This is a genomic window from Candidatus Accumulibacter similis (assembly GCA_013347225.1).
Lineage (GTDB): Bacteria > Pseudomonadota > Gammaproteobacteria > Burkholderiales > Rhodocyclaceae > Accumulibacter > Accumulibacter similis.
In genome coordinates this window covers 57,672-114,600 of the sequence record CP054595.1, presented here as the reverse complement: position 1 = coordinate 114,600, position 56,929 = coordinate 57,672, and the positions used below count along the sequence as shown (strand labels likewise).

Annotated in this window: 55 protein-coding genes and 2 tRNA genes (2 of these 57 only partly in view); 45 read left to right on the top strand and 12 right to left on the bottom strand. The window is 62.7% G+C overall.

All coding sequences use genetic code 11. The features are described 5' to 3' along the window. On the top strand, positions 1-67 hold the final stretch of the coding sequence (gene xerC, locus HT579_00545; GenBank protein ID QKS27583.1) for a tyrosine recombinase XerC. It extends 848 nt beyond the left edge of the window; 67 of the gene's 915 nt are visible here — the last part of the coding sequence; the start codon falls outside the window, past its left edge; it ends in the stop codon at positions 65-67. A gap of 536 nt (positions 68-603) precedes the next feature. Here xerC and HT579_00540 read toward each other — a convergent pair. Further along, positions 604-1,056, bottom strand: a complete 453-nt coding sequence (locus HT579_00540; GenBank protein QKS27582.1) for a hypothetical protein — start codon at positions 1,054-1,056, stop codon at positions 604-606. A gap of 356 nt (positions 1,057-1,412) precedes the next feature. Between HT579_00540 and HT579_00535 the strand changes: the two genes are divergently transcribed. From HT579_00535 to HT579_00435, 21 genes are all read left to right on the top strand, one after another. Continuing rightward, on the top strand, positions 1,413-1,664 hold the full coding sequence (locus tag HT579_00535; protein QKS27581.1) for an acyl carrier protein: 252 nt from the start codon (positions 1,413-1,415) through the stop codon (positions 1,662-1,664). A gap of 12 nt (positions 1,665-1,676) precedes the next feature. Continuing rightward, entirely contained in the window at positions 1,677-2,498 is an 822-nt protein-coding gene (locus HT579_00530) for a hydrolase 2, exosortase A system-associated (GenBank protein QKS27580.1), read from the top strand. Further along, positions 2,495-3,466: a hydrolase 1, exosortase A system-associated gene (locus tag HT579_00525; protein QKS27579.1), complete on the top strand. Its 972-nt coding sequence runs from the start codon at positions 2,495-2,497 to the stop codon at positions 3,464-3,466. The genes HT579_00530 and HT579_00525 overlap by 4 nt, the downstream gene beginning before the upstream one ends. A 96-nt stretch (positions 3,467-3,562) precedes the next feature. Continuing rightward, positions 3,563-4,756 carry a hypothetical protein gene (locus HT579_00520; GenBank protein ID QKS27578.1) on the top strand — a complete coding sequence of 398 codons (1,194 nt, stop codon included), beginning with the start codon at positions 3,563-3,565 and terminating at the stop codon, positions 4,754-4,756. Between the two features lie 387 nt (positions 4,757-5,143). Then, entirely contained in the window at positions 5,144-5,515 is a 372-nt protein-coding gene (gene secG / locus HT579_00515; GenBank protein ID QKS27577.1) for a preprotein translocase subunit SecG, read from the top strand. A gap of 63 nt (positions 5,516-5,578) precedes the next feature. Then, positions 5,579-5,663: transfer RNA gene (locus HT579_00510), tRNA-Leu, on the top strand. A 59-nt stretch (positions 5,664-5,722) separates the two neighbouring features. After that, positions 5,723-6,097 (top strand): NADH-quinone oxidoreductase subunit A, encoded by a 375-nt coding sequence (locus HT579_00505; GenBank protein QKS27576.1) that lies wholly within the window; start codon positions 5,723-5,725, stop codon positions 6,095-6,097. Between the two features lie 3 nt (positions 6,098-6,100). Continuing rightward, complete coding sequence (locus tag HT579_00500; GenBank protein QKS27575.1) at positions 6,101-6,577, top strand: NADH-quinone oxidoreductase subunit B; 477 nt, start codon at positions 6,101-6,103, stop codon at positions 6,575-6,577. A gap of 24 nt (positions 6,578-6,601) precedes the next feature. Further along, positions 6,602-7,207, top strand: coding sequence for an NADH-quinone oxidoreductase subunit C (locus tag HT579_00495; GenBank protein ID QKS27574.1), 606 nt, complete (start codon positions 6,602-6,604; stop codon positions 7,205-7,207). Continuing rightward, positions 7,200-8,453, top strand: coding sequence for an NADH-quinone oxidoreductase subunit D (locus HT579_00490; GenBank protein ID QKS27573.1), 1,254 nt, complete (start codon positions 7,200-7,202; stop codon positions 8,451-8,453). The genes HT579_00495 and HT579_00490 overlap by 8 nt, the downstream gene beginning before the upstream one ends. Next, the gene (gene nuoE, locus HT579_00485; protein ID QKS27572.1) at positions 8,453-8,926 is read left to right on the top strand and encodes an NADH-quinone oxidoreductase subunit NuoE; all 474 of its coding nucleotides are present in this window, start codon (positions 8,453-8,455) and stop codon (positions 8,924-8,926) included. Before HT579_00490 ends, nuoE begins: the two co-directional genes overlap by 1 nt. 26 nt (positions 8,927-8,952) lie before the next feature. Continuing rightward, positions 8,953-10,254 carry an NADH-quinone oxidoreductase subunit NuoF gene (gene nuoF, locus HT579_00480; protein ID QKS31416.1) on the top strand — a complete coding sequence of 434 codons (1,302 nt, stop codon included), beginning with the start codon at positions 8,953-8,955 and terminating at the stop codon, positions 10,252-10,254. An 11-nt stretch (positions 10,255-10,265) separates the two neighbouring features. Beyond that, positions 10,266-12,593, top strand: a complete 2,328-nt coding sequence (locus HT579_00475; GenBank protein QKS27571.1) for an NADH-quinone oxidoreductase subunit G — start codon at positions 10,266-10,268, stop codon at positions 12,591-12,593. Continuing rightward, a complete protein-coding gene (gene nuoH, locus HT579_00470) occupies positions 12,590-13,642 on the top strand; it encodes an NADH-quinone oxidoreductase subunit NuoH (GenBank protein QKS27570.1) in 1,053 nt (350 codons plus the stop codon). Before HT579_00475 ends, nuoH begins: the two co-directional genes overlap by 4 nt. Positions 13,643-13,652: 10 nt before the next feature. Beyond that, positions 13,653-14,141, top strand: coding sequence for an NADH-quinone oxidoreductase subunit NuoI (nuoI, locus tag HT579_00465; protein QKS27569.1), 489 nt, complete (start codon positions 13,653-13,655; stop codon positions 14,139-14,141). Positions 14,142-14,153: 12 nt separating this feature from the next. After that, on the top strand, positions 14,154-14,756 hold the full coding sequence (locus HT579_00460; GenBank protein QKS27568.1) for an NADH-quinone oxidoreductase subunit J: 603 nt from the start codon (positions 14,154-14,156) through the stop codon (positions 14,754-14,756). Positions 14,757-14,867: 111 nt separating this feature from the next. Next, positions 14,868-15,173, top strand: coding sequence for an NADH-quinone oxidoreductase subunit NuoK (gene nuoK, locus HT579_00455; protein QKS27567.1), 306 nt, complete (start codon positions 14,868-14,870; stop codon positions 15,171-15,173). A 2-nt stretch (positions 15,174-15,175) separates the two neighbouring features. Next, on the top strand, positions 15,176-17,272 hold the full coding sequence (nuoL, locus tag HT579_00450) for an NADH-quinone oxidoreductase subunit L (protein ID QKS27566.1): 2,097 nt from the start codon (positions 15,176-15,178) through the stop codon (positions 17,270-17,272). Between the two features lie 23 nt (positions 17,273-17,295). Next, positions 17,296-18,780, top strand: a complete 1,485-nt coding sequence (locus HT579_00445; protein ID QKS27565.1) for an NADH-quinone oxidoreductase subunit M — start codon at positions 17,296-17,298, stop codon at positions 18,778-18,780. A gap of 27 nt (positions 18,781-18,807) precedes the next feature. Then, a complete protein-coding gene (gene nuoN, locus HT579_00440; protein QKS27564.1) occupies positions 18,808-20,280 on the top strand; it encodes an NADH-quinone oxidoreductase subunit NuoN in 1,473 nt (490 codons plus the stop codon). A gap of 64 nt (positions 20,281-20,344) precedes the next feature. Then, entirely contained in the window at positions 20,345-20,905 is a 561-nt protein-coding gene (locus HT579_00435; GenBank protein QKS27563.1) for an NUDIX hydrolase, read from the top strand. Between the two features lie 229 nt (positions 20,906-21,134). Here HT579_00435 and HT579_00430 read toward each other — a convergent pair whose 3' ends face one another. The 5 genes from HT579_00430 to HT579_00410 all read right to left on the bottom strand — a co-directional run bounded on the left by HT579_00430 (position 21,135) and on the right by HT579_00410 (position 27,374). Beyond that, on the bottom strand, positions 21,135-21,803 hold the full coding sequence (locus HT579_00430; GenBank protein ID QKS27562.1) for a YceH family protein: 669 nt from the start codon (positions 21,801-21,803) through the stop codon (positions 21,135-21,137). A 164-nt stretch (positions 21,804-21,967) separates the two neighbouring features. Continuing rightward, a complete protein-coding gene (locus HT579_00425; protein QKS27561.1) occupies positions 21,968-23,602 on the bottom strand; it encodes a peptide chain release factor 3 in 1,635 nt (544 codons plus the stop codon). A gap of 215 nt (positions 23,603-23,817) precedes the next feature. Further along, a complete protein-coding gene (locus HT579_00420; GenBank protein ID QKS27560.1) occupies positions 23,818-24,663 on the bottom strand; it encodes a hypothetical protein in 846 nt (281 codons plus the stop codon). A 321-nt stretch (positions 24,664-24,984) separates the two neighbouring features. Further along, positions 24,985-26,469 carry a hypothetical protein gene (locus HT579_00415; GenBank protein ID QKS27559.1) on the bottom strand — a complete coding sequence of 495 codons (1,485 nt, stop codon included), beginning with the start codon at positions 26,467-26,469 and terminating at the stop codon, positions 24,985-24,987. Continuing rightward, positions 26,469-27,374 (bottom strand): glycosyltransferase family 2 protein, encoded by a 906-nt coding sequence (locus HT579_00410; protein QKS27558.1) that lies wholly within the window; start codon positions 27,372-27,374, stop codon positions 26,469-26,471. Before HT579_00410 ends, HT579_00415 begins: the two co-directional genes overlap by 1 nt. 38 nt (positions 27,375-27,412) lie before the next feature. Here HT579_00410 and HT579_00405 point away from each other — a divergent pair, with 38 nt between their 5' ends. The 19 genes from HT579_00405 (at position 27,413) to HT579_00315 (ending at position 46,515) form a co-directional block, all read left to right on the top strand. Further along, positions 27,413-27,586 carry a hypothetical protein gene (locus HT579_00405; GenBank protein QKS27557.1) on the top strand — a complete coding sequence of 58 codons (174 nt, stop codon included), beginning with the start codon at positions 27,413-27,415 and terminating at the stop codon, positions 27,584-27,586. Between the two features lie 323 nt (positions 27,587-27,909). After that, entirely contained in the window at positions 27,910-28,806 is an 897-nt protein-coding gene (locus HT579_00400) for a GNAT family N-acetyltransferase (GenBank protein QKS27556.1), read from the top strand. A 39-nt stretch (positions 28,807-28,845) separates the two neighbouring features. After that, positions 28,846-30,246 carry a PIG-L family deacetylase gene (locus HT579_00395; GenBank protein ID QKS27555.1) on the top strand — a complete coding sequence of 467 codons (1,401 nt, stop codon included), beginning with the start codon at positions 28,846-28,848 and terminating at the stop codon, positions 30,244-30,246. Between the two features lie 123 nt (positions 30,247-30,369). Beyond that, positions 30,370-31,116 (top strand): zf-TFIIB domain-containing protein, encoded by a 747-nt coding sequence (locus HT579_00390; protein QKS27554.1) that lies wholly within the window; start codon positions 30,370-30,372, stop codon positions 31,114-31,116. Between the two features lie 187 nt (positions 31,117-31,303). Continuing rightward, positions 31,304-32,479: an aspartate aminotransferase family protein gene (locus HT579_00385; GenBank protein QKS27553.1), complete on the top strand. Its 1,176-nt coding sequence runs from the start codon at positions 31,304-31,306 to the stop codon at positions 32,477-32,479. A gap of 9 nt (positions 32,480-32,488) precedes the next feature. Next, positions 32,489-33,442 (top strand): ornithine carbamoyltransferase, encoded by a 954-nt coding sequence (gene argF, locus HT579_00380; GenBank protein ID QKS27552.1) that lies wholly within the window; start codon positions 32,489-32,491, stop codon positions 33,440-33,442. Next, positions 33,439-34,668, top strand: a complete 1,230-nt coding sequence (locus HT579_00375; protein QKS27551.1) for an argininosuccinate synthase — start codon at positions 33,439-33,441, stop codon at positions 34,666-34,668. The genes argF and HT579_00375 overlap by 4 nt, the downstream gene beginning before the upstream one ends. Before the next feature lie 47 nt (positions 34,669-34,715). Continuing rightward, entirely contained in the window at positions 34,716-34,925 is a 210-nt protein-coding gene (locus HT579_00370; GenBank protein QKS27550.1) for a DUF2788 domain-containing protein, read from the top strand. 73 nt (positions 34,926-34,998) lie between these two features. Continuing rightward, a complete protein-coding gene (locus HT579_00365; GenBank protein QKS27549.1) occupies positions 34,999-35,493 on the top strand; it encodes a YajQ family cyclic di-GMP-binding protein in 495 nt (164 codons plus the stop codon). A 227-nt stretch (positions 35,494-35,720) separates the two neighbouring features. Then, positions 35,721-38,729, top strand: a complete 3,009-nt coding sequence (locus tag HT579_00360; GenBank protein QKS27548.1) for a DEAD/DEAH box helicase — start codon at positions 35,721-35,723, stop codon at positions 38,727-38,729. A gap of 358 nt (positions 38,730-39,087) precedes the next feature. Then, complete coding sequence (gene thrS / locus HT579_00355; protein ID QKS27547.1) at positions 39,088-41,004, top strand: threonine--tRNA ligase; 1,917 nt, start codon at positions 39,088-39,090, stop codon at positions 41,002-41,004. 26 nt (positions 41,005-41,030) lie between these two features. Then, on the top strand, positions 41,031-41,552 hold the full coding sequence (gene infC / locus HT579_00350; protein ID QKS31415.1) for a translation initiation factor IF-3: 522 nt from the start codon (positions 41,031-41,033) through the stop codon (positions 41,550-41,552). Positions 41,553-41,667: 115 nt separating this feature from the next. After that, complete coding sequence (gene rpmI, locus HT579_00345) at positions 41,668-41,865, top strand: 50S ribosomal protein L35 (protein QKS27546.1); 198 nt, start codon at positions 41,668-41,670, stop codon at positions 41,863-41,865. Positions 41,866-41,876: 11 nt separating this feature from the next. Beyond that, positions 41,877-42,236, top strand: coding sequence for a 50S ribosomal protein L20 (gene rplT, locus HT579_00340; GenBank protein ID QKS27545.1), 360 nt, complete (start codon positions 41,877-41,879; stop codon positions 42,234-42,236). A 52-nt stretch (positions 42,237-42,288) separates the two neighbouring features. After that, the gene (gene pheS, locus HT579_00335; protein ID QKS27544.1) at positions 42,289-43,335 is read left to right on the top strand and encodes a phenylalanine--tRNA ligase subunit alpha; all 1,047 of its coding nucleotides are present in this window, start codon (positions 42,289-42,291) and stop codon (positions 43,333-43,335) included. 28 nt (positions 43,336-43,363) lie between these two features. After that, positions 43,364-45,739, top strand: coding sequence for a phenylalanine--tRNA ligase subunit beta (locus tag HT579_00330; protein ID QKS27543.1), 2,376 nt, complete (start codon positions 43,364-43,366; stop codon positions 45,737-45,739). Between the two features lie 6 nt (positions 45,740-45,745). Continuing rightward, positions 45,746-46,054 (top strand): integration host factor subunit alpha, encoded by a 309-nt coding sequence (locus HT579_00325; protein QKS27542.1) that lies wholly within the window; start codon positions 45,746-45,748, stop codon positions 46,052-46,054. Further along, on the top strand, positions 46,038-46,403 hold the full coding sequence (locus HT579_00320) for a MerR family transcriptional regulator (protein QKS27541.1): 366 nt from the start codon (positions 46,038-46,040) through the stop codon (positions 46,401-46,403). Before HT579_00325 ends, HT579_00320 begins: the two co-directional genes overlap by 17 nt. Positions 46,404-46,438: 35 nt before the next feature. After that, positions 46,439-46,515, top strand: a tRNA-Pro gene (locus tag HT579_00315). Between the two features lie 130 nt (positions 46,516-46,645). On the opposite strand, the gene HT579_00310 is transcribed toward HT579_00315, so the two are convergent. The 4 genes from HT579_00310 to HT579_00295 all read right to left on the bottom strand — a co-directional run bounded on the left by HT579_00310 (position 46,646) and on the right by HT579_00295 (position 52,161). Next, positions 46,646-47,710, bottom strand: coding sequence for a GNAT family N-acetyltransferase (locus HT579_00310; protein ID QKS27540.1), 1,065 nt, complete (start codon positions 47,708-47,710; stop codon positions 46,646-46,648). 22 nt (positions 47,711-47,732) lie between these two features. Beyond that, positions 47,733-48,932, bottom strand: a complete 1,200-nt coding sequence (locus HT579_00305; protein QKS27539.1) for a DegT/DnrJ/EryC1/StrS aminotransferase family protein — start codon at positions 48,930-48,932, stop codon at positions 47,733-47,735. Positions 48,933-49,100: 168 nt separating this feature from the next. Then, on the bottom strand, positions 49,101-50,306 hold the full coding sequence (locus HT579_00300) for a pyridoxal-dependent decarboxylase, exosortase A system-associated (GenBank protein QKS27538.1): 1,206 nt from the start codon (positions 50,304-50,306) through the stop codon (positions 49,101-49,103). Between the two features lie 220 nt (positions 50,307-50,526). Then, entirely contained in the window at positions 50,527-52,161 is a 1,635-nt protein-coding gene (locus HT579_00295; GenBank protein QKS27537.1) for an acyl-CoA ligase (AMP-forming), exosortase A system-associated, read from the bottom strand. A gap of 395 nt (positions 52,162-52,556) precedes the next feature. Here HT579_00295 and HT579_00290 point away from each other — a divergent pair, with 395 nt between their 5' ends. From HT579_00290 to HT579_00275, 4 genes are all read left to right on the top strand, one after another. Beyond that, positions 52,557-52,874, top strand: coding sequence for a DUF485 domain-containing protein (locus HT579_00290; protein ID QKS27536.1), 318 nt, complete (start codon positions 52,557-52,559; stop codon positions 52,872-52,874). Beyond that, positions 52,874-54,598: a cation acetate symporter gene (locus HT579_00285; GenBank protein ID QKS31414.1), complete on the top strand. Its 1,725-nt coding sequence runs from the start codon at positions 52,874-52,876 to the stop codon at positions 54,596-54,598. Before HT579_00290 ends, HT579_00285 begins: the two co-directional genes overlap by 1 nt. Before the next feature lie 325 nt (positions 54,599-54,923). Next, positions 54,924-55,202 (top strand): hypothetical protein, encoded by a 279-nt coding sequence (locus HT579_00280; protein QKS27535.1) that lies wholly within the window; start codon positions 54,924-54,926, stop codon positions 55,200-55,202. Between the two features lie 18 nt (positions 55,203-55,220). Continuing rightward, on the top strand, positions 55,221-55,697 hold the full coding sequence (locus tag HT579_00275) for a tRNA (cytidine(34)-2'-O)-methyltransferase (protein QKS27534.1): 477 nt from the start codon (positions 55,221-55,223) through the stop codon (positions 55,695-55,697). A gap of 20 nt (positions 55,698-55,717) precedes the next feature. On the opposite strand, the gene HT579_00270 is transcribed toward HT579_00275, so the two are convergent. Both HT579_00270 and HT579_00265 read right to left on the bottom strand, forming a co-directional pair. Then, a complete protein-coding gene (locus HT579_00270) occupies positions 55,718-56,704 on the bottom strand; it encodes an NAD(P)-dependent glycerol-3-phosphate dehydrogenase (protein QKS27533.1) in 987 nt (328 codons plus the stop codon). Further along, positions 56,686-56,929, bottom strand: partial view of a chorismate lyase gene (locus HT579_00265; GenBank protein QKS27532.1) — the end only. The gene runs 410 nt beyond the window's last position; the window shows 244 of its 654 coding nt (coding positions 411-654); its start codon lies off the right edge, out of view — the gene reads right to left on this strand; its stop codon occupies positions 56,686-56,688. Before HT579_00265 ends, HT579_00270 begins: the two co-directional genes overlap by 19 nt.

Genomic DNA, 56,929 nt, shown 5'->3' with positions numbered 1-56,929 from the left:
CGACTTCCAGCACCTTGCCGCCGTTTACGACAAGGCTCACCCGCGTGCCAAGCGCAAGCCGACCTAGCTACCGAAGCCGCTTGCGGTTGGTCATGTGGGTGACCCGAGGGGGGTACGACGGTGGGCGAGCAGGTGCAGGCCGCACTGGCTGCACGGTCGCCGGTCTGCACTTGCAAGCCGGCACCATCGAGCCAGCGTGGGTCCGCCGGTCGTTGCCCCGCCATGCAAGAGAGGCTACCGGATGCTTGGTCCGGCGTGAACCTGAGAGGTTGTCAGGCAATCGTCGCCTCCATCTCCAGATGCAAGGTGCGAGCGAGTGAACTACGAGAGGCGTCACGTGGATGGGCGAGGAGTGATTTGGTGAGCAGCGCCACGCAGCGGCGGCATGGCAGGGCTGGTGACAACCGCTACGCCGTCGCGGCGCCTGCCGACGGCCCCGGGCCGGGTACGTCGTGTCAGCCCGATCTGCGGTGCAGCACGAGCCTGGGGTCCGGCTCGCTACCAACGGAGGTTGGTGCGACGATCCCCGGGGCAGCGCACAGTGAGGCACAAGCGTCGGCCAGCAGACCGACGCCTTCCCGGACGTGCTGGCCAGACGGAGCGTCAGGCGGGCGCGGCCGGATCACTCTTGGGCCCGGGCGGGCCAGGCGGTCCCTTCGGGCCGGTTGGTCCTTTGGCACCGGGCGGTCCGGGCGGACCTTCCTTGCCCTGTGGGCCCGCGGGTCCGGCCGGGCCTGCCGGGCCGGCGTCGCCCTTCGCTCCGGCTGGCCCCGGCTTGCCTTGAGGGCCTGGTGGTCCGGGTGGGCCATCCTTGAGCATGAGTTGCGCAAGTTCTTGCTCGATCGCTGTGAGGCGATCGAGCAGCGCCTGCAACGGATCGATGGTAGATGTTGGGGTGGTCGCGGCGTTGGCTTCCACAGATTTTTTCCTGTTTTTCTTTTTCGACACTTCGGGTCTCCTCTCGTCAACAGGGTGCGCGGAGCAGCGCTGGGAAAGACTCCGTTGCGGACTAGAACACGGAAACCCGCAGCCGGTCAATGGGCTGCGATCCGTCATATTCAATGACGAAGGACTATGTTTCCGGTGCTGGTCGAGTGTGTCGTCCGATTCGTCGGCGGTAGGGCCGCGTGGCCACCGCGCGCCCTCTGCGCACCTGCCCCGCGTGGCAGGACCGGCGGGAGCGGGTTGGTCGATGCCGGGGACCGGGATGTTTGCCGCACGGAATGGTCCCGCCGGGCGCACTGGGGCGACTGTGAGCTATAGCACGGAGGACGTTGCTCGCCTCGGTATAATCGATCGCGGTTTCCTGTTTCGAACCGCTGCCGCTGCCGCTGCCGCTGCCGCTGCCGCTGCCGCTGCCGCTGCCGCTGCCGCAGGCGAGCAGGTAGAGCGTTCAATGCACTGGAGATGAAATGGATATCAGAAGCGAGGTGGTTTCCGTTCTTGACGAGGTCTTGAGCCTGAAGGGGCGGGCAACGGCTTTTTCACTCGATACCCCCCTGCTGGGAGCGCTTCCCGAGCTCGACTCGATGGCGGTGGTGGCGTTGATCACGAACCTTGAGGAACGCTTCGGTTTTTGCGTCGACGACGACGAGATAGACGGATCGGTCTTTGCTTCGCTGGCCAGCCTAATCGATTTCGTTCATCGCAAGCTGGGCAGCTGAATTGGCCTGAAGATGGCCCTGGAAGCCTTTTTTCTGCCGGCCACCCCGGGCCAGCGCTTTGCGCTCCTCCACTGGCCGGAAAGGGCCCGCGAGGTCGGCGGCGCAGTCGTATACGTGCCTCCGTTTGCCGAGGAGCTGAACAAGTCGAGACGGATGGCGGCCTTGCAGGCGCGGGCGATGGCAGCTGCTGGATATGCTGTGTTGCAGATCGACCTCCTGGGTTGTGGTGATAGTTCCAATGACCTGGTCGATGCCTCTTGGGAGGCTTGGCTTGCGGACGTGCAACTCGCCTGTACCTGGTTGCAGCAAAGGACTGGCGCACCGTTGTGGCTGTGGGGCCATCGCACAGGCTGCCTGCTGGCCAATGAGGCGGCCAATCGCATGCAGTGCGTGGTCGACCAGCTGTTCTGGCAACCAGTGCTTTCCGGCAAGCAGTATCTGCAGCAGTTCCTGCGTCTGCGGCTGGCCGCAGAGCTTGCCGGAGGTGACGGCAGGCGCGTCATGGAACTGTTGCGTCAGCAGTTGCGACAGGGGCAACCGGTCGAGGTTGCTGGCTACATGCTGTCATCGGGCCTGGCCGGCGGACTGGAGAAGGCGGAGCTGTTGTTGCCGCACCGCTCCGGTCGGGTTGAATGGATCGAAGTCTCGAATCGCCCCGACGCCGGCCTGTCTGCTGCCGCTGTTGCACGCCTGACGCAATGGCAGGCAGCTGGTCAGGAAGTGCGAGGCACGGTGGTGGGTGGACCTGCCTTCTGGCAGACCAGCGAGATCACTGAATGCAATGCGCTGGTGCAAGCCAGCTTGCTGGCAATGCAGCGGGCCCCGGCACCATGAGTGTGGTGGAACGGGCACTGCTCTTTCCTTGCGAAGGCGAACAGCTGGTGGCCATTGTCGCTGCATCGTCGCAGATCCAGGCCGTCGCGGGCAGCGGCAATCACTGTGGCAGCGACCGGCGAGGCGGTGCCGTTGGTGACAATCGGCCTTCCCCGGCAGTCCCTGAGGCGTTGCCAACGCCTGTGTGCGGTGTGCTGATCATTGTTGGCGGGCCACAGTACCGGGTCGGCAGCCATCGCCAGTTCGTCCTCCTGTCTCGCAGACTGGCAGGAGAAGGCTACCCGGCGATGCGCTTCGACTACCGCGGGATGGGCGACGCCGGTGGGGCAATGCGCAGCTTCGAGGATGTGCGGGCCGACATCGGTGCGGCCATCGAGGCCTTTCAGCGCGCCGTGCCTTCGCTTCGGCGGATCGTTCTGTGGGGTCTTTGCGATGCGGCCTCGGCGGCCCTGCTGTATGTCCAGGCGACGCCAGACCCGCGACTCGGCGGCCTCGTTCTGCTCAATCCGTGGGTGCGGTCAGAGGCCAGCCAGGCGCGGACCCAAATCAAGCATTATTACGGCCGCCGCCTGCTGCAGAAGGACTTCTGGTCCAAGCTCGCCAGCGGCCGGATGGAGGTGGGCAAGTCCGTTCGGGAGTTGCTGCTTGCGGCGATACGGTCGCGTCGGCGAACTGCAGCCGAAGTGGATCCGGTGCGCCAGTCGTTTCAGGACGGCATGGCGGCGGGGTGGCGGGGGTTCGCCGGACAGATGTTGCTGATTCTCAGCGGCGATGACTACACGGCCAAGGAGTTTCTCGAGTACGCGGCAAGGGATCAGGCTTGGGCGGGTCTTCTGGAGGCGGCCAATGTGCATCGGGTCGACCTCGCAGCCGCCGACCATACCTTCTCGTCGTGCCTGCTGCGGTCACAGGTGGAGGATGCGACCCTGTCCTGGCTCGCGACGCTCGGGGGTAGGCAGCAGCGATGAAGCGGCTTGCCGTCCGGCAGGATGCAGGTCCTCTGACCAAGGCCTTGTGCCGGTCGCTGTGCACCCCGCCTGTCTTGTCCCACTAAGGCCCTTGAAATGAACCCAGGAAGTTCCCATACGTACAGCAGCGGGCGCCGCCATCGTGGCAGGGCCAGGCCCGGTTCATCGCGCTGGTTCAGGCGCTATCGCTGGCTGGTGATCGGCGGCTGGCTGCTGATCATGCTCGCCGTCGGCTGGGTTCTGATCTTCCGCTCCGAGAAAGCACCCGCCTCTGCGGCACTGCCACCGGCGAGCGAGCGCACTGAGGTCAACACCAAGTCGGCGGCTGCGATGCCACCCGTCCGGCTGCCGGCCGACGACGCCCCGCATGCCACGCTGACGGAATGGTGGTACTACAGCGGGCATCTGCAGACTGCAACCGGCGAGCGCTATTCCTTTCATCTGGCGACTTTCCTGCGGCAGGGTACGTTGACCCACACGGTCTTTCACGGATCGCTGCTCGACCACCGGAACGGCAAGCTGTACAGCGAGCAGTCGCGTACGGCAGGCAACCCATCAAACGGGCGCAAGGACGGGTTCGACTTCAGCCACGGTCCCTGGCAGATGCGGGGCGAGGGTCCTCGGCATGTGGCGAAGATGGCCGGCAAGGATTTTGCTCTTGACCTGCTGCTCGTCGACAAGTTGCCGCCCGTGCTGCACCAGGCCCCGGGCACCCCGCAGGCAGGCCTTCTCGACTTCGGTGCCGCTGGCCTGAGCTATTACACTTCACGTCCGCGAATGGCTGCCGAGGGCACGCTGACCATCGACGGCAAGGCCATGCCGGTTACGGGCGACGTGTGGTTCGATCATCAGTGGGGCGATTTTGAGGCCGCGCAGCTACGCTGGAACTGGTTTGCCCTGCAACTGACCGACGGTACCGACATCATGCTGTTCGAACTGTTCGATCTCCAGGGGGCGCCGGTGTTGCGCATGGGGACGCATGCCAAGGGTGGCGTGGTGACAGCGCTCGGAGCGCAGGACTTCACGACGGCATCCCATGGTACCTGGACGAGTACCGCGTCCGGTGTGATCTATCCGGTGGACTGGACGATCTCGCTGCCGGCCTGGGGCGCGCGACTGAAGGTCGAACCCGCTCTCCGCGCCAGTGAAATGGACGCACGAACCACGACGCTCAACGTCTATTGGGAGGGAGCCATCAAGGTCAGTGGTTCCCATCATGGCCAGGGCTTCATGGAACTGAGCGGCTACAACACGACGGCGGGGCACGGCGGGAAGCGCGGCAAGCCCTGAGGCGTAGCCAGAGTCGCGCATGGCGTTGGCGCCGGCAGGCGAGTGCTCGAGTCGTCACGCGGTGTACCGGGGAAGGCTCGACGCTCGACCTGCCAATCCCCGTGCCGGTGACACATGACGAGTGGTGGACGGCAGAGACTCTGGCCACGCGGATCAACAACCGGGCGAGTACCGGGCAGAAGGGGTGGTTCTTCCACTTCGTCGCGGCGGGTCCTCGCCGGCGGGGCAGTCACCGGCAAACGGGTCCGATTCGGCAGGGTCATGCGTCAGGGCTGGCCGTGTGAGCGCGGATTTGACCGGGCCCGTTCGAACTGGCTATACTTCGACGGTTTTTTCCGCGTTACCGTGCCTGCAGGCCGTCCGCTGCGAGCTCGAACTTGAGGCGATATGGACTATCTTTTCTTTCTGGTTCTCATGGTGCACATCCTGGCGGCCATTGGCGTGATCGGGCTTGTGCTGGTACAACATGGCAAAGGAGCCGACATGGGAGCCGCGTTCGGCAGTGGTGCGTCGGGAAGCCTTTTTGGCGCGACCGGTTCGGCCAACTTCCTCAGTCGCGCCACCGCGGTCCTGGCAACGGTGTTCTTCGTGACCAGTCTTTCACTGGCCTTCCTGGCTTCCAGCAAGCCAAAAACGACTGGCAGTGTGATGCAGGATGCGGTAAACTCAGCGCCTGTTCAGGTGCCGCCGGTGGGCGGCGTTGACAAGGGTGCTGGCCCATCGGATCCCGATTCGAAGGCGAAGGATATCCCCAAGTGACCTGGTTTCAAGGCAGCAGCGAGACGCAGCAGCCCTCGTAAAGCTCGCGCTGTCGAAGGTAGTGCCGACGTGGTGAAATTGGTATACACGCTATCTTGAGGGGGTAGTGACTTCGGTCGTATGAGTTCGACTCTCATCGTCGGCACCATGAGGAGCCGCCCCGGGCGGGCGGCTGCAGTTTGAAGTGAAGCACTTGTGGGGCGGATCATGCTGGAAAGCTATTTCCCGGTTCTAGTCTTCATACTGATTGGTGTTGCTTTCGGCATTGCGCCCGTCATCACCGGTCTCGTGGTGGGGCCGCATCGCCCGGACAGTGAGAAGCTGTCACCTTACGAGTGTGGCTTCGAAGCCTTTGAAGACGCGCGCATGAAGTTCGATGTGCGCTACTACCTGATCGCCATACTCTTCATCCTGTTCGACCTCGAAGTGGCGTTCCTTTTGCCGTGGGCGACGATCTTTCGCGAGATCGTCTCAACGGAATCCCTGAAGTGGTTTGGCTTCATCGAGATGCTGATCTTCATCGCCATCCTGGTCGTCGGTTTTGTCTACGCCTGGGTAAAGGGCGCACTGGATTGGGAGTGAGCGATGGGCATTGAGGGCATCCTTCAGGAAGGCTTCGTCACCACTACGGCCGACAAGCTGATCAATTACGTGCGCACGGGTTCGCTCTGGCCGATGACCTTCGGCCTAGCGTGCTGTGCCATCGAGATGATCCATGCTGGTTGTTCTCGCTACGACCTCGACCGCTTCGGCATTGTCTTCCGCCCCAGCCCCCGGCAGTCGGACGTGATGGTGGTCGCCGGGACGCTGACCAACAAGATGGCACCTGCCATGCGCAAGGTCTACGACCAGATGGCCGAACCGCGTTGGGTGGTTTCGATGGGCTCGTGCGCCAATGGGGGCGGCTACTATCACTACTCGTATTCGGTGGTTCGCGGCTGCGACCGCATCGTTCCGGTCGACATTTATGTTCCGGGGTGTCCGCCAACCGCCGAGGCGTTGATCTATGGACTGATCCAGTTGCAGAACAAGATTCGCCGAACCAACACGATCGCCCGCTGAACAATCCACAACCGAGAGTTGACCATGTCTGCCACGCTGGAAGCGCTTAGCCAGAACCTGCAGGAGCATCTCGGTGATCGCCTGAAATCCATCAAGATTGCGCTCGGTGAAGTGACCATCGAGGTGGGTGTCGCTGATTACCTTTCGGTCATGCAGAGTCTGCGGGACGAGCCGGATCTGGGGTTCGAGGAACTGATCGATCTCTGCGGCGTCGACTATTCGACTTATGGCCACGGCACGTGCAAGGGGCCCCGTTTCGCTGCCGTGGCGCACCTCCTGTCCATCGCCAGGAACTGGCGCCTGCGGGTTCGCTGTTTTGCCGCCGACGACAGCTTTCCTTCGGTGCCTTCGGTGACGGCGATCTGGAATTCCGCTGACTGGTTCGAGCGCGAGGCGTTTGACCTTTACGGCATCGTCTTCCCCGGGCACGAAGACCTGCGCCGGATTCTTACCGACTACGGGTTCATTGGACATCCGTTCCGCAAGGACTTCCCGATTTCCGGTTATGTCGAGATGCGCTACGATCCTGAGCAGCAGCGGGTGATCTATCAGCCGGTGACCATCGAGCCGCGCGAAGTCACGCCGCGGATCGTTCGCGAAGAGAACTACGGGGATGTAGACAATGCCTGAACTTCGCAACTTCACGCTCAATTTCGGGCCGCAGCACCCCGCCGCGCACGGCGTTCTGCGCATGGTTCTCGAACTGGACGGCGAGGTGGTGGTGCGTGCCGATCCACACATCGGACTGCTCCACCGCGCTACCGAGAAGCTGGCCGAAACCCGCACCTGGATCCAGTCGGTGCCGTACATGGACCGCCTCGACTACATGTCGATGATGTGCAATGAGCATGCCTACTGCATGGCAATCGAGAGGTTGCTGCAGATCGACGTGCCCATCCGCGCGCAGTACATCCGCGTCATGTTCGACGAGATCACACGCATCCTCAATCACCTTCTCTGGGTTGGCTGTCACGGCCTCGATGTCGGTGCGATGACGATGGTCCTCTACGCGTTCCGTGAGCGCGAGGATCTCGTCGATGCGTATGAGGCCGTTTCCGGCGCCCGGATGCATGCCGCCTATTATCGTCCGGGTGGCGTCTACCGCGACCTTCCAGACCGCATGTCGCAGTATCAGGAGTCGAAGTGGAAGAGTGCGGCGCAGGTCCGGCCATTCAACGAGGCGCGCAGCGGGTCGCTGCTCGACTTCCTGGACGATTTTGTCAGCCGTTTTCCGAGGCTCCTCGACGAATACGAGACGCTGCTGACCGACAACCGCATCTGGAAGCAACGTCTGGTCGATGTCGGCATCGTCACGCCGGAGCGTGCCCTGCAACGCGGTTTCAGCGGGCCGATGCTGCGTGGTTCGGGGATCGCCTGGGACTTGCGCAAGAAGCAGCCCTACGAAGTCTATGACCGTGTGGATTTTGATGTCCCGGTGGGTGTAACCGGCGACTCCTACGACCGCTACCTCGTTCGCATGGAGGAGATGCGCCAGTCCAACCGTATCGTCAAGCAATGCATCGACTGGCTGCGGCAGAACCCAGGACCGGTGATGTCAGACAACCACAAGGTTGCGCCGCCTGATCGCGAAGCGATGAAGTCGAACATGGAAGAGCTAATTCACCACTTCAAGCTTTGTACCGAGGGAATTCACGTGCCCGCCGGCGAGGTCTACTCGGCGGTCGAGCACCCGAAGGGCGAGTTCGGCGTCTATCTGGTCTCGGACGGAGCGAACAAACCGTATCGCCTGAAGATACGTGCTCCGGGTTACGTGCACCTGTCGGCCATGAACGAGATGGCCAGCGGCCACATGCTGGCTGACGTGGTGACGATCATTGGGTCCCAGGATATTGTTTTTGGCGAGATTGACCGCTGATGCTCACTCCAGAATCCCTCAAGAGAATCGATCGCGAGATCGCCAAGTATCCGGCCGACCAAAAGCAGTCGGCAGTCATGGCAGCGCTTGCAATTGCCCAGGAGCAGCAGGGCTGGCTTTCCAGCGAGGCCATCGAATGCGTTGCCGGCTACTTGGGCATGGCGCCCATCGCCGCCTACGAGGTCGCCACTTTCTACAACATGTACGATCTCAAGCCGGTGGGAAAGTACAAGCTGTCGGTGTGCACCAACCTGCCCTGCATGCTCACCGGCGGAGTCGACGCCGGCGAGTACCTGAAACAGAAGCTGGGAATCGGCTTCAACGAAACAACGCCAGATGGCCTGATCACGCTCAAGGAGAGCGAGTGCATGGGAGCCTGTGGTGACGCACCGGTCATGATCGTCAACAATCGTCGCATGTGCAGCTGGATGAACCCCGAGCAAATCGACAAACTGCTGGCGGAGCTCAAGTAATGGCGATTCTCGGTGCGATCAATCCGATGCTGACCGTCGGCCTGGATGGCGACAATGCCTGGCGACTGGCTGACTATGTGAAGCGCGACGGCTACTCCGCCCTGCGCCGCATCCTGGAGTCGGGCATCGGCCAGGGCGACGTGATCAACGAAGTCAAGAAGTCGGTCCTGCGGGGCCGCGGCGGTGCCGGTTTTCCGACCGGCCTCAAGTGGAGTTTCATGCCGCGCTCCTTTCCCGGCGACAAGTACGTCGTCTGCAATTCGGACGAGGGCGAGCCGGGCACCTTCAAGGACCGCGACATTCTGCGCTACAACCCGCACTCGGTGATCGAGGGCATGGCGATCGCCGCTTTTGCCATGGGTGCGGCGCGTGGCTACAACTACATCCACGGCGAAGTCTGGGAGATCTACGAGCGCTTCGAAGAGGCTCTCGACGAAGCGCGCGCGGCTGGCTTCCTTGGCCGCAACATCCTCGGCTCGGGTTTCGACTTCGACCTCTTTGCCCATCATGGCTACGGCGCCTATATCTGCGGCGAGGAAACGGCCTTGCTGGAGTCGATCGAGGGCAAGAAAGGGCAGCCGCGCTTCAAGCCGCCGTTCCCGGCATCGTTCGGACTGTACGGCAAGCCAACGACGATCAACAACACCGAGACCTTCGCCTCGGTGCCCTATATCATCAACATGGGCGGCGACAGGTACCTCGAGGCAGGCAAGCCGAACAATGGCGGCACGAAGCTGTTCTCGGTGTCAGGGCATGTCAACCGTCCCGGGAACTACGAGGTGCCCCTCGGTACGCCATTCGCCACGCTGCTCGAGATGGCAGGTGGCATGCGTGGCGGCCGGCAATTGAAGGGCTGCATTCCAGGTGGCTCGTCGGCACCGGTGGTGCCGGGGCCGACGATGATGGATTGCACGATGGATTACGACTCGATCAGCAAGGCCGGCTCGATGCTGGGTTCGGGTGCGGTCATCGTCATGGATGAAACGACCTGCATGGTCAAGGCGCTGGAGCGCCTGTCATACTTCTACTACGAAGAGTCCTGCGGCCAATGTACGCCCTGCCGTGAGGGCACCAGTTGGTTGTACAAGGTCGTGCATCGGATCGAGCATGGCAAGGGCCGCGCCGATGACCTCGACCTGCTCGGCAGTGTCACCACCAACATCATGGGTCGTACGATCTGCGCGCTCGGCGACGCCGCTTCGATGCCCGTGCAGAGTTTTATCAAGCATTTTCGCGACGAGTTCGCCTACCACATCGAAAACAGGAAGTGCCTCGTGCCCGTAGATGTCCAGCGCGCCGGCAGCGGCTTCTTCACGGCAATGGCTTAGGGTACGGGACGATGGAAATCGAAATCGACGGCAAGATTGCGCAGGTGCCTGACGGCAGCACGATCATGGACGCTGCGCAGCAGGTGGGTGTTTACATCCCGCACTTCTGCTACCACAAGAAGCTCTCGATTGCCGCCAACTGCCGCATGTGTCTGGTGCAGGTGGAGAAGGCTCCAAAGCCGCTCCCCGCTTGCGCCACGCCGGTGACCAACGGGATGAAGGTCTTCACCCATTCGGAACTCGCGATCAAGGCCCAGAAGGGGGTGATGGAGTTCCTGCTGATCAACCATCCTCTGGATTGCCCGATCTGCGATCAGGGTGGAGAGTGCCAGTTGCAGGATCTGGCGGTTGGTTATGGCGGCGGGGTGTCCCGCTTCCAGGAAGACAAGCGGGTTGTTTTCCACAAGGATGTTGGCCCGCTGATTTCGATGCAGGAAATGGCGCGCTGCATCCACTGCACACGCTGCGTCCGCTTCGGCCAGGAAATCGCCGGTGTCATGGAACTCGGCATGGCGAGTCGGAACATGCATTCGGAGATCACCACCTTCGTCGGCCGCTCGGTCGACTCGGAGCTCTCCGGCAACATGATCGACCTTTGTCCTGTCGGTGCGCTGACCTCGCGTCCCTTCCGTTACTCGGCGCGCAGTTGGGAGCTGGCGCGGCGCAGGTCGATCAGTCCGCACGACAGCGTCGGCGCGAATCTTACGCTGCAGATCAAGAACAACGTCGTCCTGCGTGTTCTGCCGCGCGATAACGAGGAGGTCAACGAATGCTGGATCTCCGACAAGGAGCGCTTCTCCTATGAGGCGTTGAAGTCGCCGGCGCGGCTGGGGAGACCGTTGATCCGCGTCGATGGCGTGCTGCGCGAAGTAGCCTGGAACGTGGCACTCGACTACGTCGCTCATGCGTTGCAGGATGTCGTCAGCCGCAGTGGCGGGGAGTCGGTGGCAGCGCTCGCGTCGCCCCAGGCAACTCTCGAAGAGCTGCACCTGCTGCAGAAGCTGACACGCGGTCTCGGTTCGGGCAGTATCGATTTCCGAGTACGGCGGCGTGATTTCTCGGCTGACGGCAAGCGTACCGGCATTCCGTGGCTGGGCCTGCGTCTGTCTGAGATCAAGGATCTCGACGCGGCCTTGGTGGTCGGTAGTTTCCTGCGCAAGGATCATCCGCTGTTCGCGCAGCGCCTGCGACAGCTGTCCAAGAAGTGGGGCAAGGTGAGCCTGCTCTCGGTCAGTGGTGACGATCAGCTCCTGCGCCTGCACGCACAGCGCACGGTCGCCCCCGCCGATTTGCCGCTGGCGCTGGCGGCCGTCGTGAAGGCGGCGGCGCAACTCCGTGGCCAGCCGGTTCCCGCCGGTCTGGAGAATGTCGAGCCCTGTGGCGTCAGCCAGACGATCGCCACCAGCCTGATCGAGGGAGGCAAGCGCGCAATCTTTCTTGGCAACGTCGCCGAGCAGAGTCCACACGCAACGTTGCTGCATGCGCTGGCGAATGAACTCGCACGGCTCACCGGAGCCAGTTGCGGCTTCATTGGTGACGGCGCCAACAGCGTTGGCGGTTATCTGGCCAAGGCATTGCCGACCGCACTCAATGCTTACGAGATGTTCGCCCAGCCGCGGAAGGCCTATTTCCTGCTGGGCGTCGAGCCCGATCTTGACTGCCACAATCCGCAGCAGGCAGTTGCCGCGCTGCAGGCAGCCGACCTGGTCGTCATGCTGACGCCGTTCGGCGACGGTGCGGCGCGCGAATACGCCGACGTGCTGCTGCCCATTGCCCCCTTCAGTGAAACCTCGGGTTCCTACGTCAACTGCGAGGGTCGTGTCCAAAGTTTCAGCGGCGTCGTACGTCCCTTTGGCGATGCGCGCCCGGCGTGGAAGGTGTTGCGGGTACTTGGCAATCTGCTGTCCTTGGCGGGTTTCGACCAGGACTCGAGCGAACAGGTGCGTGACGAGATCATTGCCCAGGGAACGGAGTTCATCAGTGGGCTCGACAACCGGCTGGCGGCATTGCCGCTGGCACCTTCCGGCAGCAGCACTGGCCTGCAGCGGGTTGCCGACGTGCCGATCCATTTCGCGGATCTGCTGGCGCGTCGTGCGCCGGCATTGCAGCAGACCCGCGACGCCGCGGCGCCAACGGCGCGCATGAATGGACAGACCCTGAGCGCGCTTGGGTTGACTGACGGCGTTCTGGTGCGGGTCAGGCAGGGCGCCGGTGAGGCCGTCCTCGCTGCGAGGGTCGACGAGACGACGCCGCCGGCCTGTGTCCGGGTGGCTGCTGCGCATGTTTCGACGGCTTCTCTTGGCGACATGTTCGGTGCGATCAACGTGGAGCGTGCATGATGGTCGATGCGCTGCAAGGGTTTCTGCAAGGTCTTTTCGGGTCGGTCTTTCCGCTCGTATGGACGTTGCTCAAGATTGTTCTGATCATTGCGCCGTTGCTGCTCGCCGTTGCCTACCTGACTTTCTGGGAACGCAAGATCATTGGCTGGATGCAGGTCCGCATCGGTCCGAACCGGGTTGGTCCGTGGGGCCTGATCCAGCCGATTGCCGACGGCCTCAAGCTGCTGCTGAAGGAAGTGGTAATTCCGACCGGTTGCGACAAATCGGTCTTCCTGCTCGCGCCTATGTTCGCCTTCGCACCGGCGCTGGCCGCGTGGGCGGTGATCCCCTTCAGCGAGACCTTGGTGCTGGCAAACGTCAACGCGAGTCTGCTCTACATCATGTCGATCACGTCGATCGGCGTCTACGGAATCATCCTCTCGGGCTGGGCCTCGAATTCGAAGTACGCCTTTCTCGGCGGCATGCGCTCGGCGGCGCAGATGATCTCCTATGAAGTGGCGATGGGTCTGGCTCTGGTCGTGGTGCTGATGGTGTCGAACAGTCTCAACCTCGGCGACATCGTTCGCGGGCAGGGGCAGGGATATTTCGCCGAAAAGGGTCTTGCCTTCCTGTCTTGGAACTGGTTGCCGCTGCTGCCGATGTTCGTCGTTTACCTGGTCTCGATCGTCGCCGAGACCAATCGCGCCCCCTTCGATCTGGCGGAAGGTGAGTCCGAGATCGTCGGCTTCCACGTCGAGTATTCGGGAATGGCCTTTGCCGTCTTCTTCCTTGCCGAATACGCGAACATGATCCTGGTGTCGACCCTGACATCGATTCTCTTTCTGGGGGGGTGGTTGTCCCCGGTGGGTTTCCTGCCCGATGGCATTCTCTGGCTGTTCCTGAAGATTTCCGCCATCCTTTTCATATTCCTCTGGATTCGCGCCACCTTTCCACGCTATCGCTACGACCAGGTCATGCGTCTCGGCTGGAAGGTTTTCATTCCGCTCTGCCTGATCTGGCTGGTCGTTGTCGGCTGCTGGATGATGTCGCCCCTGAATATCTGGAAGTGAGAGGCTCGCCATGGGTTCGATGAAGGACGTTTTCAACAGCCTCCTGCTCAAGGAACTAATCAAGGGGCTGTCGGTGACCGGCCGCTACATGTTCGCCCGCAAGATCACCGTCCAGTACCCGGAGGAGAAGACGCCGCAGAGTTTCCGCTTCCGGGGTCTGCACGCGCTGCGGCGGTATCCCAATGGCGAGGAGCGCTGCATCGCCTGCAAGCTGTGCGAAGCGGTTTGTCCGGCGTTGGCGATCACCATCGAATCGGATCAGCGTGCGGATGGCTCGCGCCGGACAACGCGTTACGACATTGATCTCACCAAGTGCATCTTCTGCGGCTTCTGCGAGGAGGCCTGTCCGGTCGACGCGATCGTCGAGACGCGCATCTACGAGTACCACGGGGAGACACGTGGCGATCTCTACTACACCAAACCAATGCTGCTGGCGAACGGTGACCGCTACGAAGCGCAGATCGCTGCCGACCGCGAACTCGACTCGAAATATCGTTGACAGGGCGACGCGATGGAATTCCGGACCTTCGTTTTCTACTTTCTTTCGGCGATTCTCGTCATCGCCGGACTGCGCGTGATCACCTCGCGCAACCCGGTACATGCGGCGCTGTTTCTCGTTCTTGCCTTTTTCACGGCGAGCGGCATCTGGATGTTGCTGCAGGCGGAGTTTCTCGCCATTGCGCTGGTGCTGATTTACGTCGGTGCGGTGATGGTCCTGTTCCTTTTCGTCGTCATGATGCTGGACATCAATCTCGACCGCCTGCGTGAGGGCTTCTGGAGCTATCTCCCACTCGGTTCGATCATCGCCTTGCTGATGGTGGCCGAGATGGGGTTGGTCCTCGGCGGAAGCTATCTCGGATTGCTCGAGGCCGAGGTGCCACAGACGAGCGCAGATCATAGCAACGTACAGGCAGTGGGGCGTCTGCTGTTCACGGACTACGTCTATCCCTTCGAACTGGCGTCGGTGATCCTGCTCGTCGGGATCGTTGCCGCGGTTGCGCTGACCCAGCGCGAGAGGCGGCAGAGCAAGGCAGTCAGTCCTTCGCAACAGGTCTTCGTGAAGGCCAGGGACCGTTATCGGGTACTGCAAATGCCAGCAGAGAAAAAGGATTGAGCTGAGCCGTCGCGCTGCGGGCAGTGCCGGGTAGATAAGAAGAGCACTACAGAACGAGATCAGGTGGCGGCGAGCGGCCCCACCTCATGCAGAAGGAATCAGGGAGGTACCTTGCTTACACTGTCCCACTTTTTGATCCTGGGCGCGATCCTGTTCGCGATCAGCGTCGTCGGCATCTTCCTCAACCGCAAGAATCTGATCATCATCATGATGTCGATCGAGTTGATGCTGCTGGCGGTAAACATGAACTTCATCGCCTTTTCCCATTACCTCCAGGATCTGGCCGGACAGGTATTCGTCTTTTTCATCCTCACGGTGGCCGCTGCCGAGGCGGCGATCGGGCTGGCGATTCTCGTGGTGCTGTTCCGCAACCTGAAGACCATCCACGTGGATGATCTGGACAGCCTGAAGGGTTGAACATGGAAATGCAAAAGCTTTACCTGCTGGTTCCCCTCGCGCCGCTGGTCGGTGCGATCATCGCCGGTCTGTTCTGTCGCGTCATCCCGCGCTGGGTGGCTCACACGGTTACCATCGCCGGCGTGGCAATCAGCTGCCTTGCTTCTTTTTTGATCTTCCAGGATGTGATGGCCGGGAACACCTACAACGGCCCGGTGTACCAGTGGCTGACCTCCGGCAACTATCGCTTTGAAGTCGGTTTCCTGATCGACCAGCTGACCGTGACGATGATGATGGTGGTCACGTTCGTGTCGCTGATGGTGCACATCTACACCATCGGTTACATGCAGGACGATCCCGGCTACAACCGGTTCTTCAGTTATATCTCACTGTTTACCTTCTCGATGTTGATGCTCGTGATGAGCAACAACTTCATGCAGCTTTTCTTCGGCTGGGAGGCAGTCGGTCTGGTGTCCTACCTGCTGATTGGCTTCTGGTACACACGGCCGACGGCGATCTTTGCCAACCTCAAGGCCTTTCTGGTCAATCGCGTCGGGGACTTCGGTTTCATCCTCGGCATCGGCCTGGTGCTTGCCCATTTCGGGACGCTCGACTATGCGGCCGTTTTTGCCAAGGCACCTGAACTCGCCGGCACGACGCTGAAGCTTTTCGGCCAAGGCGAAGGGGTCGCCCTGATGACGGCGACCTGCATCCTGCTGTTTGTCGGCGCCATGGGCAAGTCGGCGCAGGTTCCCCTGCACGTTTGGCTGCCCGATTCAATGGAAGGTCCGACGCCGATCTCTGCCCTGATCCACGCGGCGACCATGGTCACGGCCGGCATTTTCATGGTGGCGCGGATGTCGCCGTTGTTCGAGCTTTCCGACACGGCGCTTTCCTTCGTCATCGTCATCGGAGCGGTCACCGCTCTGTTCATGGGCTTCCTCGGGATCATCCAGAACGATATCAAGCGGGTTGTCGCCTATTCGACGCTGTCACAGCTTGGCTACATGACCGTTGCCCTGGGTGCATCGGCGTATTCGGTGGCGATCTTCCACCTGATGACGCATGCCTTCTTCAAGGCCCTGCTGTTCCTTGCTGCTGGTTCGGTGATCATCGGCATGCATCACGACCAGGACATTCGCAACATGGGGGGGCTGCGCCGCTATATGCCCATCACATGGATCACATCGTTGATCGGTTCGCTGGCACTGATCGGCACGCCCTTCTTTGCCGGTTTCTACTCGAAGGATTCGATCATCGAAGCGGTTGCCATGTCCCACATTCCTGGTGCTGGCTTCGCGTATTTCGCGGTGATGGCAGGGGTGTTCGTCACCGCCTTCTACTCGTTCCGGATGTACTTCCTGGTGTTCCACGGTGAAGAGCGCTTCGGCAAGGCGGCAGACCCGCATGGCCACGCCGCCCATTCTTCGCTGGCGAAGGAAGGAACACACGCTGGTTCTGGCGGCGGGCACGGCGACGACCACGGACACCACGCCGACGATGCACACGATGCGCACCATCATGGCCTTGCCGCGGGCGAGAAACCCCACGAGACGCCGTGGGTGGTCACCCTGCCCCTGATTCTGCTGGCGGTTCCGTCGGTGATCATTGGTTACGTCGCGATCGAGCCGATGTTGTTCGGCGACTACTTCAAGGCCTCGATTTTCGTCGATGCGACTGCGCATCCGGTGATGAAGGAACTCGGGCATCACTTCCATGATGCCTTCGCCATGGCCACCCACGCCTTCACGACCGCCGTCTTCTGGCTGGCTGCTCTGGGTGTCGGACTGTCGTGGTTCTTCTACCTCAAGCGTCCGGACATTCCCGCAGCCATCAAGGAGCGGGCTGGCTGGCTATACACCCTGCTTGACAACAAGTACTACTTTGACCGGTTCAACGAGACGTTCTTTGCCGGTGGGGCGCGGCTGCTCGGTCGCGGCTTGTGGAAAGGTGGCGATGCGGGTCTGATCGACGGCATCATCGTCAATGGTTCCGCACACTTCGTCGGCTGGTTTGCAACCATCGTTCGCCTGTTCCAGAGCGGTCACATTTACCACTACGCATTTACGATGATTATCGGCGTGTTCGTCTTGATGACCCTGTGGGTCACGCGCGCCTGAGCTAGAGAAAGACTGGGAACGATATGTCAGGCACGCCGCTTCTCTCTCTTGCCATCTGGGTTCCGATCCTCGCCGGTCTGGTTGTTCTGGCGACGGGCTCTGATCGCAACGCTCCGCTGGCACGAGCACTCTCGCTGCTTGGTGCCGTTGCCGGGCTGTTGGTGACGATTCCGCTCTACACTGGCTTTGATCTGCAGACGCCGGCGATGCAGTTCGTCGAGTTGAAGCCCTGGATTCCACGTTTCAATGTCAACTACCATCTCGGTGTCGACGGGATCTCGATGCTCTTCGTCATCCTCAACAGTTTCATCACCGTAACCGTGATACTGGCCGGCTGGCAGGTGATTGACAGCAAGGTGGCGCAGTACAACGCGGGCTTCCTGATCATGTCGGGTTTGCTGAACGGCATCTTCTCAGCCCTTGACGGCGTCCTTTTCTACGTCTTTTTCGAGGCATCGCTGATTCCGTTGTATCTGATCATTGGCATCTGGGGCGGCCCGAATCGCGTCTACGCGGCATTCAAGTTCTTTCTCTTCACCCTGTTTGGATCCTTGCTCTTCCTGATTGCACTGCTGTACCTGTTCATCTCCTCGGGCGGCAGTTTCTCGATTCTCGATTGGCACCGGATGCCGATCGGCTTGACCGCACAGACTTGGCTGTTCCTTGCCTTCCTGGTTGCCTTCGCCGTCAAGGTTCCGATGTGGCCGGTCCATACTTGGTTGCCGGACGCGCACGTCGAAGCGCCGACCGGAGGGTCGATCGTTCTGGCAGCGATCGCGCTGAAGCTTGGTGCCTACGGATTCCTGCGCTTTTCGCTGCCGATCGCTCCCGATGCCTCGCATGAACTCGCCGGACTGCTCGTCGCGCTGTCGCTGATCGCGATCATCTATATCGGCTTCGTCGCCCTCGTTCAGGAGGACATGAAGAAACTGGTGGCCTACTCGTCGATCGCGCACATGGGTTTCGTGACGCTGGGCTTCTTCATCTTCAGCCCGCTGGGTGTCGAGGGGGCTCTGGTCCAGATGATTTCGCACGGTTTCGTCTCGGGCGCGATGTTTTTCTCGATTGGCGTCATGTATGACCGCGCACACTCGCGGCTGATCGCGGATTATGGTGGTGTGGTCAATACGATGCCCAAGTTTGCCGCCTTCTTCATGCTTTTCGCCATGGCCAACGCGGGCCTGCCGGCGACCTCCGGTTTCGTCGGCGAATTCATGGTCATCCTGGCTGCGGTCGAACACAACTTCTGGGTGGCTTTCGCAGCGGCCTCGACCATGATCGTCGGTGCTGCGTATACCCTCTGGATGTACAAGCGAGTGGTTTTTGGCAACGTCGCGAATCATCATGTCGCTGAACTCAGCGACATCAATGGCCGCGAGTTTCTCGTTTTTGTCCTCTTCGCCATTGGCGCATTGGGTATGGGACTCTATCCGCAGCCGTTTACGGAAGTCATGCACAGCTCGGTGGATGAGTTGCTGCGTCACGTCGCCCTCAGCAAGATCCAATAATTGGTAGCCGCTATGACTCTTGCCGAAATGCAATTCCAGGTTCCGGACCTCCGCCTTGCGAGCGCGGAGATCTTCATGTTGTTGATGGCCTGCCTGATCCTTGTCGGTGATCTGCTGGTCAAGGACCAGAAGCGGACGCTGACCTTCGTCGCCACCCAGTTGACGCTGATCGGCGTGGCCGTAATCACCTTCGCCAGCAGTTCCGGTGAGACGGCCTACACTTTCAGCAACATGTACGTCGGCGACCTGATGGCCGATCTGCTGAAGCTTCTCCTATACCTCACGGTGATCGTCATCCTGTTCTACTCGCGCGGCTACATTCTAGAACGGCCGCAGATGGCACGAGGCGAATACTACTCGCTGGCGCTGTTTGCCACCCTCGGCATGATGGTGATGATCTCTGCCAGCCATCTGGTGACGGTCTATATCGGCCTGGAATTGCTCTCGCTATCGCTGTACGCGATGGTGGCGATGAACCGCGACTCCGTTCCAGCAACCGAAGCCGCGATGAAGTATTTCGTGCTCGGGGCACTGGCCTCTGGCCTGCTGCTTTACGGCATGTCCATGATCTACGGTGCGACCGGTACGCTGGAGATCCCGGCGATTGCCGAGCGCCTTTACATGGGCCAGTTCGACAAGGGGATTCTCGTCTTCGGGCTTGTGTTTCTCGTCGCCGGCCTGGCGTTCAAGCTTGGCGTCGTTCCATTCCACATGTGGATACCCGACGTCTATCATGGCGCACCGACGGCGGTCACGCTGTTCATCGCAACCGCTCCGAAACTGGCCGCCTTCGCCATGGTCATGCGATTGCTGGTTAACGGCCTGATCGTCGTTTCGCAGGATTGGCAGGCGATGCTGATCATCCTCTCGGTGCTGTCGATGGCCATCGGCAACATCGCCGCGATCGCCCAGAGCAACCTCAAACGCATGCTCGCCTACTCGGCGATCTCCCACATGGGCTTCATGCTGCTCGGTATCGTCACCGGCGTCGTCGGTGGCGACGCCCGCTTCGCTCTCAATGCCTACAGTTCGGCGATGTTCTACGTCATCACCTACGTCCTGACCAGTGCCGGCACGTTTGGCATGATCCTTCTGCTTGCCCGCGGTGGCCTCGAGTCGGACGAACTCGATGATTTCAAGGGGCTCAACCAACGCAGCCCATGGTTCGCGGGCGTCATGATGATGATGATGTTCTCGATGGCCGGGATCCCTTTCTTCGTCGGCTTCTTTGCCAAGTTCTCGGTTCTGCAGGCGGTCGTCGCCGCCGGTCATCTCTGGCTGGCGATTGTCGCCGTCGCCTTCTCGCTGATCGGCTGCTTCTACTACCTGCGCGTGGTCAAGCTCATGTATTTTGACCCACCGGCCAACATGAACCCGATCGAGGCGCCGCTGGACGTGAAGATCCTGATGTCGGCGAACGGGCTGGCGGTCGCCTTGCTGGGCATTTTCCCGCAGGTCCTGATGTCGCTCTGCGCGTTCTCGCTGTTGCGTTCTCTCTGATTGCCGGCAGCCATCTGACCGCAACGCTCCGCAACGTCGGGGCGTTCTTGTCGGGAGCCTTTCCATGGAAGAAGAGTACAGCCATCTCACCGAACGGCAGCTCGAGACTACACAGGTATTCAACGGCAGGCTTCTCGATGTGCGTCGCGACCGGGTCCAGCTACCCGATGGCAACGAGTGCCTGCGCGAGTACGTGCGACACCAGGGGGCTGTGGTGGTCATCGCCGAACTCGAGGACGACCGGCTGCTCTTTGTCCGGCAATATCGTTATCCGCTGCGCCGCCCGTTTCTTGAGCTGCCGGCGGGCAAGATCGACCCCGGCGAGGAACTCCTGGTCACCGGCCGGCGTGAGTTGCTCGAGGAAACCGGATACCGCGCAAGCTCCTGGCGTCATCTCGGGGTCATGCACCCCTGCGTTGGCTATTCGGACGAGCGAATCGAGATCTATCTCGCGCGAGGTCTGACCCGTGAGGCCGAACAGAAGCCGGACAGCAACGAGTTCCTGGATGTCTTGAGTCTGCCGCTGGGGGATGCTCTGACGTCGGTGAAGAGTGGGGCCATCACCGACGCCAAGACGATCGCGGCGTTGTTCTGGGCCGAGAAGGTCCAGCGAGCCGGCTGGTAGTAGCCCTGGGTGGCGTAGAGCGGTCGCTGGGGTGCGGGCAGCGGCAGTAGCGTGCCACGGATCTGTCTGGCCTCCCGGAGTCCCTTGCCCTCAACCGGACCGGCGTGCGGCGGGCTCTTGCACCCGGGGTGTCTTTGGCGCCGCCAGCGAAGCTGAAATCCGGGAGGACCCCCACAGCTGCGCCCTTTCGCGAACGATCTGCAGAGGAAGATCAGGTACCTGTCGCGGGCTACTCCAGCAAGTCGACCCTGGCCAGCAGCGCCTGCAACGCCGTGCGCAGCTCGGCCACCGCATGCTCGAGACCGGCCACCCTCCTTGCCAAGTCGCTCGGCGCTTCGCCGGACTCGATCTCTCCATTGGCGCGGCTGGTTGGCAGCATGGGTTCACCGCAAAGCAGATGTGCCCAGCGGTGCTCGCGCGAGCCCGGTTGCTTCGGCAGGCAGACGACCAAGGCGGCGGTGTGGCGTGTCGCCAGTTCCTGCAGGTAAGCCTCGACCGATGAGCCGTCGTCGAAGCGATAGAGGCGCTCGCTGTTGGCGCGGAGTTCGCTGATCGTCTGCGGTCCGCGCAGGGCGAGCGTGGCAAGCAGCGCGACGCTGGCCGCGGGCACCGCGTATACCCGTCCCAGGTTATGCGCATAACGCAGGACGCGACCGGAGGCGCCATGGGTTTCGAGTATCAGGAGTCTACTACGGAGGCCTTCGAGGGCCTCCTGAATCTCGCTTTCCGATGCGCTGATCGCCGGGTCGCGGGCCGACTTCTGGTTGCAGCCGGCAGCAAGACTGTTCAGTGTCAGCGGATAGGTGTCGGGGGTCGTCTTCTCTTTCTCGACCAGCACCCCAAGAATCCGGGCCTCGAGAAAACTGAGCGGTGGTGGCGCCACGGGAGCCTGTGTCATCGTCTGCACTTTCCGGGTCTTCTGCCGGTCCCTGCGAAGCTCGATCGACCGCTGCCTGCCAGTGCAGCGGCAGGGGCCGCGCCAGAAGCACACCGCCGCTGTACGCCACCACATCTTCTCCCGGCCCTATGTTTGTCCACGTGTCGCCTTTCCCCGGCTTTGCTTCAGGTGAATAACTGTCCGTGCTCACGCGAGTCGTGGAAGCCGACGCTGCTCCACTTCTCTCTCGTCACTTCAAGGTTGTAACGCGTGCTGGCCAGGTAGACCGGGTTGCCATCGACATCGCGCGCCATCCGCTGCGACTGCTCACGCTCGAAACTGCGGCGCGTTGTGTCGTCCGGAAAGGTGAGCCAACGGGCGGTGTAGACGTCTGCCGACTCGAATATGGCATCGACCTTGTATTCAGTCTGCAGGCGCTGCGCGACGACCTCGAATTGCAGGTTGCCTACCGCTCCGAGCAGGAGCGAACCACTGGCCACACTTTCGAAGACCTGGATCGCTCCCTCTTCACCCAACTCCTGCAGGCCCTTCTGCAGTTGCTTGCTCTTCAGCGGATCGCGCAGGCGCGCGGCCCGGAAGAGCTCGGGCGAGAAGTAGGGGATGCCCTTGAAACCCAGTGCTTCGCCTTCGCTGAGGCAGTCGCCAATGTGCAGGTTGCCGTGATTGTGGATGCCGATGATGTCACCGGCTACTGCGTCGTCCATCAGCAAGCGTTCGTTGGCCATGAAGGTCAGCACGTTCGCCAGTTTCATCTCGCGGTTCAGGCGGATATGCCTGACTTTCATTCCTGATGTGTAGCGTCCCGAGCAAACCCTGAAAAAAGCGATGCGATCCCGGTGCTTCGGGTCCATGTTGGCCTGAATCTTGAACACGAAGCCGCTGAAGGCGGCTTCGCCGGGATGAACCATACGGCAGCCGCCGTCTCGCTCCTGTGGTGGCGGCGCCCAGTCGCGCAGTGCCTGCAGAACTTCCTGCACCCCGAAATTGTTGATCGCCGATCCGAAGAATACCGGCGACTGTCGTCCGGCAAGAAAGCCGACAAGGTCAAAAGGGCTGCTGGCACTCCGTATCAGATCCACGTCCTCCCGTAGCCGGCCGACTTCCCCCGGAAACTGGGCGTCGAGGAGTGGATTGTCAAGGCCGTCCAGTCGTTCCGATTCGCTGCGCCGCTCCTCGCCCGCCGCAAAGTGGAGCAGGCGGTCGTTCAGCAGGTGATAGACGCCGCGAAAGCTCTTCCCCATGCCGATCGGCCAAGTGATCGGCGCACACTCGATGCCCAGCACGGACTCGATCTCGGCCAGGAGCTCGAAGGGTTCCCGAACTTCCCGGTCCAGTTTGTTGATGAAGGTGATGATCGGTGTGCTGCGCATGCGGCATACGTTCAACAGCTTGACCGTCTGTGCTTCGACCCCTTTGGCGGCGTCGATCACCATCACTGCGGCATCGACGGCAGTCAGGACGCGGTAGGTGTCTTCGGAAAAATCCTCGTGCCCTGGCGTGTCGAGCAGGTTGATGGTGTGCCCGCTGTACTCGAACTGCATGACGGAGCTGGTCACGGAAATGCCGCGTTGTTTCTCGACCTCCATCCAGTCCGAGGTGGCATGGCGAGAGCTCTTGCGCCCCTTGACCGTCCCGGCGAGCTGGATCGCACCTCCGAAGAGCAGCAATTTCTCGGTCAAGGTCGTCTTGCCTGCGTCAGGGTGGGAAATGATGGCGAAGGTCCGCCGCTTCGCAACCTCGCGCAGGATCTCCGGTGGGAACGTGTCTTCGCTGCTGGGGTCTGTGGGGCCAATGCTCATCGGGGAACTTTCATGCAGCAACTGGGCGCGACCGACGGCCGAGCATCCTCGGAGCCGGGTGCCGCTGCCGGCGCGCAGGCCGAACTATAGCAGACCGGGCGCAGGCAGGTGCCCCACTGCTGGTGGAAGCGGAGGCTGCAGGGCCGGCGGTCCGTCGAAGGGTGACATCGGCCACGATGTGGCATCGTCGGCGCCCGCAATGGGAAATCGAATTATCAGCCCTTGGCCGCCAGCTTGCCGGGCGTGCGGAAGATGGTGCTGTAGCGCATGACGAAATCGGGCCTTGATGCGTCAATCGGCTCGAGCGTCCAGTATCCCCAGGGCCAAGCCGACCGACGCATCTGGTCACTGTTGTGGATCGCTTCGATTTCCCAGTCGACAGCGATCAGTCGGTGACTTCGGACCAGAGCGAGCTTGCTGTCAAGGTTCATCCCAGCGACGAAGAGCGCGCCGCCCGGCCGGCTGGCGCCAACGACGCGCGCGAAGGCTATCGCGGCGGTCGCATCGTCCATGTGCAGCAGAAAGTTCTGGGCAAACACCACGTCGTAGCGGGCAGTGGTCGAGAAATCACTCGCGAGCAGGTCGCCGTGCGAGATTCGAACCCGCTGCCGGATGTCCGGGGCAATCGCCCAGGCGTCACCAGACGGCTCAAGCAAGCGCGAAGCGTAGCGTCGGGCCTCGCCATGCAGCGGATCGGCGAGTCCGTACTTGCTGCCATATACCGCCCGCTGGGCAACGGCTACGGCGTCCGGCGCAATGTCAAAGGCATCAATGGTCCAGTCGAGAGCGGGGAATTCTACTGCGAGGTAAGCGGCAAGCGAGTAGGCCTCGCAGCCGAAGCTGCAACCGGCTACCAGGATCCGGATCGGATCGCCGCCATCAATGAGCGGTCGCAACGGCCCCTGCAGCGCGTCAAGTTGCCGGAGGTTCCGGAAGAAGCGGGTGGCCGTCGACTGTCCCCGTGGCTCCCGCGCAAGACGTCGGGTGTGGATCGACCTGCCCAGGCTGTGCAGCAGCGGCAGATCGAACAGTCGTTGGTTGAGCGGAACGTGTTCAGACATGTCTTGTGAGGGTCCTGTTGCCTTGGGGCAGCGAGATGAACATAGGTCGTGGAGTACGCCGGCGCGATCAGCAATTCGAACTGTCAGCGCCCGCGGAGGCAGCCGTTGCTGCCAGCGACGCGTCCTTCCGGTTGGTGGTTTCGTGAATGTCTGCGCGGCGGCAGGAAGTGCGGCCCATGTCGTTTCCACGAGTATCCTCGAGCCGCGCTGCAGCAGTCAACCGGGGCTGCTTTCCGCAGCAGTTCGCCGTCCTCGAACGGCGCCGCAAATTCCCCGGTGAGCGACTGCGGTAGCCTCGTGGGACTTGCGGTGGCTTGTCCCTCAATCACCAATGATCAGGACCGTTCCGCCCTTTCGATTCGTGAAGCGCCTGACAAGCTGCTTTCGCTGCTTCGCAAGCCAGGGCTGCAGCGTGTCGTCATCCGGCTGGTGGGTGAACACATAGTATCGGAATCCCGGCGCGTGATTGGCAGACATCACCTGTTGTGCGGTCACGTCCGTCCTCGGGTAGCCGCGACCAGCGTAATAGGCGATGCGCGCGTCTTCGTAATACACGGCTTCCTCGGCTCGCGTATTCTCGGCCATCCAGGCCGCGGCTTCGAGGTAATGGGTCTTTCCGGGGCCGCGCGAAACGACGTTTGCCAGCATCAGTAGAAGGAGCACGAGCACCACGACGCGCGACCAGCGCGCATGGCTCCGGCAGAACAGGATGAGAGCCATGGTGAGTAGTGGCACGACCAGCAGGTTGAGGAAACTCGTGTAGCGTGAGTTGATGAAGCGAAACTTGATGAAGAAGACGAACAGTACGCACAGGTAAAGGATCCAGGTCCATGCGAGCGGGCGTAGCCGGTGCCAGTACTCGCCCACGGCCAGCCAGTTCGCCCGGTAGAGAAAAGGCAGGCAGAGAGGCCCGTTGAGCGCGCAGAACTTCATCAGGAGCGTGAGCAGCAGGCCAAACAGGAGAATCTGCCGCGCGTCCTCCTTGGCGTGGTACTCGAGAATGGTGTCCGCGAACTGGCTCGCCATGGTATCAAGGCTCAGAAGGAGCGCCTGCGGATCAAGCAGCGCAACGAAACCGGCGACTCGTGGCTGTGAGGTTCCGCCTCCGGAAAGCAGCGCCAGCCCCGCTGCAACTGCTCCAGCCAGCGGCAGTGCATTGAGTTGAAGCATTCTCTTCCAGCCTTGCCGTGTATTCAGCTCACCGAGAAGACTCGCAGCAAGCGCCGGCACCAGAATCGCCGCCTCGAGCCGGAAGAGGGAGCCGAGTGCAATTGCCGTCTGTATGGCAGCCGCGCGCCACCAGCCGCCACGCTCGAACCACTGCAGCCCCAGATGGAGGGCCAGGATGCAAAAGAACCAGGAACCGTGTTCCCTGATGATGTCGCCGCGGAACTGATTGAATGCCGGCAGCGACAGCGCCACCAATGAAGCCCAGTAGCCGCAACCGGGCGAGAAACGAAGCGTCACCAGAACGATCAGGGCACTGGTGCCAGCCATGAAGACCGTGCACCAAAGGTAGGCTGCCGCCTCCAGCGGCAGCCCGAAGAACATTCGGGTTGCCGCCAGCAGCAACGAGAACCAGGGCCAGTCATAGCTTCGGAAAACGGCCGTCGGCCCGTGCTCGCCTGCCTGCCGGGCGAGATCGAGGTAGAGCGCGGCATCCCTGCCGACCATGGTCACCTGCGAGATCGCCAGCAGTGAAAGCAGCACGCTGCCCAGAAGCGCGACGAGAACCGGACCGACATCTTCCCCAATGCCGCAAGCATGCCGCGAGAAGGCTCTGGCGAGGGTGGCAGGACGAACCATCACGCGAAGAAAAGGCGAATTGCCTTGCGCAGGTAGCTCCAGCGCAAGGCCTGCCGGCCGTCAAGGTGCCAGGCTGTCCCATAGAAGTGCCTGGCCGCAGGCCGGTCTCCAGCCTGCAAGGCGGTGCGGAAGAGCGAGAGGTAGCGCTGCGAGGCGTAGCGTCTGCGCAGGGGTTGGCACTCGGCCGGCAAGCCGGCGAACACTTCGTCAATCATCGTCCCGGCTCGCTCTTCCTCTTCGTGCCGATCATGGCGTAGGCTGTCGCGGTGTTTGTGGATTCGCGCCAGCACGGCATTGGTCGTCACTACCGGCGCGCTGAGCAGCATGTGGACAAAGACCGGGATGTCTTCGCCTCCTCGCAAGTTTTCGGGATAGGGTCGCTGCAGCAAGAGGTCACGTCGAAACAGCGAGCAGCCATGTGAGATGGCGATGCGCTTCTGCAGCAGGTAGCGCTTGCACAACTGCCGCGGCGAAGCGGGGCGCACCGTCGTCGGCAGTCGGAGCCGTTCGCGACCGTCCGGATAGACGGATATCTGTGCGCCCAGAACCGTACCGGCTTCGGGATGTCGAGCAACCATTGTGCGCAGCGTCTGCAGTGCGCCTGGCTGCAACTCGTCATCGGCGTCGAGCAGCAGGGCGTACCGCCCGCGGGCTTGCTGCAGGCCGCGGTTCCGCGCTGCAGCAGCGCCGGCGTTGGCTTGGTCGAGTACCAGCAACGTCGGATGAAGCGCGGCGTAGCCGGCCAGCAGCCGGGCTGTCTCGTCCGTCGAGCCATCATTGACGACGATCAGTTCCACCCATGACGCCCTCTCGGCGAGGACCGACTCCAGGGCTCGTGGCAGCAGGTGGGCGTAGTTGTAGGCCGGGACGATGACGCTGATCAGCGGTCGTTCTGCTTCAGTCATTTGCTTCCATGTTCCCTCGTGCCGGTGGAGGCCGCTCCATGAAAATGACGTCGCCGTCCTCCGGCATCGCGTCGCTCGTGCTGGGCCGTGACCACGGTGATGCGGGCGATAGCCGTCGCCTGGCGCCGCCGGAGCCGAACTGGTCCGGCATGCACCTCTCCCGGCCGGCCTGTGAACGGGTGCAGGGGGCCCAGAGCGATGGGTCTTCCTGACCCGGGCCGCCGCTTCGTCGCCGTGACCGCCGGTGGGGTTCCCCTCCGCGCCTGCCATCAACTCTGATGGTATTTTTCCCCGATCCCCGGCGGAATGCAATAATTCGTTTTGCGGCGCAGCATCCGGCTCCAACCGGTCTTCCGCAGCACGTTTGGCTGGGCTGCGGCCAGCCGCCAAGGAAGGGGTGAGCGATGCATTCTTCTACTTCATCGATTGCGAGGAGTGGTCTGTAAATGCCACGGGTTGCAGGCAGGACGCGTCAGCGGCTGCCGCGGGCGCAGGCGTTCGGCGCTGTGCCCGCTGACGTCATGCGGCGCGGCGCATGCTGAGTCGTTGGCGTTCATGGCGCGAACAGGGCTGGACGCCGGTCGCCCCGCGCGATTACGCGCGCGCTTGGCAGTTGTTCGGCGGCAGCGTCGCGACGCATCCGGTGATCGTCGAGCGCCTGTCGGCGCTGGCGGAGGTCCCGGTCCGCTACCTCGGCTGGTTCGCAGGCGGCGAGTTGCTGGCGGCAGTCGCCTGCTGGGGGCGCCATCTCGCGTTGTCGAAGGAAGTTCTGAAGAGGCGCGGCCAGCGCGAGCTGTTTGACCTGGGCAATTCGGAGGTCATTCTGCCGATTGCCGAGCAGGCGCGGGTGCCGGTGCGTTTGCGCATGCGCTACGTGTCCGAACTGAACCGTGACCAGATCAGTACGCTGCGCTCGCAGCCGGAAGAACTGGCCTTGCTGCGCCCATTTCCGGACTGGTCGGCGAAGTTCCTCTACAATCAGCGGCGGGAACTGCGTCTCCTCGAGCAGCTCGGGGCCCGGTTGCGCCCGCTTGCGGAGTATTCTCCCGCCGAGCAGGCGGCGATCTATGCCGATCTGTTCCGCCGTCGCTGGGGCTTCGCCGCCCGGGGCGAGGCGCACTTGGCCGAGGTGTTCCGTCTGCTGCGCGAGTTCATGACGGGTTCGCTCCTCTTGCGCGAAGAGCAGCCCATTGCGATTCAGATCCTCTACCGCGTGGAGGCGCCGAGATGGATTTCGCTCGAGTACATCAATGGCGGCGTCGATCCGCGGAGTAGCGATCACAGTCCGGGTAGTGTCCTGACCTTCGTCAATGCGCAGGCGGCGCGTGCCGAAGCCTTGGCGGCCGGCAAGCCGCTGCGCTACTCCTTTGGTCGTAGTGACGGTGGCTACAAGGATCGTTGGTGCCATCGGGTGCCCGTGTACCAGACCTGAGGCTGGTTCAGTGCGCCGCGTTTTGACGTCGATTGCCCCATGAGCGCACGCAAACAACGTCTGCTGTCCCGTCATCGCAGGCACAAGCGATTCCTGTTGCTGTCCGGCATCCTCTTTCTGGCGGCAACCGCGGTCTTCGTAGCCTGGTGGTTGGCGGCGTTGCTGTTGCTGTGCGGCTGGATTGCCCACGAAGCGTGGTTTGCCGACCACCTCTTCTATTCCCCACGCGTCGACTACCAATACAGCTTCCCGGGAGGGACGGTGCAGCAGCCGGTGTCTCTGGGCGATGGAAGGGTGGTGCTGAGTTCGCCGCTGGCCAGCGGCGAGACGCTGTTTCTTGAGCTGCAGGTGATCAGTTCGTGGCTTGGCCGCTGGCTCGATCCGCAGGTTCTGATCGGTGGCGACAGACAGGATTTCGAGCGTGGCGTTCGCGGTCGGCGTCTTGTAAACCTCTCGGGGCAGGAGGCGGCACTCGCCACCGGTAAACTTCGCATCAGCGGCCGCCATTGCCGCCTGGCTGCGAACGCGATTCTGTACGTCCTGCGCAATCCGGATTACGCACAACAGCGACTGATGATCGTGGCGCCGCATGCGGACGACGCCGAACTGGCGGCATTCGGCCTCTACCGGCGAGCAGCCGGGGTTTCGATCGTCACGCTGACCCAGGGTGAAACCGAGGCCGGGAGCTACCGGCGCCTGGGTCTCGATGCCGCCGCTGCGGCACGTCTCAAGGGACGTCTACGCGCCTGGGACAGCATGGCGGTGCCCCTCTGGGGTGGAGTCCCGCAGACCCGTTGTGTGCAGCTCGGTTACCACTGCATGCAACTCTCGGCGATGCTGGCCGACCCCCGGTCGCCTTTTCCTTCACGCGAGTCGGGAGAAGCGGATGTGCGCAAAGTCCGCCAGCACAACCCGCTGCCGCTGCCGGCCGATGCTGACGGACTGCCATGCGGCGTCAACCTTGTCGCAGACTTGGCGGCACTGCTTGACCACTTCCAGCCGCAGGTCGTCGTCACCCCGCACCCGCAGCTCGACCCGCATGTCGATCATGTCGCTGCCACGCGGGCGCTCGAACTGGCCATGCAGCAGTCGACCTGGCAGCCCGAAGTCGCGCTGCTATACGCCAATCACCTGCACGACAACGACCGCTGGCCGATGGGCCCGGCCGGCAATGGCATCGCCTTGCCGCCAGCGCTGCTGCCGTTGCCGATCGATGGTCTGTGGAGCCCGCTGTTGAGCCCCGCGGCGCAACTCGACAAGGCCATGGCGCTTGCGATGCAGCATGATCTGCAGGGTAGCTTGCGCTGCAAGGAGAGGTTGCGGCGGTATATTCAGCGGGCGCTTGTTGCTCGCCGCTGGCCCGCAACTGGCGACGACGAGTTCTTCCGCAAGGCGGTGCGACGCCATGAACTGTTCTGGGTTCGTCACCTGCGTCGCTGATTTGCGATCTTTCGCCGGCCACCCTGCTGCAGCTATACTGCGGCATCGGTCCGCTTGGCTGCTTGCCGCGCAGTCGAGACCACGCCAGGGTCACCGCCTGCTGTCATCAGTTCCAACGTTGCCATGAACGATCACGCCAAGCCATCGCCCGCCCGCTTCCGGCGAGGTGGCACGTGCCCCAGCTGCCGGGCGGCGATGGCGGTGCATCATTTCAAGCGCCACCTCGGTGGCGAGATCTCGCTGGACATCTGCTTCGCCTGCCAAGGCATCTGGTTCGACGAGCACGAGAGCGCGCAACTGGCGGCGGCCGGAGTGCTCGACCTGTTTTGCCTGCTGCACGAGCACCAGGCGGACCAGCGCCAGCCGTGGCCGGCGGTCCTGCGCTGTCCCCGATGTCGGGATTTGCTGTTGAGCTGCCTCGACAGTACGCGTACCGGTCGTTTCGCGTACAACCGTTGTCCACAGCGGCACGGTCGCTACAGCGCGTTCGCGGCATTCATGATCGAGAAGGGTTTCGTCCGCCAGCTCAACGGTTCCGAGGTTGCCGATCTGGCACGCAAGGTCCGTACGATCCGCTGTTCCAGCTGCGGTGCCCCGGTGGACATCACTCGCGATCCCGTCTGCAACCACTGCCGCTCGCCGATCGTCATTCTCGATCCAGATGCCGTACGCACCGCCCTTGACGACTTCGGCAACAAGGCCCGCCGCCAGGAAACCGTGAATCCGCACGCCGTCGCCGATGCGCTGATCGCCAACGAGCGCCAGAAGTCGCTGCGGTCCCGGCCGGGGCGAAGTGATCTCCTGGAGGCGGATCTCTCCGATCTCGTTCTCGGTGGCATCGAAACGATCTGGAATCTCATCCGCAGGTAGCTTTTTTCCTTGCGCTCGCTACACTTTGCGTGCGTTATCGCTTAGAATCCTGTGCTTGTATGCGGGTTCCTGCGTACCGCGGCCAAGCGTCCGTGGGGAACAGTGCCCGGTTCGCGATGAGAATGCATCTGTCCGGCGGCGCGAGCCGCCGTTTCAGTTTCAATGCCTGCGCAATGGGTAGTGCTCGATGTCCCACCTGATGAATACCTACAGTCGTTTGCCGGTCGCCTTCAGTCACGGCGAAGGTAGCTGGCTGACCGACACCGAGGGCAAGGTCTACCTTGATGCGTTGTCGGGGATAGCCGTAAGTACGCTGGGACACCGCCACCCGGCGCTGGTCGAGGCGATCGCCAGCCAAGCCGCGCGTCTGCTGCACGCGTCCAATCTCTACCGGATTCCGGAACAGGAGCGGTTGGCCGACAAGCTGGCGGCACTCTCCGGGATGGACGAAGTCTTCCTCTGCAATTCTGGTTGTGAAGCCAATGAGGCGGCGATCAAGCTGGCGCGCCTGCATGGCCACCGGCAAGGGGTTGATGGCCCGGTGACGATCGTCATGGAGAGAGCCTTTCATGGCCGTACCATGGCGACCCTCTCGGCGACCGGCAACCGCAAGGCGCAGGCCGGCTTCGAGCCGCTCGTCGCAGGCTTCCTGCGTGTCCGCTACAATGACCTCGATGCGATCAGAGCGCTGGCTCGCGCGAACCAGAACGTCGTCGCGGTGATGCTCGAGATCGTCCAGGGCGAAGGTGGCATCAACGCGGCCGATATCGAGTTCCAGCGCGGTCTGCGGGCGCTGTGCGACGATCGTGCCTGGTTGCTGATCTGCGATGAGGTTCAGTGCGGAATGGGCCGGACCGGGACGTGGTTTGCCTTCCAGCATGCGGGAGTGCGGCCGGACGTGGTGACCATGGCCAAGGGGCTGGGCGGCGGCGTGCCCATCGGCGCCTGTCTTGCCGCCGGCTTGGCGACGGGCCTGTTTCAGCCGGGCAAGCATGGATCGACCTTCGGCGGCAATCAGCTGGCATCGACGGCGGCACTGACCACCATCGAAGTGATCGAGAAGGAAGGGCTGATCGATCAGGCGCTGCTTGTCGGCCGGCTGATCCGGGACGGACTGCAGCAGGCGCTGCTGGATTGCCGTGGCGTGGTGGAGATTCGTGGCCAGGGCCTGATGATCGGCATCGAGCTCGACCGCCCGTGCAGCGAGCTGGTGATGTTGGCGCTGCAGGCGGGCTTGCTGATCAACGTGACGGCTGAGACGGTCGTTCGTCTGCTGCCGCCGCTGACCTTTTCCGCCGATGAAGGACGTGAACTGACATCACGCCTGGCGAAACTCATCCGCGACTTCCTAGCCTCAACCTAGAGACCCGCCATGCGCTGCCCCCGGCATTTTCTCCAGTTCAAGGACTTCACGCGCGCGGAATTCGATCATCTGTTCGAACGTGCACGCTGGATCAAGAACGAGTTCAAGGCCTTTCGCAAATACTGGCCGCTCAGCGATCGCACGCTGGTGATGATCTTCGAGAAGGCCAGCACCCGCACCCGACTTTCGTTCGAGGCCGGCATGCAGCAACTCGGTGGTTCGGCGATCTACCTCAACAGCCGCGACTCGCAACTGCAGCGCGGCGAGTCGGTTGAAGATGCGGCACAGGTGATTTCGCGCATGAGCGATGTGGTGATGATCCGAACCTTCGAGCAGGCGATCATCGAGCGCTTTGCGGCGAATTCGCGCGTGCCGGTGATCAACGGGCTGACCAACGAGTATCATCCATGCCAGATTCTCGCTGACATCTTCACCTTCATCGAGCATCGCGGTCCGATCCAGGGCAGGACGGTTGCCTGGGTCGGCGATTCGAACAATGTCTGCAATACTTGGCTGCAGGCGGCCGAAGTACTCGACTTTCGGGTGCACGTCTCCACCCCGCCGGGCTACGAAGTCGTTCCCGAGCGTCTCGGCTTGCAGGGGACAAGGCATTTCGAGCAGTTTGCCGACCCTCTGGCGGCAACGCGGCAAGCTGACCTGGTTACCACCGATGTGTGGACTTCGATGGGCTTCGAAGCCGAAAACGATCACCGGCGGCGCGCCTTCGCCGCCTGGCAGGTGAATCGCGAGATGATGCGGATGGCCAGCCCGCAGGCCCTTTTCATGCACTGCCTGCCGGTACACCGGGGCGAGGAAGTGGCGGCGGAGGTCATCGATGGGCCGCAGAGCGTCGTCTGGGATGAGGCCGAGAACCGCATGCACACACAAAAGGCGCTGCTGGAATATCTGCTGTGCGGCCGCGTCGATGTATCATCATCCAGTTCGAGCGGGGAAAGAACATGAACCAGATCAGCAAAGCCGTCCTTGCCTATTCGGGTGGGCTCGATACCTCAGTCATCCTGAAGTGGTTGCAGGATACCTATCGCTGCGAGGTGGTGACCTTCACTGCCGATCTCGGGCAAGGGGAGGAACTCGAGGCGGCACGTCCGAAGGCGCTGAAGCTCGGCATTGCGGCAGAGAACATCTACATTGAAGACCTGCGCGAAGAGTTCGTCCGCGACTTTGTCTTCCCGATGTTTCGCGCCAATACGGTCTATGAGGGCGAGTACCTGCTCGGCACGTCGATCGCGCGACCGCTGATTGCCAAGCGGATGATCGAGATCGCCAATCTGACCGCTGCCGACGCGGTGGCGCATGGCGCTACCGGCAAGGGCAACGACCAGGTACGCTTCGAACTCGGGGCTTACGCCCTGCGACCCGACATACGGATCATCGCGCCTTGGCGCGAGTGGGACCTGCTGTCGCGCGAGAGACTCCTGGCGTATGCCGCGGAGCATGGCATCCCCGTCGAGATGAAGCATCGCCAGGGTGGCTCCCCGTATTCGATGGATGCCAACCTGCTGCACATCAGCTATGAGGGACGTCACCTGGAAGATCCGGCAGCCGAAGCCGAGGAGTCGATGTGGCGCTGGACGGTCTCGCCGGAGAGAGCGCCGGATGCAGCAGAATACCTCGAGCTCGAGTTCGAACGTGGCGATCTGGTGGCAATCGACGGCCTGCGACTGCCGGCACACGAACTGCTTGCACGACTCAACGAGCTGGGCGGCAAGCACGGGATCGGTCGCATCGACCTCGTCGAGAACCGCTACGTCGGCATGAAGTCGCGGGGCTGCTACGAAACGCCGGGTGGGACGATCCTGCTGCCAGCCCACCGGGCCATCGAGTCGATCACGCTGGACCGTGAGGTGGCTCATCTTAAGGATGACCTGATGCCGCGCTACGCCAGCCTGATCTATAACGGCTACTGGTGGAGCCCGGAACGGTTGGCGCTGCAGAAGCTGATCGACCATACGCAGGTGGCGGTGAATGGCTGGGTACGGGTCAAGCTGTACAAGGGCAACGTGATCGTCGTCGGCCGCGATTCAGCGACCGATTCGCTGTTTGACTCGACGATCGCGACTTTCGAGGATGACGCCGGTGCGTACGACCAGAAGGACGCTGCCGGTTTCATCAAGCTCAACGCCTTGCGGATGCGCATTGCGGCCAGGCTCGCGGCGCGCCGGCGATGATCGCGGGATGATCCGTCGATGTGCGCCCTGAGTGAAAGGCGGCGCGGATGTTTGGACTGAGCGAAGAACAGATATCCGGGTTCGGCATGACCTTCGGGGTCGGTGCCTTCATGCTCTTCATGCTCTTCATCATAGGTGAGATCGCCTGGAAGTCCAAGGCTGGCAAGACGGGCACCATCGTGCTCTTCTTTGTCCTGTCATTCGGCATGCTGGGCTTCATCGCCAAGACGATCATGGAAAAGCTCTGGGGCCTCTAGTTGTTCCGCATGCCACCGCCGGCGGTGCGGGGCCGCGCCTGGCCGCCCTTTCGACCAACAACTGGATCACTCTATGCCTTCATTCGACTTTTCTTCCGAAGCCGACATGGCCGCGTTGCACAACGCGCTCGACGTCACCCGGCGTGCCATCGACAATCGCTACGATTTCAAGGGCACGAGCGCCAGGGTGGAACTCAATGACAAGGACAAGGTGATCACGCTGCACGGTGACTCCGAGTTCCAGCTTGGGCAGATCAGGGATCTCCTGTTTCCGGCAATGGAGAAGAAGGAAAAGGAGAGCACCAAGCGACTCGAAGATCAGCCGGTGCAGCGAGTCTCTGGCAACAAGGTCAAACAGGACCTGAAGATCCGAATTGGCATCGAGTCGGAACTGGCGAAGAAGATCGTCAAGCTGATCAAGGACTCGAAGCTCAAGGTGCAGGCTTCGATTCAGGGCGATGCGGTGCGCGTCAGTGGCGCCAAGCGGGACGAGCTGCAGGCCTGCATCGCGCTGGTGACGAAGGAGATCAGCGATTTTCCGATCCGCTACGGCAACTTCCGCGATTGAGAACGGGCGCAAGCGGAGTGGTGTGGCTGCGCTTGCCGGAGCTTGCCGCCGTATGCCAGCTTATTTGTCCGGGTGGCCGCGGTTGCGCTGTTTCGCGGTCCGCGACAACGGTGTGTCGCGGAACTCTTGGCTGTGGGGGCACACCTTGAACGAGTCTTCGATCCGTCTGCCTTCACTGCGCGAAGTCTGGCGCGAGAGCGGTGTCACCCAGCCGTCGGCCACGCCGCGTGGATAAGCCGGCGGAACGATCGCTGCCGCTCGGCAAGAGCGACGTCGGCGCGCTCTCGTGGACCGAGGAACTGCGCCGGGTGGCGATTGCGGTGAGCAAGAAGGACCGCAGTCCCGGCGGCGGTCGCCAGCAGCTCTTCTACCTGCTGCATTGGACGGCCGACCTGGCTGGCTTCGGGGTCACGGTTCACAAGGGCCGCGAACCTGATGGCGCCGACGAGGTGTGGAACATCGATCGTGCGCTCGCGAAATCCCTGCGCTTCGTGAGTGACGAAGATCGTCCGATCCTGCGACTGCTGTGGGCCGAGCGCGCCTTCGACACGGGTCTGCGCGCCTTTGGCCTTGGGCCAAGACACGGTGGCGAAGCGCTGCAACTCATGGCACAAACCGGCCGGCTGTGTCGAGGCGATGATTTTTCCTTTCTGACGCTGGCTGCACCGCGCCCCGCGACTGTTGGTTGGCGGGAGAGCGGCGACGGGCGTCAGTCGGCCATGCTGCTCGCGGAGCCGGCGGCCGGTCTGGTCATACCGCTGCCGCAGCCGTGGTTCGTCGATCTCGACGGGCGCCAGGTTGGTTCCCTGCAGGTGCGAGGCAACCCGGCGGTAGTAGCCCGCCTGTTCTCGCTACCGCCCCTGTCGGCCACAGCTGCCGCCCTGGTTGGCGAGGCCCTTGCCGAGACCGTGAGCGAGCTGCCTTGCGACCCTGAACAGGCCAGCTCAAACATCCGCTGCATCGTTGCCGAGCCGGTCGCACTGCTGCGTCTGCGGACCCTGCACATACACGGCAATCGCGGCTGGCGTGACTACTCGGCGGCTTTCGGCGGAGGGCCCTTCGATGTCGCCTTGGCGGCGTTTCGCTACGAGGATGTCGAGGTGATTCCCGACGACCGGCGCGACTTCACGATCCTGGCCAATGGTGAGATGGTGCGCATCGAGCGTCAGCGTGCGCGCGAAGAGGAACTCATGTCGGAACTGGGCAGTGCCGATCTGGAGAAGATCCCGGGCTACGTCCTGCAAACCTTCGGCAGGCCACCGGACAATGCATATGGACTGGCGCAGGAGAGCAGTTGGCCGGTCTTCATGCGTGAGCAACTGCCGCGCCTGCGCAGAAGCGGTTGGCAGGTCGACTTTGCTGCCGAGTTTCGCCATCGCTTGCTCGAGGTCGAGGCCTGGGATGCCGATCTCACGGACTCCGGGCAGGGCTGGTTTGAACTCGACATGGGAATCGTCGTGGAAGGTGAGCGTCTGCCACTTGCGCCTCTGCTTGCCAGCCTCTTCCGGCGTGACGGGCGCTGGCTCGAGGCCAGCCTCTTGGCACAGGTCGCGAACAACGAGATGGTCGAACTGGTGACCGGTGCCGGTTTGAGAATCCGCGTTCCTGCGTGGCGCCTGAAGCCGCTTGCGGCAACCCTGATCGACCTCTTTGATGGCTTCACCGGCGGTAGCAGCCTGCGCCTTTCCCGTTTCGACGCGCCGCGCCTGACCGAGCTCAACGACGGTTCGCGCTGGCGGTTCAAGGGCCAGAGTGATGTGCTGGCGCTCGCCGAGCAGCTGAGCGCAGCACAGGGGATCGGCCACATCGAGCCGCCACGGGGGCTCGCCCTGGAGTTGCGTCATTACCAGACCGAAGGGCTGGCCTGGCTGCAGTTCCTGCGCGAACAGAATCTTGCGGGAATTCTCGCCGACGACATGGGTCTGGGCAAGACGGCGCAGACACTGGCACACCTGCTGCTGGAAAAGGAATCGGGCCGGCTGGACCGGCCGGCACTGATCGTGCTGCCCACCTCACTGATCTTCAACTGGACCAACGAGGCCGCTCGCTTTGCTCCGGGCCTGTCCATCCTGTCGTTGCATGGACCGGAACGAAAGAGCCGCTTTGCCGACATCCCGCGCCATGATGTGGTGCTGACGACCTATCCGCTGCTATGGCGCGATGCAGCCGACCTGACCCGGTACGCCTATCACCTGCTGATTCTCGACGAGGCGCAGACGGTGAAGAACGCCCGCAGTCAGGGTGCTGAAGTGGTCCGTCGGATCGAAGCTCGTCACCGCCTCTGCTTGACCGGGACGCCGCTGGAGAACCACCTGGGCGAACTCTGGAGCCAGTTCGACTTCCTGTTGCCGGGCTTTCTCGGCAGTAACCAGACCTTCACCAAGTACTGGCGGACACCGATCGAGAAGCAGGGCGACGTCAGGCGCCGTGAGCTGTTGGCGAGGCGGGTGCGGCCGTTCATCCTGCGCCGCAAGAAAGAGGAGGTTGCACGCGAACTGCCGCCGAAGACCATCATCGTGCGCAAGGTGGAACTGGCTGGTGGTCAACGCGATCTCTACGAGACCGTTCGCGTTGCCATGGACGCCAAGGTGCGTGAGGAAATCGCCAGCAAGGGTTTCAATCGCAGCCAGATCGTCATTCTTGATGCGCTGCTGAAGTTGCGACAGGTCTGTTGCGACCCGCGGTTGCTCAAGTCCAAGTCGGTGCAGAAGATCAAGGAACGCGCCAAGCTGGATCTCCTGATGACGATGGTGCCGGAATTGGTTGAGGAGGGCCGGAAGATCCTGGTGTTCTCGCAGTTCACCAGCATGCTGGCGCTGATTGCCAAGGAACTGCGGCTCCTTGCCCTCGACTACGCCCTGCTTTGCGGTGACACGGTGGATCGCGAGGAACAGGTCCGCCGCTTTCAGGCGGGCGAAGTGTCCATCTTCCTGATCAGCCTGCGCGCCGGAGGCGTTGGCCTGAATCTGACGGCTGCCGATACAGTCATCCACTACGATCCGTGGTGGAACCCCGCCGCCGAGAATCAGGCGACCGATCGCGCGCATCGACTTGGCCAGGACAAGCCGGTGTTCGTCTATAAGCTGATCATTGCCGGCAGCATCGAAGAGAAGATTCTCGCCCTGCAGGAGGGCAAGGCCGAGCTTGCGGCGCGCATTCTGTCTGCCGACCATGGCGTCGAAGCCAAGTTCGGCAGCGACGACATCTCGGCGCTTTTCGCGCCGCTGGCGAGTTGAGGGATCGCGACCACGCGGTGGCGACTGACGCCGCCCCGCCCTGCTTGCAGGTCGGTGCGTCCTTGGAGGTCGCAGGGCCACAGCCGGGACTGTCGGCGCTTGGCTTTTGGCCGGCCGGACCTGCTGTGCTAGAATCGCAGCGTCGAGGATCTACGGGAAGGTTGGCGAACGTCGTTGCTGCCGGCTGCGATCGGGTCCGACACCGTTCTTGCCGAGTGGTCGACGGCGGGATGTTGGCCAGAGACCCTGAGCGCGGCTGTCGTCGCGCTTGGTGCGAGTTGTCGATTTCTCGCCTGCGGTCCGGACACAAGCCAGAGCGGCGCTCTGGCTTTTCCATTTCTTCGTGCTGAGGTGCACTATGCCGGTCGTCACACTACCCGATGGTTCGCAGAGGGATTTCGCGCGGCCTGTGACGGTCGCCGAGGTCGCGCAGACGATTGGTGCCGGCTTGGCGCGAGCCGCCTTGGCCGGCAAGATCGATGGCCGTCTGGTGGATACCTCATTCGTGATCAACAGCGATGCCCATCTGGCGATCGTCACCGAAAAGGATCCCGAGGGGCTCGAGGTCATTCGCCACTCGACGGCACACCTCATGGCCTATGCGGTGAAGGAGCTGTTTCCGGCGGCACAGGTGACCATTGGCCCGGTCATCGAGAGCGGCTTCTACTACGATTTCGCATTCGAGCGTCCGTTCACGCTTGACGATCTGGCGGCCATCGAAAGGCGGATGGCGGAACTGGTGCGGCGCGATTTGCCGGTGCAGAGGGAAGTCTGGCAGCGCGATCAGGCTGTCGCCTTCTTCAAGTCCAAGGGCGAGCACTACAAGGCGGAACTGATCGATGCGATACCGGCGGATCAGACTGTCTCGCTGTACCGCGAAGGAGACTTCGTTGACCTTTGTCGTGGTCCGCATGTCCCATCGACCGGTAGATTGAAGGTCTTCAAGCTGATGAAGCTGGCCGGTGCCTACTGGCGCGGGGACCACCGCAACGAACAGTTGCAGCGCATCTACGGCACCGCGTGGATCCGTAAGGAAGACCAGGATGCATACCTGCACATGCTCGAAGAAGCCGAGAAGCGGGATCATCGCAAGCTGGGTCGGCAACTCGACCTCTTTCACCTGCAGGACGAGGCGCCCGGGATGGTCTTCTGGCACCCTAAGGGCTGGACCATTTGGCAGGAAGTCGAACAGTACATCCGGCGTCTGCTCGGCGAGAACGGCTATTGCGAAGTGAAGACGCCGATGATCATGGATCGTTCGCTCTGGGAGCGCTCGGGCCACTGGCAGAACTATGCGGAGCACATGTTCACGACTGCCTCGGAGAACCGTGACTACGCGATCAAGCCGATGAACTGCCCCGGGCACATCCAGATCTTCAATCAGGGGCTGCGCAGTTACCGTGACCTGCCGATGCGACTGGCAGAGTTCGGCTCCTGCCATCGCAACGAGCCGTCCGGTGCCCTGCACGGCATCATGCGCGTGCGCGCCTTCGTTCAGGATGACGCACACATATTCTGTACGGAACAGCAGGTATTGCCGGAGACGGCTGCATTCATCGACCTGTTGCAGAAGATCTATGCCGATTTCGGATTTACCGAGATCCTCGTCAAGCTGTCCACGCGGCCGGCGAAACGCATCGGATCGGACGCCGCATGGGACCGGGCGGAAGCGGCATTGGCCGAGGCTCTGGCGGCGAAAGCACTGGCCTATGACCTGCAGCCGGGAGAAGGCGCATTCTACGGGCCGAAGATCGAGTTTTCGCTGAAGGACTGCCTTGGGCGCGTTTGGCAGTGTGGCACACTGCAACTTGACTTTGCCTTGCCGCAACGCCTTGACGCGCACTACGTTGGCGAGAACAACGAGCGCCAGGTTCCGGTCATGCTGCACCGGGCGATCCTCGGCTCGCTGGAGCGCTTCATCGGGATTCTCATCGAGCATTATGCTGGTGCGATGCCCCTCTGGCTGTCGCCGATACAGGCGGTGGTGCTGAATATTTCAGAGAAACAGGCCGACTATGCGGGGCAGGTCGCGGCGGTGCTGCGCAGCGCCGGGCTGCGGGTCGAGGCGGATTTGCGCAATGAAAAAATTACCTATAAAATACGAGAACATAGCATGAACAAGCTGCCGTATCAGATCGTCGTTGGCGACAAGGAGGTGGCAGCGAATCTGGTGGCCGTGCGCACGCGCGGGGGCAGGGACCTCGGGCAAATGACTCTCGAGGCTCTGACCGGGCGGCTTCTTGGGGAAGTCGCCGAGCGCAGTGGCACGGCTTGACTTTTGTCGGAAAAAGGAGCGGGACCATCGCACTGCAAAAAGCGCAACGCGTCAACGAAGAAATCAACGCACCGGAGGTCCGGCTCATCGGCGCCGACGGCGAGCAACTGGGAATCATGAGCGTCAGGGCGGCTCTGGCGCTTGCCGAAGAGGCGGGTGTCGACTTGGTCGAGATCGCCCCGATGGCGCAGCCGCCGGTCTGCCGCATCGTCGATTTTGGCAAGTTCAAGTACCAGGAACAGAAGCGTCAGCATGAGCAGAAGCTCAAGCAGAAGCAGGTGCAGGTGAAGGAAGTGAAGCTGCGTCCGGGTACCGATGAAAACGACTACCAGATCAAGCTGCGCAACATGACGCGTTTCCTCGAGGAAGAGGACAAGGTCAAGGTTACGCTGCGCTTCCGTGGCCGGGAAATGGCGCATCAGGATATCGGCATGCGGCAGATCGAGCGCATCAGGGCCGATCTGCAGGACTTGGCATTGGTCGAGCAGATGCCGAAGATGGAAGGAAGGCAGATGGTGATGGTGCTGACGCCGAGCAAGAAGCGTTAGATTGCAGGAGCCACGGCCGGCGACGCGAGTCTCGTGCCGTGTGGATAAGTGGTGCCGGGTTCGAAGAACTCCCGTCGGGAGACACCTGGCAGCATGTCATTAACAGGAGCATCCAATGCCCAAGATGAAAACCAAGACAGGAGCCAAGAAGCGCTTCAAGATCAGTCCGAGTGGTCGCATCAAGCGTTCGTTCGCGTACAAGCGTCACATCCTGACAAAGAAGGACACCAAGACCAAGCGCCAGTTGCGCGGCATGACCGCAGTGCACGCCGCCGACAAGGCGGTCGTGCGTGCCATGATGCCCTACGCATAAGGAGATAATCGATGCCTCGAGTCAAGCGTGGTGTAACGGCGCACGCGCGCCACAAGAAGATTCTCGCCCTGGCCAAGGGCTATCGCGGTCGTCGCAAGAACGTTTACCGTGTCGCCAAGCAGGCGGTGATGAAGGCAGGCCAGTATGCCTACCGTGATCGCCGACAGCGGAAGCGTCAGTTCCGCAGCCTCTGGATTGCCCGGATCAATGCCGCAGCCAGGGAACTCGGGATGAAATACAGTACCTTCATGAATGGTTTGAAGAAGGCACAGGTGGAGGTGGATCGCAAGGTGCTGGCAGATCTGGCTGTCTTTGACAAGCCTGCTTTCGCTGCGCTGGCTGCCGAGGCGAAGGCCCGGCTTGCCGCCTAGGCCCGACGACTTTCGGGAAAGGAGGCGCGAGCCTCCTTTTTTTCGGTGAAGCATGCATAACCTCGATCAGATTGTCCAGGCGGCGGAGCTGGCTTTTGCTGCAACCGACGACGCCGATGTGCTTGAGCAGATCAAGGCCGCTTATCTCGGCAGGAACGGACAGATAACCGACCTGCTCAAGGCTTTGGCCAAACTACCGCCGCACGAGCGCAAGACGGCAGGTGCGGCGGTCAATCGCGCCAAGGAAGCCGTCGAAACCGTCCTCAACACGCGTCGTGAAGCAATCCGGAAGATGGCACTGAGCGCCCGCTTGGCGGAGGAGGCGCTCGACGTGAGCTTGCCTGGTCGTGGGCAGGCACGCGGCGGTTTGCACCCGGTGACACGAACACTCGAACGGGTCGAATCCCTGTTCCGTTCGATCGGTTTCGAGGTTGCCGACGGTCCCGAGATCGAGGCCGATTTCCAGAACTTCACCGCCCTGAATACGCCGGAGAATCATCCTGCGCGCTCCATGCACGACACCTTCTACCTGCTGGATGAGTCGGGAGCGGTTGCCGAGGGTGTATTGCTGCGCACCCATACCAGCCCGATCCAGGTGCGCTACATGCAGGCGCATGTCGCCAGGCATGCTGCGTTGGAGACGATGCCGGAAATCCGGGTCATTGCGCCGGGGCGGGTCTATCGCGTCGACTCCGATGCGACGCATTCACCAATGTTCCATCAGGTCGAAGGGCTGTGGATCGGCGAGAACGTCAGCTTTGCCGATCTGAAGGGTGTCATCGCCGACTTCCTGCGCCGTTTCTTCGAGAGTGACGATCTGCAGGTGCGTTTCCGGCCCTCCTTCTTTCCTTTCACCGAACCATCGGCAGAAATCGACATGGCGTTCATGAGCGGTGCGCACAAGGGGCGGTGGCTCGAGATCGCCGGCTGCGGAATGGTTCACCCGAACGTCCTGCGCCACGTCAACATCGATCCCGAGCGATACCTTGGTTTCGCTTTTGGCATGGGCCCTGATCGCCTCACCATGCTGCGTTACGGCATCAATGACCTGCGAATGTTCTTCGATGGCGACCTGCGCTTCCTGCGGCAGTTCGTCTGATGGCGACCCCTTGTGACCGCGAACGGGAATGAAATTCTCTGAATCCTGGCTACGCAGCTTCGTAGACCCCGCATGCTCTGGACAAGAGTTCTCGCACCTCCTGACCATGGCTGGTCTGGAGGTGGAGGAGGAAGAGACCGTCGCTCCCGCCTTCAGCCGGGTCGTCGTCGCCGAAGTCGTCAGCGTGGACCGTCATCCCAACGCCGATCGGCTTAGCCTTTGTCGCGTGGATGTTGGTGCCGGCGAGTTGCTGCAGATCGTCTGCGGTGCACCGGATGTCGTTGCGGGCAGCAAGGTCCCGTGTGCGCTGGTCGGTGCCGACCTTCCGGGTGGTTTGCAGATCAGGCTCAGCAAGGTGCGCGGGATCGAGTCCTTTGGCATGCTCTGTTCGGCACGGGAGCTTGGCATCACCGACGACGCGTCGGGACTGCTCCTCCTGGACACTGCGGCTGCCGTGGGCGAGGATCTGCGCCACCATCTCGATCTCGATGATCGCGTGCTGACGCTGAAGTTGACTCCCAATCGGGCGGATTGCCTGTCGCTCGAGGGTGTGGCGCGCGAGGTTGCGGCCCTTACTGGCGCACCGGCGACCTCTATCCAGGCCGAGGAGGTGCCGGTCGGCATTGCCACCGAGCGGGCAGTCTTCCTCGACGCTCCGGCGGCATGCCCGCGTTACTGCGGCAGGGTGATCGCCGGCGTCGACGCGGCCGCCGCGACGCCGTCCTGGATGCGGCGGCGACTCGAGCGCAGCGGCCTGCGCCCGATTTCGGCACTGGTTGACATCACCAACTATGTGATGCTCGAACTCGGCCAGCCGTTGCACGCTTTTGACAACCAGCGGCTTGCTGGAGCCGTGCACGCGCGCATGGCGCAGGCGGGCGAGACGATCAAGCTGCTCAACGAACAGACTGTCGAGCTGCAGAGCGACATCCTGCTGATTGCCGACGAGCGGCGGCCGTTGGCGATGGCGGGAGTGATGGGTGGCGAGGATAGCGGCATCACTCTGGCGACAACCGAGCTGTTCCTGGAGGCGGCATTCTTTGCACCCGAAGCGATCGCTGGGCGCGCCCGTCGCTACGGTTTCGTCTCCGATGCTGCACATCGTTTCGAACGGGGCGTCGATTTCGCTGCGACGCGGCGGGCGCTGGAGCGGGCGACGCGCCTCGTTATCGACATCTGTGGCGGGCAGGCTGGTCCGGTCAGTGAGGCGCTGGCGAGTCTGCCGCAGCGGCTTCCGGTTCGTCTGCGCCCGCGACGCGTGCGCAAGGTGCTGGGTTTGGACCTTTCTCCCGAGAGAATCGATGAGCTGTTTCGCCGCCTCGGCCTGTCATTCGTCCGCGACGCCGACGATTTTGTCGTCACGCCGCCCAGCTATCGCTTCGACATCGAGATCGAGGAAGACCTGATCGAGGAAATCGTTCGTCTCCACGGCTATGACAACATCCCTGCGGCCCTGCCTCGGGCGGCGCTGTCGATGCTGCCCCAGAGCGAGCAGACGCGGCCCGCAGCGCGAGTGCGGCAGATGCTGACTGATTGCGGCTATCAGGAAGTCATCAATTTTGCCTTCGTCGAAGAAGCCTGGGAAAGGGACCTCGCCGGCAACGATCGGGTGATCCGACTGGCCAATCCGATCGCCAGCCAGTTGAGTGTCATGCGTTCTTCGCTGTTTGGCGGGCTCCTCGCAAACGTGGCAACGAATCTCAAACGTCGGCAAAGCCGTGTGCGTGTTTTCGAGACGGGCCGGTGCTTCTTGCGAGATCCGCTTGGTGGCCCGGTCGCGGGTTTTCGTCAGCCATGGAAGCTCGCGGCGCTCGCCTACGGCGCGGCGCTGCCGGAACAGTGGGGCTGTGCCGCCCGCAACGTCGACTATTTTGACGTCAAGGGAGACCTCGAGCTATTGCTCACCCCGCGCGTTGCGCGCTTCGAGGTGGCTGAGCACCCGGCGCTGCATCCGGGTCGCAGCGCGCGGGTCTTGGTTGATGGCCAGGCAATTGGCTTCATCGGCGAGTTGCACCCGCAGTGGCAGCAGAAGTACGATCTGCCTTTGGCACCTGTGCTGTTCGAGGTAGACCTCGACCCCGTCGAGCGGGCCCGGCTGCCGCAGTATGTCGAGGGATCACGCCAACCGGTTGTCATCCGGGACGTGGCCATCGTCGTCGACCACGCACTCGAGCTGCAGCTGCTGCTCGATGCCTTGAGTGCCGATCGGCCTGCGATCGTCAGTGACATCCGGCTGTTCGATGTGTACGTCGGGCGCGGTGTCGAGGCCGGCAAGAAAAGCCTTGCCTTCCGTATAGTGATGCAAGATACTCACCGGACCTTGCTCGAGGCTGAAGTCGACGCCGCCATGCAGCAGCTGGTGACCTATCTGCAGCAGGCGTTTGGAGCGCGGCTTCGCGTCTGAGAAGGGATGGGAATGACGCTAACCAAGGCAGAACTGGCCGACTTGTTGTTCGAGAAGGTCGGTCTCAACAAGCGTGAGGCCAAGGACATGGTCGAGGCGTTCTTCGAGGAGATTCGGAACGCGCTCGAACGAGGTGACGGTGTCAAGTTGTCCGGGTTTGGCAATTTCCAGTTGCGAGACAAGCCGCAGCGCCCAGGCCGCAATCCAAAAACTGGCGAAGAAATCCCGATCACTGCCCGGCGAGTGGTGACCTTTCACGCCAGCCAGAAACTGAAGGCCGAGGTGGAGAACGCCTACGATGGAAGCCAGTCATAGAGAGCCGGTTCCGGAGCCGTTGCCGGCCATTCCTGCCAAACGCTACTTCACGATCGGCGAGGTGAGCGAACTTTGCGGCGTGAAGCCGCACGTCCTGCGTTACTGGGAGCAGGAGTTCGCGCAACTTCGACCGGTGAAACGGCGCGGCAACCGCCGCTACTATCAGCACCATGAAGTCCTTTTGGTTCGGCGTATCCGCGAGCTTCTCTACAGCCAGGGATTCACGATCAGTGGCGCGCGCAATCGTCTGGAGGACGCCGAGGCTGAGGCCACGGCGAAGGCCTCGGTGCTGACGCTCGAGGGAGTTCGTGCAGAACTCCTGAGCATCGTCGAAATGCTGCGGCCCTGAGTTCTGCGGTTTTTGGGATATAATCTATCCCCTGTCGGGGCGTGGCGCAGCCTGGTAGCGCACTTGCATGGGGTGCAAGGGGTCCCGAGTTCGAATCCCGGCGCCCCGACCAATTGAACCGAGCAGCAGCAGTCAACGAAAGACCGGCCAAAAGCCGGTCTTTCGTCCTTCATGCTCCCGAGCCGCGCACGCGTGTGCTCGGCACAAATGGCGTCCGTCTTCCGGTCGTCGCGTGCCCGCGTTCAGCCGGCCGATGCGCCGGTGCCGGACCGCCTTCGACGCCGCCACTCGGCAAGCCGCTGCAGCAGCGGCCAGCGATACAGCGTCAGGTGATAGAGGATGCGCGACTTTTCGGTCCACCGGCCGTGCCACTCCATCATGCGGCCGTAGTACTCGATGCGCTGTATTCTGCCCTCCTGGTACAGTAGCTCGATCTCGTCCTGGCTGAGCAGGAACGCGGGTGAGTACGACTGGATCGACTCGTCGTAGGTCGTTTTCAGGATGACCAGAACGTCGTCGCGTCGCAGGCAGAGGTTGGTCGCCACCACCCGGTCGTCAAACAGGTACTCGAAGACGACTGCTTCGCCGCGCATCGCCGCGTTCTCCAGCAAGCGCCGGTAGAACCTCCCCTGCGAGTTGTCTGGATGGACGGCCGTGCCCTGGCCGCCCTTCCAGCCAGCGCTCTCGAGTGCGCCATAACGCTCGATCGCGGCCGCCATGTCCGCCGCCTGGTCGAGGACACGAAGGTGCCCGCTGATCCCCTCGCCCGCCAGCCTGTTTCTCTGCTTGCGCATGTTCTGGCGGAGGTTCTTGCCGCGTTGGTTCCAGTATTCGGCAAAGCTGCCAGGAAGTTCGGTCCAGGCCGTGCGGATGTAGTCGCTGCTCTCGCTGTCGGCGGTGTTGGCCGGGCGAGCTGCATGGAGTGGGTCGATTTGCGTCATTGACAGCAAGAGGCAGAGGCCAAGCGGTCCCCGGATCAGGCTGCGCGCGAGCTCGAGCACCGGCAGTCGGTCATCGGCCACCCAGGCACCAAGGGGCAACTGGGATGGCTGGAAACTCTGCCATGCGGTGGCGGAGGTGCGAACCAGCAGGCACATCGCCGTGATCGTGTGCTCCTGTCGGCCGACCAGCAGCCTTTCCCGGCCCGTGCCAAACGAATCGAGGCTGGCGGTGATCGCCTCAGTGTTCAGGAAAGGAAGATCGCCGCGCTGCGCATTCAAACGGTCCCAGGCAGCGGACAGAACGGCGTCCTGGTGAAGCGATGCCGCAGGCAGGTTTTGCCAGACGAGCGCGGGTGATGGTGGCATTTTCGGGCGTGCCTTTCGATTTCTAGCCAGTGCCGCTGCCTGTCGGTCTGCGTTCCGCCGAAAGCAGAGCGAGCGTCGCGACCGCCGTGCGTGTCACGTCGGCGTCGCTCAAATCCTGGTGGCAGAGCAGCTGCAGGACGTGCCGGCTCCAGGAGGGTCCGACGTCGCCGGCGAGCAGGGGAGTGTCCGGCCAGATGCGGTCCCAGCGAAACACCGGCAGGGCGAGTGAGCGCAGGTTCTGATAGACCCGGTCGGCGTCGTCCACCCATAGGGGAAAGACGTACGGCACGGCGTCGGCTGCCGCTTCAGGGTAGAGCGGGTACGCTCCATCGACCTGCCGGAAGTACTGCGCGTAGACCGCATAGTTGGATCGGCGTCTGGTGATGATGCGTCCGTGTGGCAGCAGCCTCTTCAGCACGACGGCCGTTGATGCGGGTCTTCGGGTGATGCGCCCCATGTCACAGGCGAGCATCATGTTGGGCGGGGCGGTCGATTCGTCTTGTGCGGCCGCGGCTCTGGAGCGGTTGATCCGGTTCTTGATCGCGAAGATCCGGGCCAGGACCCAGCCGACACCGGCCAGGCGGCCGTAAGTCACGGCCGATTCGAGCACATCGGTCCAAGACTTGAGTTCCACTCGCAGGCCCTGCGGTGTCAGTTTGGGGGCAACGATCGGCCGGCTTGCCGACGCCAGTACGCCGCCTTCAGGCACCGGGAAGAACTTTGACAGACTGGCGGTGGCGAAATCGCCCCAGGCGCCCACCGGCCGCTCGCCGGCGCTGCCGAAATAGCAGTGGGCACAGTCCTCGATCAGGGCAATCTGTCGTGCGTCGCACCATTGCCGGACCTCCGCCAGTGATCGTGGGTGGCCAAAATAGTGCGATACGAGCATGGCTTTCGCGTGTGCCGCGGTCGCGTCAGCGATCGTGCCAAGCTGCGGGAGCCCTGTCGCACCGATGCCGAAATACGCCACCCGCAGTCCGGCCAGAATCACCGGAGCCACCATCGTCGGGCAATGATACGTGGGAACCAGGACCAGACTGCCCGGGTCGAGCCGCAACTGCAGCAACGCCAGGTAGATGGCGGCCCGGCCGCTGGTTGTCAGGCAGCTGGCGGCCATATCATCGATGCTGGGCACGCCAGCCAGACGCCGCGGGCCGGCAAAGCTCGACCAGTCGAGCAAGGGCGTGCGCGGCAGTTGCCGCGTCCCGTCACGGGCCGTCATGCGCCGCTCCGCCACCGCGACCATTGCCCACCCGTGCACCGGATTGCCCGGTCAGCGATCGGTTGCAGCATGATCGGCAGCGAAAGGCTCTTGAGATGGGTGGCATGGGGGTGGCTGTTCGTCCCGGACGGCTTCGTTCACAATCCGAAGCCTGGCCCGGGCTGGTAGTCAGACAAGGACCTCGAGGCAGGTGGGATGGCCGAGAAAAGCCTGTGGACTGGCGGACAATCCGTAGGCGCCGGATTGGAAGATGACCACCAGATCACCCGGCTGCGCATCGGCCAGCGGCATCCGGTCTGCGAGCAGGTCGAGTGGTGTGCACAGGGGCCCGACGACCGACGCGGTGATGCTGGTCGGTGCCCCGAGTCGGTTACCGATCGCCACCGGGTAGTTCTTGCGGATCACTTGGCCGAAATTGCCCGAGGCCGAGAGATGGTGGTGCAGTCCGCCATCGGCAACGAGGAAGACCTGGCCGCGCGACACCTTGCGATCGATGATCCGGCTGACGTAGACTCCGGCCTCGCCGACGAGATAGCGTCCGAGCTCGATGACCAGCCTGGCGGCCGGCAGTTCGTGCGCAGCACGCTCCGCGATCGTTGCCAGGCCCGCCGCAACTGGCGCCAGTTCGAGCGGGCGCTCGCCAGGAAAGTAGGGAATGCCGAAGCCACCACCCAGATTGAGGAAGCGGACGCTCGCCGGCGCGAAACTGGAGAGCCGTAGAGCCAGTTCGTAGCTCTTGATCTGTGCTTCGACGATCGCTTCGGCGCGCAGATTCTGCGAGCCCGCGAAGAGATGAAAACCCTCGAAGGCGAGACCGGCACGGCCGATCCCGGCGAGCAATTCCGGCACCTGTTCGGCATCGACGCCGAACTGCCGGGCCCCGCCGCCCATCTTCATGCCCGAACTCTTGAGCTCGAAGTCCGGATTGACGCGCACCGCCACGCGTGCGGCAAGACCGGCATCGGCACTGATTGCTGCCAGTTCATCGATCTCGCGCGGCGATTCGATATTGATCAGGATTCCGGCAGCGACTGCCTGGCGCAGCTCGCCGCGCCCCTTGCCCGGTCCGGCAAAACTGATTTCCTCTGGATTGGCGCCGGCATCGAGCGCCACCTTGAGTTCCCCGGCCGAGGCGACGTCGATGCCGTCAACCAGTCTCGCCATGTGGCACACCAGAGCCGGCATCGGATTGGCCTTCATGGCGTAGTGCAGCCTTACGCCGTCTGGCAGCAACGATCGCAGCTCGGCGACCCTGGTCGCGAGCAGCCGCCGGTCGTAGGCGTAGAAGGGAGTCTGGCCAACCCGTGCGGCGAGGCGGCTGAGTGGCACGCCACCGATGACAAGTTCACCGTTCAGTACCGGAAACTGATGCATCGGTGCATGTGCAGGCGGAGTTCGTTCGCTGTTGGTCACCACGGACTGGCCTTGGAGGGTCGTTGTATGGTTGGGCGCTGCACGTTCGCACCCAGCGGCAGGCAGCGCGCCGTCCGCCGGTTATTCCTGTGGTGACCGGCAGTCGCGGTCGCGGCTGTCAACGGGCTGGCACCAATGCCCGCTGGCTGCCGGCGTTGCTGTGGGGGGCATGCGAAATCCATCAACCTGACCCGGATGGGATCTGAGTCGCCGCAGCGCATCCCTCTGCGGCAGCCCGGAATTCGCTTGCCAGAGTCTTGCGGTCGAGCTTGCCGTTCGGGTTGCGCGGCAGGGGGCCGTGGCGCAGGCTGATGCCCGCCGGTACCATGTAGGCCGGCATCCGCTGCCGACATTCGGCGAACAACTGGTCGGAGTCGAGGCTGTCGCCCTCGGCCGGAGTGGCGATCAACTGAATCGCCTGGCCGAGCATCGGGTGGTCGACGCCGAAGGCCACGCACTCCCCAACGAGTCGGGTCGCATAGACGATTTCCTCGACCTCGGTCGGACTCACCCGGTAGCCGGAGGTCTTGATCATTTCGTCACGCCGGCCGATGAAATAGAGGAAGCCATCTTCGTCCATGCTGACGGTGTCACCCGAGAAGACTGCGAGTTCCGGCAGCACCAGTCCGGCATCGCGGCCGGCAACGCCGGCGGGCAGTGGCCTGTACCGCTCGGCCGTCTTCTCGCGGTCGTTCCAGTAACCGAGAGCGACGAGGGCGCCGCGATGGACCAGTTCGCCCGGCTCATTGGCGACGCAGGGCGACCCGTCCTCCCGCAAGACCAGGATCTCGGCATTGGGGATCGCCTTGCCGATCGAGTCCGGCCGTCGGTCGACCTCGTCCGGCGGCAGGAAGGTCGAACGGAAGGCCTCGGTCAGGCCATACATCAGGTAGGGTTTGCTGTTCGGCAAGCGCGCTCGCAAAGCGGCCAGGGTCGCACGCGGCATGCGCCCGCCGGTGTTGGCGAAGTAGCGCAGCTGCTGGCTGATGACCGCTGGCCACTCCAGCCGCGCGAGCTGGATATACAGCGGCGGCACTGCCGTGAGCCCGCTGACCCGCTCGCGAGCCAGCACCTTGAGGATGTCCTGCGGCAGCAGGTAGTTCAGCAGGACGGCACGGGCGCCGACATGGAAGGCTGTCGTCAACTGGCTGAAGCCGGCATCGAAGGACAGCGGCAGCGCCGCCAGCAGGGTGTCCTCGGCGGTGTTCTCGAGATAGCCGGCAACGCTCACGGCGCCGGCAACCATGTTGCGGTGCGACAGGACCACGCCCTTCGGTTTGCCGGTGCTGCCGGACGTGTAGAGGATTGCCGCCATGTCTGTGTCGATCACTCGGTGGCCACCGCGCCCCGAAGTGCCCAGCAGTTCGTCCCATCCCAGACTGACGAGCGGGCTCTCGGGAGGGGCCGGGGCGCGGCTGTTGACGGTGATCAGGTGGCGCAGGTCGCGGCAGGATGACAGCACCGGCGTCAGCAATGCGAGTCGCTCGCTGGAGCTGACCAGCGCGCGCACGTTGCAGTCGCGCATGATGTAGCCGACCTGTTCGGCCTTGAGCAGCGGATTCAGCGGCACGAAGACACAGCCGGCGGCAGCAGCGCCGAAACTGGCGACGACCGTTTCAAGGCGCTTTTCGAGGTAAATGGCGACCCTCTCACCGCGCTGCAGGCCCAGTTCGATCAGGCCGCTGGCAAAGCCGGCAACCGCGGCTTGCAGCTCACCGTAGCTCATCGAGTGGTCGCCGCAGGTCAGGGCGCTGGCTCCGGGCTGGCGACTTGCTGAGCAGCGGATCAGGTCCGGAAGCAGACTGGCATCGTTCATCTTGTCGGAGGCGGCGGCTGGTGGTGGAGTCGAATTCTAACCAGAAGAGGCCTGTCGGCCGTGAAATTGTTGCCACTGAAGTGAAACCGGCGCAATGTCCGCGCCTCGCCGGGTTCACAACTTCCCGCCGTGCCTCGCGATTCGGGTTTGGGTGATCCGGCCGTGAAGCAAGCGCCCATCGCGGAACCACACCAGCAGCCCTCCAGGGAGCTGTAGCTGCGTCGGAGAATCGGGAACTGCGGCGCAACAGCGGGCTTCCGAAGCCGGTCCTGCCGCACGCGACGACTAACGCCCAGCCGTGGTCTGGTAAGAATGGCGTAAGCAATGGTCGCTATGCTAGGTGTGCGGTCATTATGAACGAGGCCGGATATTCCATACCTATCGGAGACAATCGAATGGCTAACGACGACATCGTTGCACGGATTGAAGCCAATCCCAAATACCACGAGCTGGTTCGCAAGCGCTCGAGTTACAGCATCATCATGTCCATCCTGATGATCATCGCCTACTACGGATACATTCTTCTCATTGCCTTCAACAAGGAGTGGCTGGGAACGCCGCTTGCTCCGGGGATGGTGACGACGATCGGCATCCCCCTGGGTGTTGGCGTGATCGTGTTTACCATCGCCATCACCAACGTCTATGTGCGCAAGGCGAATTCCGATTTCGACGATATGAGCGCCGAAGTCATCAAGGAGGCCAACCAAAAATGATCAACCAGACGCTGCGTAATACCCTGTTCGTGGGGGCTGGATTGCTCGCTGCTGGTGGAGCTTTCGCCGCCGGAGCCGATCTCGGCAATACCACCAAACAGGCGACCAACTGGGTGGCAATCGCCATGTTCGCCATTTTCGTCGCCGTGACCTTGGGTATCACCAAGTGGGCAGCGGCACGGACGAAGTCCGCGGCGGACTTCTATACGGCCGGCGGCGGCATTACCGGGTTTCAGAACGGACTGGCGATTGCCGGTGACTACATGTCGGCAGCGTCCTTCCTCGGCATTTCGGGGCTGGTCTTTGCCAATGGCTTTGACGGACTGATCTTCTCGATCGGCTGGCTCGTCGGCTGGCCGGTGATCACCTTCCTGATGGCCGAGCGTCTGCGCAACCTCGGGAAATTCACCTTTGCCGACGTGGCCGCCTACCGTTTCTCGCAAGTGCCGATGCGCAGCTTCGCAGCGACCGGTTCGCTGGTCGTCGTGGCCTTCTACATGATCGCCCAGATGGTTGGTGCCGGGCAACTGATCAAGGTGCTGTTCGGCCTCGAGTACACCTATGCCGTCATTATCGTTGGCGTGCTGATGATGTGCTACGTCCTTTTCGGGGGCATGACTGCGACCACCTGGGTGCAGATCATCAAGGCCATCATGCTGCTGACCGGTGCCACCTTCATGGCGCTGGCCGTGCTCTTCCAGTTCGGCTTCAATCCCGAGGCGCTTTTCGCCAAGGCCGTCGAGGTGCATGCCAAGCACGGCGCCATCATGGCACCGGGTGGGCTGATCAAGGATCCGGTGTCGGCCATCTCCGTCGGCATGGCACTGATGTTCGGCACCGCCGGCCTGCCACACATCCTGATGCGCTTCTTCACCGTGCCCAGCGCCAAGGAAGCACGCAAGTCCGTCGGTTGGGCGACTACCTGGATCGGTTACTTCTACATCCTGACCTTCATCATCGGTTTCGGCGCCATCGTCATGCTGACGCAGGACCCGGCAACCTATTACGTGCCGAAGATGGTCGACGGCGTACAGGCGATTGGTGCCGACGGCAAACCGGTCTGGGACGGCCTGCGCGGCGGCGGCAACATGGCCGCCATTCACCTGTCGAACGCCGTCGGCGGCAATGTCTTCCTCGGCTTCATCTCGGCCGTGGCCTTTGCGACGATCCTGGCAGTGGTTGCCGGGCTGACGCTGTCGGGTGCTTCGGCAGTTTCGCATGACCTCTATGCGACGGTGTTCAAGCACGGCAACGCCGATTCCGCTTCGGAACTGCGCGTCTCGAAGATCACGACCGTCTGCCTCGGCATCGTCGCGGTCTTCCTCGGGATTGCCTTCGAGAAGGAGAACGTCGCCTACATGGTGATGCTCGCCTTTGCCATCGCCTGCTCGGCCAACTTCCCGGTGCTCTTCATGTCGGTGCTGTGGAAGGATTGCACGACCAAGGGCGCGGTCGCTGGTGGCGTGGTTGGCCTTGTTGCCTCGGTGGTGCTGACGGTTCTGTCCGCTTCCGTCTGGGAGGCCGTGCTGAAGAATCCGAAGGGGAGCGCCTGGTTCCCCTACTCGTCGCCAGCGCTGTTCTCGATGACCGCTGCTTTCGTGGTGATCTATCTGGTGTCGAAGATGGACAACAGTGCGCAGGCCAAGCTCGAGCGCTCGTTGTACCCGGCACAGAAGGTCCGCTCGGAAACGGGTGTCGGCGCCGCCACGGCTTCGGGCCACTAGCCGAAACAGAGACTCCCTCTGCCTCAGGGCGCGGCTGATCCAGCCGCGCCGACGGCCCGGCAGTTGCAGAACGCCGCTTCGGCGATGTCGTGCAACTACCGGGCCTCTTGGCGACTGCCGACCAGGAATGCTGTGGCCGTTCTCCTCTCGGTCGTCGGCCATGACGAATCGCCCGCCCGCGCCGGGCGGTCGGCAGGGGCAGGCTGTACTGCCAGCGCGTCGCGGATGCAAGCAATGGCATCGCCGCGGCAGCGTGCGGCCGAGAGACGCGGGGATTTGCGCTACGGCACCGCCGCACCCACCCACCAGCAGCGAAAGGAAGAACATGCAAACCAGTTTCGCCGACGGCATCCTCAATATTGCCGTTACCGGACCGCTGATCCGGATCGATTTCGGCACTGCGACGCCCGCGACCAATGCCGAAGGAAAGCAGGAGGTTCATCTGGCTCCGACGCAGCAGGTGGTGATGCCCCTGGAGGGTTTCGTCCGCTCCTTCGGGCTGCAGGAACAGATCGTTCGCAAGTTGATCGCCGACGGCGTGATCAAGGTGCAGGCGCCGCTGCCGGCAACGGAGCTGATCAACACTTCGGGTCTGACACAGTAGGGCAGGGGGGCACCAGAGATGTTCGAGGTAGTTCTGGTTTGCCCCGAAATCCCGCCGAATACCGGCAACGTCATTCGCCTCTGCGCCAATGCCGGCGCGCGGCTCCATCTGGTGCGGCCGCTCGGCTTCGAGCTCAGCGAGTATCGGCTGCGCCGCGCGGGCATGGATTATGCCGAGCTGACAGCGGTCTGCGTCCATGCCGACTGGGCAAGCTGCAGCGCGAAACTGGCGGAGCTTTCGCCACGCGCGCAGCGCTTTGCGTTGACCACCAAAGGCAGCGCGCATCCCGCCAATGCCGGCTTTCACGCCGGCGACATATTGGTTTTCGGCCGGGAAACGAGCGGCCTGCCGGACGAGATCCTCGCCGAGTTTCCGCCCGATCACCGCCTGCGCCTGCCGATGGTGGCCAACAACCGCAGCATCAACCTGTCCAATGCGGTCGCCATCACCGTCTATGAGGCCTGGCGGCAGATCGGCTACCGCGGCGCCTGTTGAGCGGGACGAGACGGAGCCTGCTAGGCGTCCTCGAAAACGATGTCCCGATCCATCAGCGCCGCGACGCCTTCGATCGGGCTCACGCTGCCGTCCAGCAGGGTGCACACCCAGTCTGTGATCGGCATCCGGACTCCGAGCGCTGCGGCACGCCGCTGCACTTCGCGCGCTGCGGGAACGCCTTCGGCGACCTGTCCGAGCTGCGCGGTGATCTGATCCAGTGGCTTGCCCGCAGCGAGCATCAGCCCGACACGGCGATTGCGTGAGAGGTCTCCGGTGCAGGTGAGGATCAGGTCACCCATGCCGGAAAGGCCCATGAAGGTCTCCGGGCGGCCACCCAGAGCCCTGCCGAAGCGGGTGATCTCGTGCAGACCACGGGTGAGTAGCGCCGCACGCGCGTTCATGCCCAGCCCGAGGCCATCGCAGACGCCGGTGGCGATCGCCATGACGTTCTTCACCGCACCGCCGACCTCCGCGCCGATGACGTCGTCGCCGGCGTAGATTCGCAGGCGCGGCCGGCGCAGACGGCCGGCGCAGAAGAGTGCGAAGTCGGCGTCTGTGGACGCAATGGTGACCGCGGTGGGGAGACCGCGAGCCAGCTCCTCGGCAAAACTCGGTCCGGTCAGGGCGCCACACAGACGCTTGCCCAGCACCTCCTGGACGACCTGATGCGGCAGCAGTCCGGTACCTCGTTCCAGGCCCTTGCAGACCCACAGGAACGGTGTTTCGCTGCCGCAGTCCCGTAGGCGCTGCAGGGTGGTCCGCAATCCGGCCAGCGGGGCTGCGATCAGAACCAGATCGGCGTCGCGTGTGGCCGCCGCGACATCGGCCATGCCGGTCAACGCTGGCGGGAAACGATGACCGGGCAGGTAGCGCGAGTTCTCGCGCTCGGACTGCAGACGACGAACCTGCTCGGCATCGCGCGCCCACAGGATGACCGGGTGGGCGTCAGCGAAAGCAATGGCCAGAGCGGTACCCCAGGCTCCGGCACCTAGAACGGTGATCTGCACGGCGCTTTCCCCTCCAGGATTGAGCGACAAAGGTCCGAGTCGTGCCACGAAGAGTCGGCGCTGCTCGCCAGCACCCCGACATCCGGCGTCAGTAGCAGCAATGCCGGCGAGAATACCTCGGTGACGAGGACCGACTGCGCACCGAAGCCGAAGTGTGAGCGTCGCGCCCAGAGGGCGGACGGAATTCCGCCCGCAAACTGCAGCGCCTGCACGGCCGGCGCGAAC

Coding starts and splice junctions, on each gene's coding strand:
- HT579_00435 (QKS27563.1), top strand. CDS start 20,345: ATGGAAGAAGAGTACAGCCATCTCACCGAACGGCAGCTCGAGACTACA.
- HT579_00530 (QKS27580.1), top strand. CDS start 1,677: ATGGCCCTGGAAGCCTTTTTTCTGCCGGCCACCCCGGGCCAGCGCTTT.
- HT579_00330 (QKS27543.1), top strand. CDS start 43,364: ATGAAATTCTCTGAATCCTGGCTACGCAGCTTCGTAGACCCCGCATGC.
- HT579_00375 (QKS27551.1), top strand. CDS start 33,439: ATGAACCAGATCAGCAAAGCCGTCCTTGCCTATTCGGGTGGGCTCGAT.
- nuoE (QKS27572.1), top strand. CDS start 8,453: ATGCTCACTCCAGAATCCCTCAAGAGAATCGATCGCGAGATCGCCAAG.
- HT579_00310 (QKS27540.1), bottom strand. CDS start 47,710: ATGCCACCATCACCCGCGCTCGTCTGGCAAAACCTGCCTGCGGCATCG.
- HT579_00385 (QKS27553.1), top strand. CDS start 31,304: ATGTCCCACCTGATGAATACCTACAGTCGTTTGCCGGTCGCCTTCAGT.
- rplT (QKS27545.1), top strand. CDS start 41,877: ATGCCTCGAGTCAAGCGTGGTGTAACGGCGCACGCGCGCCACAAGAAG.
- nuoH (QKS27570.1), top strand. CDS start 12,590: ATGATGGTCGATGCGCTGCAAGGGTTTCTGCAAGGTCTTTTCGGGTCG.
- argF (QKS27552.1), top strand. CDS start 32,489: ATGCGCTGCCCCCGGCATTTTCTCCAGTTCAAGGACTTCACGCGCGCG.
- HT579_00430 (QKS27562.1), bottom strand. CDS start 21,803: ATGACACAGGCTCCCGTGGCGCCACCACCGCTCAGTTTTCTCGAGGCC.
- HT579_00370 (QKS27550.1), top strand. CDS start 34,716: ATGTTTGGACTGAGCGAAGAACAGATATCCGGGTTCGGCATGACCTTC.
- HT579_00490 (QKS27573.1), top strand. CDS start 7,200: ATGCCTGAACTTCGCAACTTCACGCTCAATTTCGGGCCGCAGCACCCC.
- HT579_00365 (QKS27549.1), top strand. CDS start 34,999: ATGCCTTCATTCGACTTTTCTTCCGAAGCCGACATGGCCGCGTTGCAC.
- HT579_00495 (QKS27574.1), top strand. CDS start 6,602: ATGTCTGCCACGCTGGAAGCGCTTAGCCAGAACCTGCAGGAGCATCTC.
- HT579_00280 (QKS27535.1), top strand. CDS start 54,924: ATGCAAACCAGTTTCGCCGACGGCATCCTCAATATTGCCGTTACCGGA.
- HT579_00520 (QKS27578.1), top strand. CDS start 3,563: ATGAACCCAGGAAGTTCCCATACGTACAGCAGCGGGCGCCGCCATCGT.
- nuoN (QKS27564.1), top strand. CDS start 18,808: ATGCAATTCCAGGTTCCGGACCTCCGCCTTGCGAGCGCGGAGATCTTC.
- HT579_00325 (QKS27542.1), top strand. CDS start 45,746: ATGGGAATGACGCTAACCAAGGCAGAACTGGCCGACTTGTTGTTCGAG.
- HT579_00295 (QKS27537.1), bottom strand. CDS start 52,161: ATGAACGATGCCAGTCTGCTTCCGGACCTGATCCGCTGCTCAGCAAGT.
- HT579_00400 (QKS27556.1), top strand. CDS start 27,910: ATGCTGAGTCGTTGGCGTTCATGGCGCGAACAGGGCTGGACGCCGGTC.
- HT579_00300 (QKS27538.1), bottom strand. CDS start 50,306: ATGCATCAGTTTCCGGTACTGAACGGTGAACTTGTCATCGGTGGCGTG.
- HT579_00425 (QKS27561.1), bottom strand. CDS start 23,602: ATGAGCATTGGCCCCACAGACCCCAGCAGCGAAGACACGTTCCCACCG.
- thrS (QKS27547.1), top strand. CDS start 39,088: ATGCCGGTCGTCACACTACCCGATGGTTCGCAGAGGGATTTCGCGCGG.
- HT579_00445 (QKS27565.1), top strand. CDS start 17,296: ATGTCAGGCACGCCGCTTCTCTCTCTTGCCATCTGGGTTCCGATCCTC.
- nuoL (QKS27566.1), top strand. CDS start 15,176: ATGGAAATGCAAAAGCTTTACCTGCTGGTTCCCCTCGCGCCGCTGGTC.
- HT579_00290 (QKS27536.1), top strand. CDS start 52,557: ATGGCTAACGACGACATCGTTGCACGGATTGAAGCCAATCCCAAATAC.
- HT579_00320 (QKS27541.1), top strand. CDS start 46,038: ATGGAAGCCAGTCATAGAGAGCCGGTTCCGGAGCCGTTGCCGGCCATT.
- HT579_00475 (QKS27571.1), top strand. CDS start 10,266: ATGGAAATCGAAATCGACGGCAAGATTGCGCAGGTGCCTGACGGCAGC.
- HT579_00275 (QKS27534.1), top strand. CDS start 55,221: ATGTTCGAGGTAGTTCTGGTTTGCCCCGAAATCCCGCCGAATACCGGC.
- nuoI (QKS27569.1), top strand. CDS start 13,653: ATGGGTTCGATGAAGGACGTTTTCAACAGCCTCCTGCTCAAGGAACTA.
- HT579_00420 (QKS27560.1), bottom strand. CDS start 24,663: ATGTCTGAACACGTTCCGCTCAACCAACGACTGTTCGATCTGCCGCTG.
- HT579_00500 (QKS27575.1), top strand. CDS start 6,101: ATGGGCATTGAGGGCATCCTTCAGGAAGGCTTCGTCACCACTACGGCC.
- rpmI (QKS27546.1), top strand. CDS start 41,668: ATGCCCAAGATGAAAACCAAGACAGGAGCCAAGAAGCGCTTCAAGATC.
- nuoF (QKS31416.1), top strand. CDS start 8,953: ATGCTGACCGTCGGCCTGGATGGCGACAATGCCTGGCGACTGGCTGAC.
- HT579_00405 (QKS27557.1), top strand. CDS start 27,413: ATGAAAATGACGTCGCCGTCCTCCGGCATCGCGTCGCTCGTGCTGGGC.
- pheS (QKS27544.1), top strand. CDS start 42,289: ATGCATAACCTCGATCAGATTGTCCAGGCGGCGGAGCTGGCTTTTGCT.
- HT579_00505 (QKS27576.1), top strand. CDS start 5,723: ATGCTGGAAAGCTATTTCCCGGTTCTAGTCTTCATACTGATTGGTGTT.
- HT579_00540 (QKS27582.1), bottom strand. CDS start 1,056: ATGACGGATCGCAGCCCATTGACCGGCTGCGGGTTTCCGTGTTCTAGT.
- HT579_00460 (QKS27568.1), top strand. CDS start 14,154: ATGGAATTCCGGACCTTCGTTTTCTACTTTCTTTCGGCGATTCTCGTC.
- secG (QKS27577.1), top strand. CDS start 5,144: ATGGACTATCTTTTCTTTCTGGTTCTCATGGTGCACATCCTGGCGGCC.
- HT579_00535 (QKS27581.1), top strand. CDS start 1,413: ATGGATATCAGAAGCGAGGTGGTTTCCGTTCTTGACGAGGTCTTGAGC.
- HT579_00415 (QKS27559.1), bottom strand. CDS start 26,469: ATGGTTCGTCCTGCCACCCTCGCCAGAGCCTTCTCGCGGCATGCTTGC.
- HT579_00525 (QKS27579.1), top strand. CDS start 2,495: ATGAGTGTGGTGGAACGGGCACTGCTCTTTCCTTGCGAAGGCGAACAG.
- HT579_00390 (QKS27554.1), top strand. CDS start 30,370: ATGAACGATCACGCCAAGCCATCGCCCGCCCGCTTCCGGCGAGGTGGC.
- HT579_00305 (QKS27539.1), bottom strand. CDS start 48,932: ATGACGGCCCGTGACGGGACGCGGCAACTGCCGCGCACGCCCTTGCTC.
- HT579_00395 (QKS27555.1), top strand. CDS start 28,846: ATGAGCGCACGCAAACAACGTCTGCTGTCCCGTCATCGCAGGCACAAG.
- HT579_00410 (QKS27558.1), bottom strand. CDS start 27,374: ATGACTGAAGCAGAACGACCGCTGATCAGCGTCATCGTCCCGGCCTAC.